Source organism: Parabacteroides sp., assembly GCF_977054455.1.
On record NZ_CDRTCT010000015.1, the window covers coordinates 57672 to 115342 of the forward strand.

General features: G+C 46.5%; 38 protein-coding genes, 3 pseudogenes and 2 riboswitches (2 of these 43 cut by a window edge). Of the genes and pseudogenes, 28 read left to right on the forward strand and 13 right to left on the reverse strand.

The window, feature by feature from the left end; genetic code table 11:
- Together ACW6QF_RS09190 and nrdG are read left to right on the forward strand one after the other, a co-directional pair.
- A protein-coding gene (locus ACW6QF_RS09190; RefSeq protein WP_456087586.1) for an anaerobic ribonucleoside triphosphate reductase crosses the window boundary here: on the forward strand, positions 1–852 show its end. The gene continues 1356 nt to the left of window position 1, outside the view; only the last 852 of its 2208 coding nucleotides appear in the window; the start codon falls outside the window, past its left edge; it ends in the stop codon at positions 850–852.
- A gap of 103 nt (positions 853–955) precedes the next feature.
- Complete coding sequence (gene nrdG, locus ACW6QF_RS09195; RefSeq protein ID WP_456087587.1) at positions 956–1456, forward strand: anaerobic ribonucleoside-triphosphate reductase activating protein; 501 nt, start codon at positions 956–958, stop codon at positions 1454–1456.
- 11 nt (positions 1457–1467) lie between these two features.
- Here the strand turns inward: nrdG and ACW6QF_RS09200 are convergent, their stop codons facing one another.
- Positions 1468–2817, reverse strand: coding sequence for a threonine/serine ThrE exporter family protein (locus ACW6QF_RS09200; protein WP_456087588.1), 1350 nt, complete (start codon positions 2815–2817; stop codon positions 1468–1470).
- Positions 2818–2933: 116 nt separating this feature from the next.
- Positions 2934–4022, reverse strand: coding sequence for an acyltransferase (locus tag ACW6QF_RS09205; RefSeq protein WP_456087589.1), 1089 nt, complete (start codon positions 4020–4022; stop codon positions 2934–2936).
- 320 nt (positions 4023–4342) lie between these two features.
- Positions 4343–4546: riboswitch (cobalamin riboswitch) on the forward strand.
- Between the two features lie 118 nt (positions 4547–4664).
- On the opposite strand from ACW6QF_RS09205, the gene ACW6QF_RS09210 reads away from it, so the two are divergent.
- From ACW6QF_RS09210 to ACW6QF_RS09245, 8 genes are all read left to right on the forward strand, one after another.
- On the forward strand, positions 4665–6851 hold the full coding sequence (locus ACW6QF_RS09210) for a TonB-dependent receptor (RefSeq protein ID WP_456087590.1): 2187 nt from the start codon (positions 4665–4667) through the stop codon (positions 6849–6851).
- A 39-nt stretch (positions 6852–6890) separates the two neighbouring features.
- Complete coding sequence (locus tag ACW6QF_RS09215) at positions 6891–7535, forward strand: HmuY family protein (protein WP_456087591.1); 645 nt, start codon at positions 6891–6893, stop codon at positions 7533–7535.
- Between the two features lie 107 nt (positions 7536–7642).
- Positions 7643–11896: a cobaltochelatase subunit CobN gene (locus ACW6QF_RS09220; protein ID WP_456087592.1), complete on the forward strand. Its 4254-nt coding sequence runs from the start codon at positions 7643–7645 to the stop codon at positions 11894–11896.
- A 2-nt stretch (positions 11897–11898) separates the two neighbouring features.
- Entirely contained in the window at positions 11899–12582 is a 684-nt protein-coding gene (locus ACW6QF_RS09225; RefSeq protein WP_456087593.1) for a hypothetical protein, read from the forward strand.
- Positions 12579–13175 carry a MotA/TolQ/ExbB proton channel family protein gene (locus ACW6QF_RS09230; RefSeq protein WP_456087594.1) on the forward strand — a complete coding sequence of 199 codons (597 nt, stop codon included), beginning with the start codon at positions 12579–12581 and terminating at the stop codon, positions 13173–13175. The genes ACW6QF_RS09225 and ACW6QF_RS09230 overlap by 4 nt, the downstream gene beginning before the upstream one ends.
- On the forward strand, positions 13162–13488 hold the full coding sequence (locus tag ACW6QF_RS09235; RefSeq protein WP_456087595.1) for a DUF2149 domain-containing protein: 327 nt from the start codon (positions 13162–13164) through the stop codon (positions 13486–13488). The genes ACW6QF_RS09230 and ACW6QF_RS09235 overlap by 14 nt, the downstream gene beginning before the upstream one ends.
- A 554-nt stretch (positions 13489–14042) precedes the next feature.
- A riboswitch (cobalamin riboswitch) is annotated at positions 14043–14248 on the forward strand.
- A gap of 129 nt (positions 14249–14377) precedes the next feature.
- On the forward strand, positions 14378–16738 hold the full coding sequence (locus ACW6QF_RS09240; protein WP_456087596.1) for a carboxypeptidase-like regulatory domain-containing protein: 2361 nt from the start codon (positions 14378–14380) through the stop codon (positions 16736–16738).
- 26 nt (positions 16739–16764) lie between these two features.
- A complete protein-coding gene (locus ACW6QF_RS09245) occupies positions 16765–18303 on the forward strand; it encodes an Ig-like domain-containing protein (protein WP_456087597.1) in 1539 nt (512 codons plus the stop codon).
- 94 nt (positions 18304–18397) lie between these two features.
- On the opposite strand, the gene ACW6QF_RS09250 is transcribed toward ACW6QF_RS09245, so the two are convergent.
- Positions 18398–20947 (reverse strand): hypothetical protein, encoded by a 2550-nt coding sequence (locus tag ACW6QF_RS09250; RefSeq protein ID WP_456087598.1) that lies wholly within the window; start codon positions 20945–20947, stop codon positions 18398–18400.
- Positions 20948–21230: 283 nt separating this feature from the next.
- Here ACW6QF_RS09250 and ACW6QF_RS09255 point away from each other — a divergent pair, with 283 nt between their 5' ends.
- Positions 21231–22406, forward strand: coding sequence for a hypothetical protein (locus ACW6QF_RS09255; RefSeq protein WP_456087599.1), 1176 nt, complete (start codon positions 21231–21233; stop codon positions 22404–22406).
- Positions 22407–22412: 6 nt separating this feature from the next.
- Here ACW6QF_RS09255 and ACW6QF_RS09260 read toward each other — a convergent pair whose 3' ends face one another.
- On the reverse strand, positions 22413–23201 hold the full coding sequence (locus tag ACW6QF_RS09260) for an inositol monophosphatase family protein (protein WP_298547786.1): 789 nt from the start codon (positions 23199–23201) through the stop codon (positions 22413–22415).
- Between the two features lie 174 nt (positions 23202–23375).
- On the opposite strand from ACW6QF_RS09260, the gene ACW6QF_RS09265 reads away from it, so the two are divergent.
- On the forward strand, positions 23376–28004 hold the full coding sequence (locus ACW6QF_RS09265; RefSeq protein WP_456087600.1) for a translocation/assembly module TamB domain-containing protein: 4629 nt from the start codon (positions 23376–23378) through the stop codon (positions 28002–28004).
- On the forward strand, positions 28001–30304 hold the full coding sequence (gene tamL, locus ACW6QF_RS09270) for a translocation and assembly module lipoprotein TamL (protein WP_456087601.1): 2304 nt from the start codon (positions 28001–28003) through the stop codon (positions 30302–30304). Before ACW6QF_RS09265 ends, tamL begins: the two co-directional genes overlap by 4 nt.
- 63 nt (positions 30305–30367) lie before the next feature.
- Here the strand turns inward: tamL and rocF are convergent, their stop codons facing one another.
- Both rocF and rocD read right to left on the reverse strand, forming a co-directional pair.
- Positions 30368–31264 (reverse strand): arginase, encoded by an 897-nt coding sequence (rocF, locus tag ACW6QF_RS09275; protein ID WP_298547792.1) that lies wholly within the window; start codon positions 31262–31264, stop codon positions 30368–30370.
- A gap of 6 nt (positions 31265–31270) precedes the next feature.
- Complete coding sequence (rocD, locus tag ACW6QF_RS09280; protein WP_298547795.1) at positions 31271–32479, reverse strand: ornithine--oxo-acid transaminase; 1209 nt, start codon at positions 32477–32479, stop codon at positions 31271–31273.
- 829 nt (positions 32480–33308) lie between these two features.
- Here rocD and ACW6QF_RS09285 point away from each other — a divergent pair.
- Positions 33309–36593 carry a DUF6383 domain-containing protein gene (locus tag ACW6QF_RS09285; RefSeq protein ID WP_456087602.1) on the forward strand — a complete coding sequence of 1095 codons (3285 nt, stop codon included), beginning with the start codon at positions 33309–33311 and terminating at the stop codon, positions 36591–36593.
- 363 nt (positions 36594–36956) lie between these two features.
- On the opposite strand, the gene ACW6QF_RS09290 is transcribed toward ACW6QF_RS09285, so the two are convergent.
- The 6 genes and pseudogenes from ACW6QF_RS09290 to ACW6QF_RS09315 form a co-directional block, all read right to left on the reverse strand.
- Positions 36957–38165 (reverse strand): hypothetical protein, encoded by a 1209-nt coding sequence (locus tag ACW6QF_RS09290; protein ID WP_456087603.1) that lies wholly within the window; start codon positions 38163–38165, stop codon positions 36957–36959.
- Between the two features lie 132 nt (positions 38166–38297).
- Positions 38298–40211, reverse strand: a complete 1914-nt coding sequence (locus ACW6QF_RS09295; RefSeq protein ID WP_456087604.1) for a DUF349 domain-containing protein — start codon at positions 40209–40211, stop codon at positions 38298–38300.
- 206 nt (positions 40212–40417) lie between these two features.
- Positions 40418–41653: a sodium ion-translocating decarboxylase subunit beta gene (locus ACW6QF_RS09300; protein ID WP_298547805.1), complete on the reverse strand. Its 1236-nt coding sequence runs from the start codon at positions 41651–41653 to the stop codon at positions 40418–40420.
- Positions 41650–42021 (reverse strand): annotated as a pseudogene (locus ACW6QF_RS09305) (acetyl-CoA carboxylase biotin carboxyl carrier protein); the annotation flags it as partial. The gene ACW6QF_RS09300 and the pseudogene ACW6QF_RS09305, both read right to left, overlap by 4 nt.
- A gap of 24 nt (positions 42022–42045) precedes the next feature.
- A pseudogene (locus ACW6QF_RS09310) lies at positions 42046–43575 on the reverse strand (oxaloacetate decarboxylase); the annotation flags it as partial.
- 22 nt (positions 43576–43597) lie between these two features.
- The gene (locus ACW6QF_RS09315) at positions 43598–43879 is read right to left on the reverse strand and encodes an OadG family protein (RefSeq protein WP_456087605.1); all 282 of its coding nucleotides are present in this window, start codon (positions 43877–43879) and stop codon (positions 43598–43600) included.
- A 182-nt stretch (positions 43880–44061) separates the two neighbouring features.
- Here ACW6QF_RS09315 and ACW6QF_RS09320 point away from each other — a divergent pair, with 182 nt between their 5' ends.
- Positions 44062–45027: a tetratricopeptide repeat protein gene (locus tag ACW6QF_RS09320; RefSeq protein ID WP_456087606.1), complete on the forward strand. Its 966-nt coding sequence runs from the start codon at positions 44062–44064 to the stop codon at positions 45025–45027.
- An 838-nt stretch (positions 45028–45865) separates the two neighbouring features.
- On the opposite strand, the gene ACW6QF_RS09325 is transcribed toward ACW6QF_RS09320, so the two are convergent.
- A complete protein-coding gene (locus ACW6QF_RS09325) occupies positions 45866–46897 on the reverse strand; it encodes a hypothetical protein (RefSeq protein ID WP_456087607.1) in 1032 nt (343 codons plus the stop codon).
- 208 nt (positions 46898–47105) lie between these two features.
- On the opposite strand from ACW6QF_RS09325, the gene ACW6QF_RS09330 reads away from it, so the two are divergent.
- The 13 genes and pseudogenes from ACW6QF_RS09330 to ACW6QF_RS09390 form a co-directional block, all read left to right on the forward strand.
- Positions 47106–47333 carry an NVEALA domain-containing protein gene (locus ACW6QF_RS09330; RefSeq protein WP_456087608.1) on the forward strand — a complete coding sequence of 76 codons (228 nt, stop codon included), beginning with the start codon at positions 47106–47108 and terminating at the stop codon, positions 47331–47333.
- A gap of 1 nt (position 47334) precedes the next feature.
- On the forward strand, positions 47335–48390 hold the full coding sequence (locus ACW6QF_RS09335) for a BF3164 family lipoprotein (protein WP_298547822.1): 1056 nt from the start codon (positions 47335–47337) through the stop codon (positions 48388–48390).
- Positions 48391–48397: 7 nt separating this feature from the next.
- Positions 48398–49261, forward strand: coding sequence for a DUF1573 domain-containing protein (locus ACW6QF_RS09340; protein ID WP_456087609.1), 864 nt, complete (start codon positions 48398–48400; stop codon positions 49259–49261).
- Positions 49262–49491: 230 nt separating this feature from the next.
- On the forward strand, positions 49492–49737 hold the full coding sequence (locus tag ACW6QF_RS09345) for an NVEALA domain-containing protein (protein ID WP_456087610.1): 246 nt from the start codon (positions 49492–49494) through the stop codon (positions 49735–49737).
- Positions 49738–49910: 173 nt separating this feature from the next.
- Positions 49911–50966: a BF3164 family lipoprotein gene (locus ACW6QF_RS09350; RefSeq protein WP_456087611.1), complete on the forward strand. Its 1056-nt coding sequence runs from the start codon at positions 49911–49913 to the stop codon at positions 50964–50966.
- Positions 50967–51163: 197 nt separating this feature from the next.
- Positions 51164–51400: an NVEALA domain-containing protein gene (locus tag ACW6QF_RS09355; RefSeq protein WP_456087612.1), complete on the forward strand. Its 237-nt coding sequence runs from the start codon at positions 51164–51166 to the stop codon at positions 51398–51400.
- Between the two features lie 105 nt (positions 51401–51505).
- On the forward strand, positions 51506–52663 hold the full coding sequence (locus ACW6QF_RS09360; RefSeq protein ID WP_149936092.1) for a 6-bladed beta-propeller: 1158 nt from the start codon (positions 51506–51508) through the stop codon (positions 52661–52663).
- Between the two features lie 43 nt (positions 52664–52706).
- A complete protein-coding gene (locus ACW6QF_RS09365; protein WP_456087613.1) occupies positions 52707–52952 on the forward strand; it encodes an NVEALA domain-containing protein in 246 nt (81 codons plus the stop codon).
- A 2-nt stretch (positions 52953–52954) separates the two neighbouring features.
- Positions 52955–54118 (forward strand): DUF4221 family protein, encoded by a 1164-nt coding sequence (locus tag ACW6QF_RS09370; RefSeq protein WP_005640612.1) that lies wholly within the window; start codon positions 52955–52957, stop codon positions 54116–54118.
- Between the two features lie 29 nt (positions 54119–54147).
- Positions 54148–56097, forward strand: coding sequence for a discoidin domain-containing protein (locus ACW6QF_RS09375; RefSeq protein ID WP_456087614.1), 1950 nt, complete (start codon positions 54148–54150; stop codon positions 56095–56097).
- Positions 56098–56149: 52 nt separating this feature from the next.
- A pseudogene (locus ACW6QF_RS09380) lies at positions 56150–56433 on the forward strand (S26 family signal peptidase); the annotation flags it as partial.
- A gap of 292 nt (positions 56434–56725) precedes the next feature.
- A complete protein-coding gene (locus ACW6QF_RS09385; RefSeq protein WP_456087615.1) occupies positions 56726–56965 on the forward strand; it encodes an NVEALA domain-containing protein in 240 nt (79 codons plus the stop codon).
- A 118-nt stretch (positions 56966–57083) separates the two neighbouring features.
- Positions 57084–57671 carry the 5' portion of a 6-bladed beta-propeller gene (locus ACW6QF_RS09390; RefSeq protein WP_456087616.1) on the forward strand. 429 nt of this gene lie beyond the right edge of the window, so only the first 588 of its 1017 coding nucleotides appear in the window; its start codon is at positions 57084–57086; its stop codon lies off the right edge, out of view.

Genomic DNA, 57671 nt, shown 5'->3' on the forward strand with positions numbered 1-57671 from the left:
ATCGAAAACAAGGAAGAACGAATCGCCCAATTCTTTGCCAAGCTCGACCATATGCTGGATATAACCGCCCGCCAACTGCACGAGCGCATGGAATTCCAGAAAACGGCATATGCCAAACAATTCCCGTTGCTGATGTCTTCTCTCTGGCTGGGCAGCGAGAAATTGAAACCTGACGACACGATCGCTCCCGTGATCAACCAGGGCACATTGGGTATCGGCTTTATCGGCTTGGCGGAATGCCTGGTCGCCCTTACCGGCAAGCACCATGGCGAAGATGCGGCCTCGCAGGAGTTAGGATTGAAGATTGTCAGCTACATCCGCAACCGGGCCAATCAGTTCTCGGAAGAATACCAGCATAATTACAGCGTACTGGCCACGCCGGCCGAGGGCTTGTCGGGCAAGTTCACCCGCCGTGACCGCAAGAAATTCGGTTCGTTGCCCGGCATCACGGACCGCGACTACTATACGAACTCCAACCATGTCCCGGTCTACTACAAATGTAGTGCCCGCCACAAGGCGGAAGTGGAAGCTCCCTACCATGAGATGACACGCGGAGGCCATATCTTCTATGTCGAGATGGATGGAGACGCGACCCATAACCCGGAAGTGATCATGCAGGTTGTCGATATGATGGACCGTTATAACATCGGTTACGGTTCCGTCAACCACAACCGTAACCGTTGCCTCGACTGCGGCTACGAAAATGCGGAAACCCATCTGGAAAAATGCCCGAAATGCGGCAGTACCCATCTCGACAAACTACAGCGCATCACCGGTTACCTGGTCGGCACGACAGACCGCTGGAACAAGGCAAAACTGGCGGAACTAAACGACAGGGTTGTTCATAATTGAAAACAGCGAGAGATATAAACAATATATTATAAACCAAGAATTGAAGATTGTAAGTCAAGTATTTTATGTTTCAATTTTCAATTCTTAAATTTTAATTTCCAAAGTGCTTTCCATCATTGATATTATAGAAGATACGACGGTCGATGGTCCGGGATTCCGGACCGCGATCTATGCGGCGGGTTGTCCGAACGCCTGTCCGGGCTGTCATAATCCCGAATCATGGGATATAAGAAAGGGTAAACAAGTCTCGACGGAAGAAATCTTGGAGAAAGTCTTAGCAGATGACTTTGCCAATGTGACCTTCAGCGGCGGCGACCCCATGTTCCAGCCGGAAGGCTTCACCGAACTGGCACAGGCGATCAAAGAAAGAAGCCGGAAAAACATCTGGTGTTATACCGGCTATACTTTCGAACGCCTTCTCGACAATCCGAAACAGGCGGAACTGCTCCGATACATCGATGTCCTGGTAGACGGTAAATTCAAACAAGCCCTACGCGATGAGAGCCTCCTTTTCCGCGGTAGCAGCAACCAGCGCCTGATCGACGTCAAAGCCTCCCTTAAAGCTGATAAGGTGGTTTGCCTGACACTGAATTATGATATTTAGGGATCATCCTGCTACCATTCGATGAACTTGCCACGCTGGCGGCGTTTTTCAAGTTCTTCTTCCAGATAACGCTGGCGGTCTTTGGCGATGTAGCGGCGGGCGAAGATGTTCGGAACAGCAACACCTAAGGAGATACACAGGATGATCAAAGCCGAATTGATTCCGTTGGCAAAAGCGTTGGTCACTTCGCCAATCACTCCATGCAGATTGATAAAGGCAAACAACGAACGGTACATCAATACTCCCGGAATCATCGGAATGACAGACGGGATCGTCAGCACGTGATTCGGCACATCGAACCAATGGACCGCCTTTACCGCAATCAGGCTCACGACAAAACTTCCCATAAACGAACCGATCACCGGACCATATCCTAACTCGAAGTTCACGAAATTGCGGGTACACACCGCAATGATTCCCCCTAAAGCCACCACCCACAGCAGACGCCGCTGGATATTGAAGATCATCGAAAAGCCCATAGCCGCGATAGCCGCCGCGATGGCATAAACGTAATAAGGATCATGCGGCACCATACTCAACTCGCTGAACTTATGATCGATCTCTATATCGTTCATCACCAACACCCGCATGGCAAAGGCAATCCCGAACGTCATTGCCCCGACCATCATCATCGTATTGGCCGCCCGCGTAATTCCGACAAGCAGATGATTATCGATCATGTCATCCACAAAGTTGATCAACGGCACGCCCGGCACAATAAACAGGGCACAAGCCAGCAACGGCTGATAAGGCGTGGATGACAGCCCCGAAAAAGAAGAAGCGTATGCCAGGCAGGTCGCCCCAAATGCCGCAATCGCAATACTCATATACACGTTAATCCCGAATTCGATACAACGTGCCCGGATCCGGAATCCGACAAATGCACAAATAGAAGCAAACAAAAATGCGATCCAGTCACAACCGAACAACTTACAGAAACCGCCACAGGCGAACCCGGCGCCGATCGCCACCAGATAAGGCATATAGTTACGAGGCTTGCGTGCAATCCGCTCAAGTTCTTCCTCATACTGGTCCAACGAATAGTCCTGTTCGATCGCCTTCCACGACAAATGGCTGACCTCCGTAATGGTCGTCATATTGATACCATGCTTCTCACACTTCTGGAATTTGGAAAAAGAATGTGTCTCGTCGCTCACATTCACCATAATCATCGTCCATCTGATATCCAGATGAAGCTTTTCTTCCGGAATCCCCATGAAAGCAGCCACACGCTTCATGTTCCGTTCGATGCGGTTCGTATCCGCCGCACTCTCCATCAGTAATTTTCCCGTACGGAGCAATAAGTCCAGTTTTCTCCGTAATAACAAAACCTCCCGGTCAGTCAAAATCTCTTTTTCCATTCTTTTTGTCTTTTCTCGATTAAATGCGGTACAAAAGTAAGAAGGCCTGCTTTCTCAAGCAAGCCCACATGGTAGTTATTTTAGAATAACTTATCTTATTGCAAAACCGCCGCAAATTATCCGACGATCCATTTTCCGCCCGGTATGAGCGAAATAATCTTGGTTGCCACAAAGCAGCAAACGAATGTGCATACTGCAATGGCGGGTATGGCGGCAACGGTAGGCAACGGCAGGACGGACTTGAACACCGTAACCCACAAACCGAGCCAAAAGATGTGCATCAGATACATACCGTAGCTGAGTTTCGAGAGTTCCAGCACGAAGCGCGGAGTTTCCGGAAGTTCAATGCAACTGAACATCAGGAACGTGCCTGCCGTGAGAAGTACACAGTTGATCGTGCAGAAAGCCCACCCTATTTCGAGTACGGGCGTGGGAAGGATTTCCCCGGGTATGGCCTGAACATAGAACGAATAGATGGTCAAAGCCGCACCGACGAGCATCGAAGCGGTTCCGGCAATGAGACGTTTGGAGCGGTTCCAGGTCAGATGGACATGTATGTAATGTGCGAGCACGAGATAGCCTAAGTAACCGGAGAAATACCACAGCATGTGATATTCGTTCCAGAAGCACTGTCCCCACACCTCCCCGAACCAACGGTTCAGGTATGGCATACAGGTCGACAGGAGGAACAGCCCGATAAAGAAACGTTCTTCTTTGGCCGTCGCCTTGCTCAACCAGGGTGATACGATAGGGATGAACAGGTAAATGCTGATCAAAGGGTACATGAACCACAGGTGTCCGGCCAGTGTCGGGAAGTTCAGGAGTATCCGCGACAGGTCTTTGATCGAGGTCGTTCCATCGATCTGTCCCCACAACATCGGGAGGGTACTGTAGAGTATCATGAATATGAAAAACGGCGGCAGGATGCGGATGCAACGCCGGCGGTAAAACTGCCACATGGTCTGCCCTTCCTTCATCGGCGCAAGAAGAAAAGCGGAAACTATTATAAACAACGGCACGGCCATACGCGAGAAACCGTCGTACATAGACACCCATAGCCGGTCTGCCTCATTTGCCAGAAAGGCTTGCGGCCCTACCATGTCTGTCGAACCGGGTGCGCCGTAAAAATTTTCACTGGCGTGGACGACCATGACAAGGAAGCATGCGAACACGCGTACATAATCCAAAAAAACTATACGTTTCATTTTTTTGCTTAATTACTATATTAATAAGAGATTTAATTCTTTAGGCGAAGCATGCATTCATGGCGGAAAAACTTCGTGATTTTCCAGATACTGCTTAATTGGCGGCAAAGATAGGAAAAAAGCCGTAACCTGCCATTAAGCCGCCAAATATGAAATCCAGTTTTATAAAAAAGCCCTATCCTCTCTTGTATTTACGGCCTATTATCCTCCAACTTTTTGTTGTGTATATATACATGGACGAATACAATCTTATGCCAGGTTTCAGCATCTTAAAATAATTAATTAACGTTGTTTATTTTTTCGTGATAAATAGTTTACATACTTTTGCAGCGGATTAAGGTGAACCGCCTGCTTTCTGCATGTGGTGAGAGGGAATCCGGTGTAAGTCCGGAACAATGCCCGTTGCTGTAATCCTGTTCCGGTACCATAACCGGAAATGCTTGCGACCTCATGCCACTGACACAGTCGGGAAGGCCACGCAAAGCCGGGAAAGTCAGAAAACCTGCCTCAATCAATTGATATTCGAGCCTTCGGGACAAAAGGCGAGAATTAACAGGAAAGGATTTCCACACGAAATTCATCCATTTATTTATAGCTTATATGAAACTGAATTGTATTGCAATGTCTTTACTTTCGGTGTGTATGCTTACTCCTGGAGTAGCCCTGGCAGAAGGAATATCTGTCAATCCACCCGAAACAAAAGAAATGAAAGCCGGTACTTGTGTGTTAACCGGCAGGATTACCGATGCGGAGACAGGAGAAGGTATACCGATGGCAACCATCACGGTTCCGGGAACAGTAATAGGCACCGCCTGTGATGCAGACGGCTTTTTCCAAATGGAATTAATTGAAGGGAAAAGCTACAATTTGCTGATCCGCTCCACCGGTTACATGGAGCAACGAATCAAAATCGATGCCAACGGACCGGAAAAAAAATTAAACATCACCATGAATGCCGGTATATTCGACCTAAACGAAGTGGTCGTTACCGGAACACGTACGGAAAAAACAATTCTAAATACGCCTGTACTCACCCGATTAATTCCCGCAGCACAGTTGCAACGAAATGATTTCGAAAACATCATGGACGCATTGGAATTCACAATTCCCGGATTACAGTTCAACAGTGATCCCAGAGGTGACAATATCCGGATACAGGGATTGGAAAACAAATATGTTTTAATACTCGTTGACGGAGAAAGATTGTCTAACACTCCCGGAGGTCCGATCGATTTCGAACGTCTTAGCACATCCAATATCAAACAGATCGAGGTTATTAAAGGAGCAGCATCCGCACTGTACGGATCAAGCGCGATCGGTATGATTGTCAACATTATTACAAAAACCCCCGAACGTCCGGCAGAAGGTTGGGCAAAAGTCCGTTATTCAAGATTCAATGACTTATTGGTAGACGGTAGTTTCGGAACGGCCTACAAAAACTTTACTTCTCAAACATTATTCAATCGCAATTCCACAGATGGCTATGATTTGACACCGGAAAGTCCGGAAGCATTTACCAAGCAACCTTCTGCTAATATGACTTTTGAGGAAAAGTTAGGCTGGACACATAAACAAACCAAAATAACAGGTTCCGGAACTTTTTACCTGAATGATGTAAAAAATCCGCCACTCAGTACAAAAAGTACGCATTATAAAAGTTTGAATAAGACATTCCGTGCCACATTGGAACAACAAATAGGCAAGTACAACCAACTGAAACTCGTTTATTACGGAGATTTCTATACACGTAAAACAGTCTACGAAAAGTTAGATTCCACTGCTAAAAATGCATCATCTAATGTACAAACACTGCGTCTAACTGATATATACACCCCTGTGGATAACTTACAAATGGTGTTCGGAGGGGAATTCAATTGGAATAAAGATTACAATGATATGCAATACGGTACGGAAATAAAAACACGTAAAGTAAACGATATCAACGGTTTTATCCAAGCAGATTGGCAAATTCTACCTTTACTGGATATCATCGGAGGCTTTCGTTATACGCATCATTCAGCTTTCGGAGATGCTTATACTCCCAAAGTGAACCTGATGTTCAATCCTGGTAACTGGAAATTCCGGGGAGGTTACAGTAAGGGTTTCAAAGCTCCGGATGCAACCGAATTATATTCGGATTTTATGATGGGAAGCGTATCACACAATATCGGCAATCCGAATTTAAAAGCCGAAAAATCAAACTACGTTTCTTTATCAGCCGAATACTTGCATCAGAATTTCAACATAAGTGCTGAAATCTATCAAAACAGTATCAAAAATAAGATACAATCAGCTTATGTAAATGTAACAGATGCCAATGGAATCACCTCTACGGAATTACGCTACAGCAACGTGGATGATGCCCGCATACGAGGTGCTGAAATCAGTGTTGATTATTATCCTATTCGCCAAATCTACCTGCATGGGAGCTATGCTTATACGGATGCGTTGGATAAAAATACCGATTTACAACTGAAAGGGAATACTCGCCATGCGATCAGTTGTAATGCATCATACCATTTCAATGTTTTCAAAAAAGAAGCATCTGTTTCGATTGCCGGACATTGGAGTTCCAAGAAAATAAATGACAAGGAAGAAATAACTGTTGATGAAACAACAGGGGAAACCATACAAAAGATCACAACAGATTCTCAACCGGCTTACAGTTTATGGAAACTGACGCTTCAGTATACTCCATGGAAATATCGTCATATGGCATTAATAACAACAGCCGGAGTACAAAATATTTTCAATTATACTGATCCGGTTCACTATACGACCTATGATCCGGGAGCAAGAGTATTCGGTTCCGTATTATTCAAATTTTGATTTTTTACAGAGAGTGTATAACCAATAAATTTTATTTGTATGACAACAAAAAACTTTTTCGTTTCAGGAACATGCCTGAAACAAGGAATGATGGCTATAGCCATCGTACTTTCATCAATCAGCTTTACTGCTTGTAGCGATGATGACGATAAGAACGCACCGGAAACGGAGGTTACGGCTAAAACGGTAACATTCGAGGCTCAAAGTTACACGGAATGGACTTATTTCTCATTCGCAAAAGGAGATTTTGTAACAGTCGATCAAGAAAATTATGCTTCTGACATGAACTGGGATATTGCTTTTTTACGTTTTAACATCCGTACAAACGGTGGAGAATCAGGTAAAGGACAAGGTGCCGTTCTTGATACGAAAGAAACAGATCTCAACAAAGTTACTTCTATCCCCTCTACAGGATTTATCACAGATAGTAAAATCAGCGTGATGGCCTCTGGCGGTATGCCTCCAAAATATGTAGAGACAGCAGGAAGCCCAGTTTTCAAAGTCGGAGAAAATCAGGGATGGGCTTTTTATAACTATATGGCAAGTACATGGAGCTATAACAATAACGTATTCATTGTTCGGACGGCCGACGGTCTATATGCAAAATTGATCATGAAGTCATTCCTGAATGATGAAGATAAATCCGGTCACATCACATTCGAATATGTTTATCCGTTTAAATAATAACTAAGCTTTCAATTTAGCAGGGAAGGAAGACACATTCGACACACATTTTCTCATTTTCCGGACTTCCTTCCTGCTAAACTTGATAAAAGATTTATTACAATTTTATGTCTGCAATTCAATTCCTCCGTCGACACAAATCCGCAGGATGGAAAGCCGGGCTGGCGCTTTTGCTGGTACTCGGCTTATATGCTTTTTATAGCCTCTTGCTTTCGCCTACCCGTATCGCACTGGTGAACTTCCCGTCATACCAGGTTTCCAATATCGCCATGTCGACCGACAGCCGTCTGGTACAGGTCGACGAAGTGACAGCCGAACAGGCGTCGTCTCTGAAAAACTATGACGCGATTCTTTTGTTCGGACCGGGATTGCGTTTGACAGACGAACAAATCAACAACATCGAAAAAGCCGGAAAGAAAGGGGCTGCCGTCTACACTTTCGTGTTCACTTCCGGGCTGATCGCCAATCAGCATGTGGACAGCCTGCAACAAAAACAGCTTGACACCTATTACGACAACCGCAGCAAGTCGAATTTCCGTAATATGCTACACTATATACGCAGCACATTCGATAAACGGAAACTGTTCAAACCGGAAGTAAAAGCTCCCCAGATCATTCCCTCCAATATTTTCTTCTATCTGGAAGACGGGGTATTTTACCAAACAGCAGACGAATTGACCGATTATCTGCATAAAAAGAACATATACAAAGAAGGTGCTCCGCGTATCGCTTTTGTCACCGGCATGACCTCGCCTTTGGAGGGAAACCGCGGATATATAGACAGCATGATCGTTCGCTTATCGGATGCCGGCTTCAACGTTTATCCTCTTTCCTCTGCAGCTAAACGGCAGGAACTGATGGAAAGCGTACACCCTGATGCCGTTGTCTACTTGCCGATGGGACGGCTGGGAGGCGATAAGACCGTCAAATGGCTGACTGAAAATAACATTCCGCTGTTCTGTCCGCTGTCCATCATGCTAAACAGGGAAGAATGGCAGGATGAAGACAGCAACAAAGGCGTAACGGGCGGTTACCTGGCTGCACGCATCGTGTTACCGGAGATAGACGGTTCCATCGATCCGTTGGTAATCTCTACACAAAACAAACATGAAAACGGTTATTTCGTGTTTGACGGGGAAACGGAACGGCTTGAAAACTTCACACTAAATGTGAAAAACTATATGCAATTACGGAAGATTCCGAATAAAGACAAACGCATCGCTATCTGCTATTTCAAAGGAGCCGGACAAAGCGCCCTCGTTGCCGCCGGCCTGGAAGTGGCTCCCTCTTTATACGGACTGTTGAAACGGTTGAAACAGGAAGGCTATTCCGTTACCGGTCTGCCAGACACGTTCGAGGCCTTCAACCGGCTACTGAAACAACAGGCTCCGGTGCTGGGCGCTTATGCCAAAGGCGCACAAGCCGACTTCATGCAAAACGGCAACCCGGTATGGATACCTAAATCCGATTACGAAAAATGGGCCGGAGAAGTAATCGCGCCAAGCAAATACCAGGAGGTGATCGATAAATACGGAGAGGCTCCTGGCAATTATCTGAGTGAGGAGCATGAGGGAGAGCCTTCGATCGCCATCGCCTGCCTCCGCTTCGGCAATGTCGCCTTATTCCCACAACCGCACGCAGCCGAGGGTGACAATGAGTTCCAGATTGTACATGGGGCGAGCGTAGCACCGCCTCACGCCTATATCGCCCCTTATCTATGGGCACAAAAAGGGTTTAAAGCGGATGCTCTGATCCATTTCGGCACACACGGCAGCCTGGAATTTACACCGGGTAAACAGGCCGGATTGTCAAAAAAGGATTGGCCGGACTGCCTGATCGGCAGCCTTCCGCACTTCTATTACTACAGTATCGGGAATGTCGGTGAAGGCATCATTGCCAAACGACGTACGCATGCAGCCCTGATCTCTTACCTGACACCTCCTTTCATGGAAAGCCGGACACGTGGCCAATTCTCCGACTTGTTTAAAGAAATAGACTGTTGGTACAACGCACCGGAAGAACGACAACCGGAATTTTCCAAAAAGATAAAAGCAATCGCTCTCAATATGGGATTACATCGGGATTTGCAATTAGACAGCATCCCGAACCGACCATTCATTGCTGAAGAAATCGAACGCATTGAGAACTATGCAGAAGAAATTGCCAATGAGAAAATGACCGGACGGCTTTATACCTCGGGTCAGTCTTTCAGCCGGGAAGAGATCGAGTCCACTATTATTGCCATGTGCGCCGATCCGATCGCCTACAGTCTGGCACGTCTTGACGAATTGAACAAAAAGATCACTCGGAAGCAGTTGGAGAGCAATGCTTTCATCTCCCACCGCTATCTGACGCCGGTCAAAGAGAAATTGCACCGGTTGCTCGCTTCGTCACAAGTAGATGAAAACCGCCTGCTGCAAGAAATCGCATCTCTCAGCCGTACCGACCTCATGAAAGCCCGCGCAACCGATATGGCGGTCAACCCACGGCAAATGTCCATGAGCGAAATGATGGCTCTCGCAGAAAGTAACGGGAATGCCGGAGACAAAAACAAAAACGACGGTGAAATGAAAATGCCTGCCGGAATGCCTAAAGTAGGTAAAATGCCGGACTGGGTGAAAAAACGGATCGAAGCTCGTAAAAAAGCCCGCCAAGAAGGGAAGAAAGATATTCTTCCCGAAGTACCGATGGAAGAAAAAGAGTTTTCTTTCGCCGTGCTGGAGATTGAACGCACTTTGAAAAACGTCCTAAAGTACCGGGACCTACTGACAGCTTCTCCCGAAAAGGAACAACAGGCGATCCTTCACGCCCTGAATGGCGGTTACCTCGCGCCAACGCCGGGTGGTGATGTCGTTCTGGCTCCTAATACGTTGCCGACCGGACGTAACATGTATTCCATCAATGCGGAAGCGACTCCGGGCACACGTGCCTGGGATAATGGGAAAGCCTTGGTGGAAACGACACTCCGGCAGTATTTTGCCAAACACAATGCCTATCCTCGCAAAGTCAGTTATACATTCTGGGCAGGTGAATTTATCGAAACGGAAGGAGCCACTTTCGCCCAAGCGCTCTACATGTTGGGAGTCGAACCGGTACGCGACGGCATGGGACGTGTCACCGATCTGCGCCTGATTCCTTCCAAAGAGCTCGGACGACCACGAATCGATATTATCGTTCAGACATCCGGACAGTTACGCGACTTTGCCGCCTCACGTCTTGCCATGCTGACGAATGCAATCAAACTGGCAGCCAAATCTGAAAATGACGAATTCGGTAACTATGTCGCCGAAGGAACGGTCGAATCGGAAAAACTGTTGGTTGAAAGGGGAATATCTCCTAAAGAAGCACGCGAACTGTCCACCATGCGCATCTTCGGTGGTGTAAACGGCAGCTACGGAACCGGTATCATGGGGTTGGTGGAAAAAGGGGATGCCTGGGATAGCGAAAAACAGATTGCCGACACCTATCTCAATAATATGGGAGCCATTTATGGCGATCCTGACAAGTGGGGAGAAGTGGTGAAAGATCTGTTCGAAATAGCTCTGCAACGAACGGATATAGTCATACAGCCCCGACAAAGCAATACGTGGGGAGCCTTGAGCCTCGATCATATATATGAGTTTATGGGAGGTTTGAATCTCTCTGTCCGCAACGTTACGGGCAAAGACCCGGAAGCCTATCTTTCAGATTACCGGAACCGGCATAAAGTACGGATGCAGAATCTGAAAGAGGCGATCGGCGTAGAAAGCCGTACGACTCTGTTAAACCCGGAATATATAAAGGAGAAGATGAAAGGCGGTGCCACTTCCGCCGGGACATTCGCCAAAACCCTCCGGAACACATACGGCTGGAACGTCATGAAGCCCGCTACAATCGACAAGGAGCTGTGGGACGAACTTTACAAAATCTATGTAAAAGACGAACTGCATCTGGGCATTCATTCTTTTTTCAAAAAGGAAAATCCAGCCGCCCTGCAGGAAATGACAGCCGTCATGCTTGAGACGGCTCGCAAAGGGTACTGGAAAGCCACGGACGAACAATTGAAGGATCTCTCGGCTTTACATATCGAACTGATCAAAGAATTCCATCCGGCTTGTTCCGGTTTTGTCTGCGACAATGACAAACTGGAAGACTTTATCGCCGGTCATGCCGATGCACAGGCAACTGAAACGTATCGCCGCCAGATCAACATAGTAAAAGAAGCTCCGGTAGAGACAGGCAAATCCGTCGTGCTGAAAAAAGACCGTCTGGACCAAATTCCGGAACAAGAGCAGAATGACCTTAACGGCTTTGTCGTTGCCATTGCCGTCGTTGTTATTTTCTGCGGCATCGTATTGATTATGAAACGGAGAAAACGATAAATATGGAATATGTAGTCGGCATATTGTTAGGATTCATCACACTGAGCTTTTTGCTGAAGATCGGATTTTATCCCTCATTCCGGCAAATCGCATTGGCAGCGGTGGCTTGCGCCGGATTCGTATTGCTGATCTGGAACCAGGCAGCAGAACAATCCCGTACACAGATTGCCGACTTTCTTGCCTCTCCGAAACGGATGCAGGATGCAGCCGTATGGATCACCCTCGAAGCGGCGGTCATGATCGCCTTTTGCTTCGACTGTTTTGTCGGTTACCGCCACCATGACAATTTGTTCAAACGAAGTATATCCTGTTTCCTGAGTGTTTATCCGGGATTATTGATCGGGGCAGTCCTGGGATATGCACTTACACAGACAATCTTTGCCTTTCCGGGAACCGATTTCAGAATCGTTGCGGGTTGGTTTGCAGCTTCGACCGGAACGGGAATCGCCTTGGCCGCATGGCTTTTCCGGAAATATCTGGGCGACAGCAGTCTCAGGCTGGAATTATTATTTGCAACAAACCTTTTTATCCTGCTTATGGGCATTATAGCAACGGAAAACGGACAAACCTGTTATCAAAGCGTTTCCAACGTCGATTGGAAAACAACGGTTACCACACTTGCCGTGTTTATTGCCGGTGCAGGTCTGGGATTTATATGGAAACTTATTCATAAAACAAAGTTATGACATCGATATCAAATGCTTTATTCTGGATTTCCAACGGATTGTTGGTTCCCGTAGTCGTTCTTTTACTCTTATTTTTCCTCCGTGCGATCTTGATGGTCGGAGGCTTCTTCGGCGAATTCTGGCAAAAGACCAAACTGCAACAACAGATGAACGATATGCTGGAAAAAATGACTCCGGAAAATGCCGAAGAACTTTACAGGCAATTATCCGGGAATAAAAATATTCCGGTCCTTCACTGCCTGCACAAACTCTATGACCACAAAGAAAACGACGCTTATTGTGAACGTTTGCTTGCCAATTACGAGGTCGATGCGGAAAAGGAAGTGGGCCGTTCCCGTTCTCTTATCAAATTAGGTCCGATGCTCGGGCTGATGGGAACACTGATCCCGATGGGACCGGCTCTTGTAGGCCTTTCAACCGGAGATATCGCTTCTATGGCCTACAATATGCAAGTCGCTTTTGCCACGACTGTCGTCGGCATGGTGATAGCTGCAATCGGGGTAATCACGTTGCAAGTGAAACAACGCTGGTACGCCCGCGATATGAACGACCTAGAGTATATCTATAAAAACCTGCGCCATGAAAAGGAATAAATTGCTTCACAGCGAGGCAGATGCCGATCCGATGGGTGTCGTTGCCAATCTTTTCGATGTGGCAATGGTTTTTGCTGTCGCATTGATGGTTGCCCTTGTTACCCGTTTCAACATGACTGAGCTCTTTTCCAAAGAGGACTTTTCCATTGTCAAAAATCCAGGTAAGGAAAATATGGAAATCATCACGAAAGAGGGCGAAAGCATCCATCGGTACATTCCTTCCGAACAACAGGAGAAATCCGGCAAAAAAGGGCGTAAAGTCGGAATTGCCTATGAATTGGAAAACGGCGAAATTATTTATGTACCGGAATAAATAAATCATCATTTGGATGTTTCAAATATTCTTAGATTATCCTCAAAATACCCCCTGGTTATTTTATTTAATTAGGGTTCACACTATTCGGGGGACTCTGTAGATCAGCAAGTTGCTGTGAACCCTGTGAATGCAGGATAAAAAAAGGCGGGATCGATCGATAGGATTGGCTGATCGTAAACAGGTTTCACAGCCTTCACAGCAAATTGCTGGCCATTAGCCTTTTACCGCCGTGAACCCTGTTTTTTAGTTTTGTCATATAAGGGATCTGATTGGTTCCTGTCCAATAAAATATAGGTTATAGGCTAAAAAATACAGCCTTTAGCCTGTCCGGGAAAAGCCTATAGGGTAGCAGCAAAAAGGTAGGCATCTATCCGCCAACCGATGCCTGTCTTTTCGGGAAGCGACAGGCATCTATTTTCAAAACACCGGTGATTCGATTTTAAAACATCTATGCTTTGCGATCAAAACATAGGTATTTTGAAGGGTAGGTACAACTTCGTGAAAATGAATTTGTTTTTTTATCCGCTTTTTGTACGGACAGAGATTTTTCTTATCTTTGCCGCAGTTTTGGTTTTGCGACTCCCAATCGCTACGGGAGCGCGATGAAAAGGGAATCAGGTGCGAATCCTGAACAGACCCGCTGCTGTAAGTTCCTCTCCAAATCTTTGAATACGCTGCAAGCCACTGTCCGTCACCGGATGGGAAGGCATTCAAAGACGGAACAAGTCAGAAGACCTGCCAAGAACGAACATAGTTTTAATGCTTTCGGGAAATAAAGCAGCAAAACATCGAGTCAGGTCATTCTTTATCCCTTTACATAAAGAAATCATTTCTCTTTGTGTGCATTCCCTTAAGCAAGTCATGAATCGCTATATCAAGGATTAAAATGAAAGTCTTTGTACATGTATTTCTTTTGCTTGTCTGCCTGTCGCAATCGAACCTGACGGCACAAAACAAGGTCATGCTCTCCGGGAAAGTCACCGACCGGCAAGGCACACCCCTGCCGCTGGTAACGATCGCCATCGAAAATACGGCTTCCGGCACTTATACGGATGACAAGGGGTACTATTCCCTGGAAGTATCCCCCGGCAAACACACGTTCGTCGTCTCCTCCTTAGGATACCAAACAATCAAAATCCCACTCGATCTCTCCCACAGCAAAACCCTCGATTTCAAACTGGAAGAAAGGTCCGTAAACCTGAACTCAGTGGAAGTGTACGGGAAAACGCAATCTCAACAGGCAAGAGAAAGTGCACTTTCAGTCAATGCACTTGATGTCAAGCCTATCATTAATTCGCTTAACAACCTGAATGAATTAGTGAATCGCACAAGCGGTGTCAAAGTGCGCGAAGAGGGAGGCGTAGGTTCCGACTTCGACCTCTCGATCAACGGGCTGTCAGGCAATTCCGTCCGTTATTTCATTGACGGTGTCCCCTTAGATAGCAAAGGGAGCAATGTGACGCTCGCCAATCTGCCCGTCAACCTGATCGACCGGGTAGAGATCTATAAAGGCGTAGTACCGGCCTCATTGGGTACGGATGCATTAGGCGGCGCCGTCAACATCATCACCCAGACGGAAAAGAAAAACTTTCTGGACGCTTCTTACAGTATTGGTTCCTTCCACACACATCGTGCCGACCTGAACGCACAGTTTGTGGGACGGCGCACCGGATTGATCGTGCGTCCTGCCATCGGCGTCAACTATTCGAAAAACGACTACCGGATGAAAGACGTACAGATGCGCAATGAGACAGGCGACCAATTTATCTACGCCAACCCCAAACGGTTCCATGACGGTTATTTTTCGCTATTGGCACAGATAGAAGCCGGAATCACAGGTAAATTCTGGGCTGACGAATTCTTTGTTTCCGCTTCCTACTCTAAAACGGACAAGGAGTTGCAGACCGGCTCCGTGCAGACCAAAGTATATGGTATGGCCGAACGAAATTCGGATGCCTGGAACATATCGGCGCGTTACAGCAAATATAATTTCATTACCGAAGGCATGACATTGAAAGCGACTTTGTCGCACACATGGGACCATTCCATTACGATCGATACGGCCTATCGGAAATATTATTGGGATGGAGGCTATATCGTGAGCCAGCGCAACGAAATCAGAGGCAATGAACCCTCCATACGCCATTATAAACGCCCTCTGACTATCGCGCGTGTCAATTTGGATTACCGGTTGGACGGGCATCACGGCCTCAACCTGAACTATCATTTGAGCCGCACCGGAAACGATCGCTACGATGACCTGGACCAAAGTTTCGAACCATCAAACGATGCCGTTACCAAACATATTATCGGACTGACCTACAGCCAGTCGTTTTTTGACGGGAAGATGCAGAATGTATTCTTTGCTAAAGATTATGTGAACCGTCCGAATATCCGGCAAACCGACCAGTCCACCGTGACGGGATCGGACAAAGTGTTGGGTTCCGCCACCAAAAATTATTTCGGATATGGTACCGGACTGCGTTACATGTTCTTCGACCCGTTGGCGGTAAAGGTTTCTTATGAACACAGCGTGCGCCTGCCTATCGCTCGCGAACTGTTAGGCAACGGGACCACTATCTATGCGAATGTAGCGCTGGAACCGGAAAAGAGCAACAACGTCAATCTTGCCTTGTTCGGCACATGGCATCCTGCCGGCAGACATACGATTTATTACGAGGCAAACGGATTCCTGCGTTATGTGGACAATTATATACAGACCTCCGTCATTGAAAAAGAGGGTATGATGCAGTTTGTCAACGATCCCGCCGTCCACATCAAAGGAATGGAAGGGGAAGTTCGTTATGATTGGGACGGCCGCTTGCAACTCATGGCCAACGTCAGCTACCAGGATGCCCGTGACCAGCAAAAATACAAAGAAGACGGCAAACCGTCCGCCACGTACGACAACCACGTGCCCAACCGTCCCTGGCTGTTCGGCAGTGCGGAGGCAAGCTACACGTTCCGCAACCTCCTGCAACAAGACAACAAGCTACGTTTAGGCTGTACGTTCCAATGGGTACATTGGTATTTCCTGACCTGGGAAGCCTATGGCAACCGCGATACCAAAGCCCGTATCCCTTCGCAACATATCTGCAATGCCAACGTCACCTATTCATGGAAGCAGGACCGTTATAACATTGCATTGGAATGTTCGAATTTCCTCGATGAAACGGCTTATGACAACTATAAGCTGCAAAAGCCCGGACGCGCTTTCTTTGCAAAGTTCAGAGTATTCATCAATTAACATTCATATTTAAAAACAAGAGAAAAATGAAGAAGTTCAAATTCACATTGCTTGCCTTCATGACCGCCCTGATCTCACTTGGTTTCACGGCTTGTTCTGATGACGATGATTTGAAAGACGTATCTGTGACCGGTGTCACGATCACCCCGACCGCATTAACACTGAAAACGGGAACTACAGGAACGCTGACAGCGACCGTAGTTCCTGAAAATGCAACCGTAACGGCTGTTACCTGGAACAGTTCGGACACGAATGTAGCTACAGTGGACAAAGGGGTAGTAACGGCTATTTCCGAAGGTTCGACCACGATCACGGTAAAGACGGATGACGGTGGGTTCACTGCCGCTTGTGAAGTAACCGTAGCAAGTGACGCACCCGCTTTCGACGAAAGCAAATACCACTTCGACCTGTTCCTGACCGTAGGAAAACATGGCGGCATGAGCAGCAAGAACACGACGGTTGTCAACAGTATCGATAAACTGACAGCCGATATAGGGACCATCACTGTAAAAGGTGAAGGGACCGAATTGGGAGACTACTCGATGGAGAGTATCTCGAAGGGAAAATATTACTACCAGATCCCTTCAAGCAACGACCGTTTCGTGAAGTATCAGATCAAAGACAATAAAATAGTAGAAATTACATCACGACCGTTCAAAGACAACACATATAAAGTACGCGCTTATTCTCACGCCTGGATCGACGACAACACACTCGTCATTATGGCGGCAAGTGGAAAAGCGGACCAAATTCTTTGGACCAAGTTGAACGTCAGCGATATGTCGATTTTGAAGGAAGGTGTATTGGATATTGCGTTACCAAAATCTGAAGTTGAAGGCGAAACGACAGAAAAATTCTCCTCGTCAGGTATCCTCACCTATAACGAAAAAGCAGGAAAGCTCTATTATTTCTATTTCGGGAAAAACGGCGTATCCGGAAGAGGAGGCAAAACCACTACTGCGTTTCACACGGCAGTCATCAATCCTTCCGATATGGCAGTAGAAATCACCAATCGAAACTCGCTTGCGGCTGAAATGGCAGGAAGCGCATACGGTCAATTGATGCAAGATTGCGTGATGTATGACGAAAACGGGGACCTCTATTTAGCCGCATTTACCGATGCCAATGGCATAGAAGAAGGACACCTGTTGCGCATCAAAAACGGGGAAACCGATTTCGACCCCGACTACGAAGGTTATCCGGATGCAGACGGTAAATTGCTTACCATCCAGTATTTGGGGAACGGCAAGGCGCTTGCCTATGCCCGCAATGATGCGGCAGGCACGGCGATCGACAGTTACAGCCATTATTATTCCATCATAGACCTTGCCACAGGTGACAGGACACGCTTGAGCTATGGCGGCAAAGAACTTGCTTACAGCGGCGGCCGTTTCTCACAGCGTTCTGTCGTCTTCAACGAGAAAGCCTATTTCGGCGTGAACACCGAAACGGATGCCAATGCCGTCATCTACATCTACGACACAAAGAACGGAACTGTAGAAAAAGGAGCGGAAGTGGCCGGTCAATTCTACTTCGACATGATCCGCGTGGTGGAAAACGATTGATCCGCCCTGCCAGAATCCATATTTCAAACGAAGGAGGTGTGCAAAACACCTCCTCTTGCGTGAAACGGCCCGGTTCCGGAATCTCGCTTCTGCACTAAGTCAGAATGCGACGGATTCTTGTCATTATTTTCTTTCGTTTCAGGATGCATACGATGGCTGCCGGTACGGCAATAATTCCCCCGATGATGGCAAACACCTTGATCCAGGCAATCAGGATATTATTCTCACGCAACAGATGAGCATGTTCGTCAGCCGAAGCAAAACTCAGGTTGGCGACCTTGGCAACCTGCCCCAACATCTTCATCGGAATCGAACCATCCGGAATGTCCCGGTGGCAAGCCATACAGGTCCCGCCGCGAGATAGGCATTCGAGCTGGTCGGCTGTCAGAGGCATGGAGGTCGGCCAATGCGTATCGATCGTCTGTACCTGGTGACCATCGGAAGCAAGCAGTTGCATGAAATCACCGTGCAAATCTTTGATGGCACTGATCTGTGCACGAGTATAATGGCTGACATTACCGGTACCGGCATCGACTACATCGGCATAGCGAGTAACGGCAGGTTCGGCATCATACAGGCCGCCATCCGTTCCGTAGCCCATCGCTTGCAGGTTTCCGTGGCAATCGGCACATTCGCGGGAGGCCTTTGAGGTTGTATGCGGATTCAAAGGAGCCAGTTCGATTGCATCATAGCCGGCTGCCGTCTTGGCCACCCGGTTCCAGACAAGTGTCTTGCCATCCGGTCCGATCACTGTTCCGACAGTCTGGATCACACCGACCAGAGGCGTGACACGTCCCTCGCCATTAATTCCTAATGGAGGATTCTCCCCTCGCATATGGCTGTAATCGCCGTATGTGGGAGCACCCTTTTGCATCACATATTTTTTATGGTAATCGGCAGTCGTACCGTCCTGTGCAACCTGTTCCGGAGAATCGAGCCAGTCGATAGATTCTTTTGTATAGTCGATTACATACTTATAACCATAGTATTGGGCTGCCCAAGTCGAATGGCATGCATAGCATTCTAACTTTTCCATATGCTTGGAGACGGCAACCATAGCTGTTCTTGCTTTTACGGGATCAGACCAGGTACCGGTTTTCTCCATTTGCTTCAGGAGAGGGACATTGAAATCCAGCCCGGTCTCGGAATGGACCATGACCTTATCACCGTCTTTCACGACATTACCGAAAGCATTGCCTCGCACCGTAAGCAAATAGCCGTCTTGTTTCGGATAGACCGTTGCAAAACGGGAAGTGACCTCCATCGGTGCGTCAGCCAGGCCACGCGCCTCGTCTCCATCCGGTTTCTTACCAAATTCGTCACCATAGCCGATCGGCAATTCCCAGGGATATCTGTCGGGGGTGCCATGACAGTCGGCACATTCTATCTCGACAGTAGCAAGCGTGGTAGTTCCTATATTGCCGTTGCCGTGCATGGAATTGGTCGTATGGCAATCCTGGCACAGCAAACCGGTTACGCTTTTGCCGTCCTTGTCGATCCGGTGATGGGCATCATCGCGCATATATTTGAAAACATAACCGCCATTGGTCTGCTGCGGCAAGCCTTTCTCATCGAAAGGCCCCCGATTGTCACTGTGGTCCAGAGCCATTAACCCTTGATAGGCATGTCCAATGCGACGGCCGGCGGAATGGCAGGAAGCACAGGTAGAAACCTGTATGCCGGACAAAAGCTTACCATTCACTATCTGAGGGGACTTACGCGTACCCTGCATCGCATGGACCAGCAGATGGCCGGTAGCTTTCTTGTCTATCGAAAGATCGCCTCCTTCATAATAACCTTCATTACTGTAAAGGCTGTGACAGGCGGCACACCCCATCCCGCGATAATGCCCTCTGTCCTGCATTCCTTTGTTACTTAAATGGCAGGCGTTACAATTCCTCAAATAGGTAAATGCGGCCTGTTCCGGCATCTCTTCCAGCTTGTCCAACGAGGCTTCGGGGACTTTTTCCAGTTTATCGGGGAATTGTCCGGGGAAGTTCCGGGCCATTTCTTTCATATAGGCTTTATAGGTATCCGAACCGAAACGGGGAGTATGGCCATCCGGATCGTCTATCCGGTGGTCGGCATAAACATGGTCATGGTTCTCCGTGCCGATCCCCCAGCTCCACATGATGGCTTTCATCTTACCGGCGTCGGTATTCATATTGGAACGGCGTACGTTGTATGTATGGTCGCCATGACACAACCCGCAAGTATTGTTATTCACCTGCAAGGCACCGGGCACGGGCGTAAAAGAGGCGAGCCGGCTTCCGGCAGGCGCTCCGCTATGGGCGAGCCGGCTATTAATCGTTTCTGCCGGATTTCCGCCATGACAGACCACGCAACCGTTCGGATCTCCCATCGAAGCGCCTTTTGCCAGGATTGCCTGCATCATGCCCGACTGCAAAGGACGTGCCGGCTCTATTCCTTCATGACAGACCAGGCAATACTGTTTCCCGGCCGGAAAAGACCCGCCGTCGACCTGCTGCACGACCTGCGGATCAGGCAAAGGCGACGAAGAGGCAGGAACAGCCTCTGCGGCGGAAACAAAGACGGTATCTCCGCCTTGCCATAAAGACCAGTAATAAGAGACTACGACAAAACAAGCAATAACCGCCCCGGCTAAGACAGTTATATCCAGCATTCTTTTTAGAAACGTTTTTTTACCCATGATATAAGATGATAATCGTTACAGAATCCCTATTTTAAATAATAACAGTGAAAACAGTAAAAGGTTGAAAGCATTCCTGTTTTATCTCTCGGATAAGAGGAAATAATTTAATTCATATCAGTTATCGGAAAACAGTCGATATATTCAGACCGGATTTTTGAACCTTTCCGGCTGATATAAAGTTATATAATCGAAAACTATATTTAAGAAGTAAGGGTTAAAATACACAAATAATAAATTATCACATCATTCGGATATGAAACACAGAATGTTCTTTCTGCTGGCAAGTGTATTGCTGGCACTCCCGGCAACCGGTATGGAATTGCCAAAAGACTCGACCGCCACTTGGCTTGAGACAATCACAAGAGGGAAAGAATTGCCACATCTTAAATTCAGTGGATTTCTCAGGTTCAACTATAACTATTCGGACTGGAAAGAAGGTTCGAAGAAACGGGGAGGCGACTTCGGGTATGATCTTTTTAAGTTGGGAGTGGCCGGATCATATAAAAAGATTTTATTGGATGTGGATTTCCGCTTCTATGCAAAGCCTTCGGGCGGCGCCATGCTGAAATCCGGCTGGATCGGGTACAAGTTCAATGACAGACATCAGTTGCAGGTCGGGCTGACACGCGTGCCGTTCGGTATACAGCCATACGGCGCACACAACTATTTCTTCCAAATCGCATACTATCTGGGATTGGAAGACGATTCGGATATGGGAATCAAATATTTGTACACCGCCGACCGGTGGGAATATGCCCTCGCTTTCTTCAAAAACTCGGAAGAGGAACTGTTCGGATCGGATTCGGAAACGGCAGGAGATCGTTACAGTTACGATGTTGCGGGCCGCAACAAAGAAGTCAACCAGTTCAACGGACAGGTCTTCTATAAATGGGGAGACGGAACCCGGCAGAAGATAGGCGCATCCGCCGAATTCGGCATGCTCTACAATCTGGATACTGAAAAGAACGGTACGCATTATGCGTTTGCCGTCCATCATGAACTGTACTGGAAGGGATTAAGCCTCAAGACGCAGGTATCCACCTATGCCATGTACCCGAAAAACAAGCCGGGAGAAACTCGCGACATTGTGACGATGACGGCATTCAACGCTCCTTACGAGATAGCGGCAAAGGCAAATATCTATTCTGTTAGCGCCGGATATACAATTCCTTTTTCAAAAGGGATCGTGAACAGTATCCAGTTCTACAACGACTTCGGCTGGATGCAGAAATGGGACAAATCATTTCATGACAGCTTCCAGAATGTCACCGGCTGTCTCATTACCGCCGGCCCGGTCCTCTGTTATGTGGATTATGCGCAAGGGTTGCACCAGCCGTGGTTCGGTCCCGACTGGAATGCTTTTGGTGCGGGGACGGGCAGTAACTCCTGGCATGCCCGATTCAATATCAGTTTGGGATATTACTTCTGACCGGTGCTACAGTAAGCGAAGGATCGTGTCGTGTATCACCCCGTTGCTCGCCACCACCTGCTCGGCAGAAGGCCAAGTGCCGCCACCGGCAAAGTCTGTCAGCCTGCCACCCGCCTGCATCAGGATCAGACCGCCTGCCGCCACATCCCACGGGCCGAGATAGCCTTCTATCCGGGCATCGAACCGGCCGCAGGCGACATAGCAAAGCTCGGCCGCGGCAGAGCCCAGCAGTCTCGTCCCTCCGGCATAGCCATACAAACGGTCTACCAGTTTTTGGGCGACCGGACGGTAACGGTCGGAATCGTAAGGGAAACCGAGCGCGACAAAAGCCTTGTCCAGAACAGCCACATCCGTCACCCGGATTTCTTTGCCGTCCAGATAAGCCTTACTTCCTTTCCAGGCATAAAAACATTCGTCACGACAGACCTCATATACAACACCTAACAATAATTCTTCCTTATTCCTCAGGGCGATACTGACACTGTAAGGGGCCATGTCGTGGATATAATTGGAAGTCCCGTCAAGCGGATCGATCACCCAGCAATAGTCCTCGTCCGTCAAGCTTCCCGACCCCTCTTCGGCAATAAACCCGGCACCGGGAAGCAATGCCGAAAGTTGTTCGACCAGACGCCGTTCGGATTCTTTATCCACATACGAGACATAATTGTGCGCACTCTTTTCCTCTACCTTCTCCCGGTCGAACTTTTGCCGTTCGTCACGCAGGAATGTACCGGCATTGCGGGCTATTTGCCGTACTTCCGCACAAAGATATTCCAGGTTCGATATTCCGATCATCGTTTCATCTTTTTATGTTCAGCCTTAATATAACGGCTCCGGGCGGTTATTATTACCGTTTTATCGATATTCCTTCTTTATTTTTAATTTATTCCCTATTTTTGTTAACGGAATGTCAAACAAAACAGACCCTTTAACCGTTATGAATATAACGAAAACACACAATAAGGACAAATGAGACGTTGGATGAAGCGAATAGGGATCATATGCCTGATACCGGTGGTATTGGTCATCCTGATTTCAATTCTTTTGTATATACCTCCCTTCCAGAATTTCGCTGTGCGGTTAGCCACCAAATATGCCAGTGAAGCTACCGGTATGAATATCGGGATCGGACAGATACGTCTATCCTTTCCGCTTAACTTGACGGTACGGGATGTGAAAGTTATGACTCCCCCCGACACGCTATTATTGCTCGAAAGTTTCCAGGTTAACATCCGTCCGCTGCCGCTGCTGAAAAAAGAAGTCCTGGTGGATGCGATCGACCTGCGTGGCGTAAAAGCCAATACAGGCAACCTGATCGAGGGAATGGTGATCAAAGGAACTTTAGGAAAGCTCTATGCCAAAGCCGACCGTATAGACCTCGGAAAAGAGATTGCCCGGTTGAACAAAATCGACCTTTCGGATACAGCCGTCACCCTTCTGATGAGCGATACGACAACAAACAAAGATACGACATCGACGGTTGTCAACTGGAAATTGGCGCTGGACCAAATCGACCTGAACCGGGTGGCGTTCGCCATGCAGATGCCGGACGATTCGCTGCGTCTTGCGACTTATATCGACAAGGCGGGACTGACCGACGGAAGGATCGACCTCGGATCGGCACGCTACGGTGCTTCCCGGTTTCTTCTGTCCGGTTCTTCCCTAAGTTACGACGGCAGCTACGATGACCCGGCTCCGGGTTTCGATCCGGCACATATTGCCTTGAATGATGTGAATATCCGGATCGATTCGCTTTTATACGGGGGAAAGGATATCGGTGCACGGATCAAAGAGTTTTCCGCCAACGACCGTTCCGGACTGACGATCAGTTCGCTGACCGGAGATATCAGCAGTGACAGCACCGCGATACAGGTGCCGGGGCTCCTGTTGAAAACACCTTACTCGGAGATCCGCCTGCTGGCCACCGTTCCCTGGAGTTCGTTCGACAATACGCCGAGCGGCACGCTCCGTAGCCTGCTGACCGCCTCGGTAGGAAAAGAAGATGTATTTGTCTTTGCCGGTCCTCTCCCCAAGGAGTTCAAGCAAGCCTATCCTCAGAAAGAAATCAGCCTGACAGCCGGAATAGAAGGGAACTTGGCTGCTCTACGGCTACGCCAGCTGAAAGGCGGACTGCCCGGCGTCTTCGATCTGAATGTCACAGGAGAGATGAAAGCCGTGGCAGACAGCATCCGCCGTTCGGGTAAGTTCCAGCTGGATGTGCAAACCGGGAATCTCGATTTTGTCCTCAGTATGTTGCCGGTATCCGAACGTTCACGCTATAACCTTCCGGCAATGCGACTGAAAGGGGAGGCGACTTTGCAGAACCAGGAGTTCCGCGCCGGCCTTTTGCTCACACAAGGCGAGGGCAGGGTCGGACTGACGGCACGTTATAACCCCGCACGGGAGTCTTACCAGGCCGACCTGAAGGTCGACAGTTTGAAACCGACCGATTTCCTTCCCAAAGATTCCCTTTACCGCCTGACCGCCTCGATCCGTGCCGAGGGGAAAGGGTATGATCCGTTTCGCGTTACCACCTGGGCCAAATTAGACGGGGAGATTACGAATATCGAGTATGGGACATACGCCGTATCCGACGTGAAGCTGGACGGCTCGTTGGAAAAGAACCTGCTGAAATTCGACCTGCTCAGCCATTATCCGCTTGCAAAGATGGATATGTCGCTGAATGCGACTCTCCATAAGAAGAAAGTGAATGCGATGCTGATCGCCGACGTGCAAAACCTGGACTTGTACGGCATGCACTTTATGAACGATTCGCTGGCGACCTCCTTCCAGCTTTTCGCAGAGGCGGAAACGGACATGGGGAAGAATAACCAGGTGGACGTTACCCTCGGTAACTGGGAACTGATGAACCCGACCGGCAAGTTCCACCCGAAAACATTGACTTTACGTGCTCATAGCGATAAAGACACGACCCGTGTCTCCTTCCACGCCGGAGACCTCGGAGTCGTCCTGACCGGTAATGCGGATATCGAGACGATGGCCGATAAGTTCACGAAAATAAACGAAGGCCTCACCCGACAGCTGGAACGCGATTCGATGATCGACATTCCGGCTTTCCGTCCGCTCCTGCCGGATATGGACCTGAAGATCACGGCCGGTAAGGATAATCCGATTTACAACATCCTGCAACAGTATTATATTACCTTCGACAACCTGGATATCGAAGCCAGCACCTCGCCGGAAAAGGGCTTCTTCCTCGATGCCGATCTCTTCAACCTGATGCAGGACACGACACGGATCGACACGATCTGCTTCATCGTCCGGCAGGATTCGCTCGGCCTGCTGTACGACACGAGAGTCATCAAGACAAAATACAGGAAGCAGCAACCTTTCACCGCCGGCTTGCGGGGAAAGGTCCGTAATACCTTTGCCGATGCCGAACTGGAATATACCGACGGCCAAGGCAAAACCGGCTTCCGGTTAGGAGCCCGTGTCGACAAGGAGAAAGAGGGATTGCGCCTGCATCTCTTCCCGGAAGATCCGATACTGGCTTTCCGCACGTTTAAGCTGAATGCCGACAATTATATCCTGTACCGCGACATAAAAAATATTGCCGCCGATGTCCGGCTGACCGGCGAGAACAACGCTTCGCTCTGGATCCATTCGCTTGCCGGAGGAGAAGGGATGGAAGAAATCCATGCCGAGCTGAGCCAGATAGACCTGGATGCGATCACAAAGGGATTCCCGGACCTCCCTTCCATGCGGGGGATGTTGAGTGCCGACTTGCAGTATGCCCCTTCGGACAGCAGCTTCATGGTGGTGGCGGACGCTCATATCGACAGCTTGTTCTATGAAGGGGGACGGGTAGGTGAACTGATGTTCAACACCGTTTACCTGCCGCTTAGCGACAAGGAACATCAGGTCGACATGCACCTTTTCCGCGATCGTAACGAGGTGGCGGCGATCAACGCCTATTACAAAATGGGTAAAACGGATTACCTGGACGGGAATATGAACATCACCGCCTTGCCGCTGGAAATGGTAAACCCGTTCATTCCGGACAATATGGCCAAACTGACGGGAGCCTTGCAAGGGGAGCTGGCGATAACCGGGACCACCTCGGCCCCTGCTGTCAACGGGTATGTGAGGATGGACAGTTCGGCGGTATATGTCACGGCAGTCGGTTCTTCCTTCCGTTTCGACAAGCAGGATATCAAGATCCGGGATAATCTGATCCGTTTCGACCAATACAACATCTATGCTTCGGGAACCAATCCGTTTGTAATCGACGGGACGATCGACATTCACAATCCTTCCCGGATGATGGCGAACCTGAAACTGACGGCTCACGACCTGCAACTGCTGAATGTGAAACGCAATAAGGAAAGCATGGTGTACGGAAAGCTGCTCGTCAACCTCAACTCGACGGTCAAAGGGCCGCTCGACGCCTTGATCATGCGAGGAGACTTACAACTGTTGGGCGGGACGAACGTCACTTACGTGATGCAGGAATCTCCGCTTACGGCCCAAGATCGCTTGGCTGACCTTGTGACCTTTACCGATTTCTCCGACACGCTGCTGACTCGCCGGCACCGGCCGGAAGCACCTCTGCCCATCGGCGGACTGGACATGTTGATGACGATCCGGATCGACCAGGCCGTCCGTCTGAACGCAGATATCACCCCCGACCAATCGAGCCGGGTGGAACTGGAGGGAGGCGGCGACTTGTCATTCCAATACACGACACAAGGTGAAATGATCCTGAACGGGCGTTATACGCTTTCGGGAGGCATGGTAAAATATGCCATGCCGATCATTCCGCTGAAAGAGTTCACGATACAGGACGGCAGCTACGTCCAGTGGAGCGGCGACCCGATGGACCCAATGCTGAACCTGACGGCTACCGAGCGGATGCGGGCATCCGTCACACAGGACGACGGCAGCTCACGGCTGGTCACGTTCAATGTCGGCGTGGCTATCAAGCAGACTTTGGAGAACCTGCAACTGCAATTTATCCTCTCCGCGCCGGAAGACCAGTCCATGCAACAAGAACTGGACAAGATGGGCGAAGGGCAACGGTCACAGATAGCCGTCACGATGCTTGTCACGGGAATGTACCTCAACATGAGCGATGTCGGCGGTGGCGGAAAGAAGCCGAGCCTCGACATGGGCGCCGCCCTGAACAGCTTCCTGCAAAGCGAGATCAACAATATCGCGGGTAGCGCCTTGAAGTCCGTGGATATCACTTTGGGCATGGAGCAGTACGACCAGAACGGCACAGGATCGGGCGGGGAGCGGACAGACTTCTCCTTCCGCTTCGCCAAACGGTTCTACAACGACCGGATCAGCATCATACTGGGCGGACGTGTTTCGACCGGACAGGATGCGGGCGCCGGGCAGTCTCAGCAGTTCATCGACAACGTATCGATCGAATACCGCCTCGACGGTAGCGGGACCCGTTACATCAAGCTCTTCCACGACAAGAACTACGAGAGCCTGTTAGAAGGCGAGATCACGGAAACGGGCGCCGGTATCGTCCTGCGCAAAAAGATGCTTCACCTCCGTGAACTCTTCATCTTTAAAAAGAACAAACCCAAGCCGGTAACGGACGACAAACAAACAGAAGAGAAAAAATGAAACACATCAAATATATTGTATCTATTTCGTTATTCCTCCTTGCTTCCTGCTCCACGACGAAGAATCTGCCGGAAGGGGAAGTTTTATATACGGGGATCAAGAAGATTGAAGTGACGGACGAGGACAAGAGCAAGGAAGGGGAAGAGGCGCTGACGGAAGTGGAGGCCGCCCTTGCCTATCCGCCCAATAACGCCCTGCTTGGGAGTTCGTCCATCCGCATTCCTTTCCCGTTCGGGCTGTGGGTGTACAATGCGTTCGTGAACAAAAGGGGGAAACTCAACAAATGGATCTTCAACAAACTGGCGGCCAAGCCCGTTTTCATCAACACGGTCAATCCGGAAGTCCGGACAAAGGTCGCCTATAACCTGCTTCGCGAATACGGCTACTTCAACGGGGCTACTTCCTATGAAGTGGAGCCGGACCCCAAGAACCCGAAAAAGGCAAAGATCAGCTACAAGGTGGAGATGAACAATGCCTACACATACGACAGCATCGCGTACGTCCGGCTACGGCATCGCATCGACACGCTCGTCCAGCGTAACATCGGAGACCGCCTTCTGCACGACGGCGATAATTTCAATGTCGTACAGCTCGAAGCCGAACGTCAGCGCATCTCTTCCCTGCTCCGTAACAACGGGTATTACTATTTCCGTCCCGAATTTATCAGCTACCAGGCCGATACGATCATGAATCCCGGAAAGGTAGCGCTCCGTATCTCTACAAAGCCGGGGCTGCCCCGCACCGTACTGCGTCCCTGGAAGATAGGCGACGTATCGGTCTTCCTGAACGGTTACAACAACGAGCCGCCGACAGATTCCATCCGGTATAAGGATATGACCGTCTTTTACGAAGGGAAGTTGCGCGTCCGTCCGAAGGTGCTGTACGACCGGCTGAAATTCCGCCCCGGCGACCTCTATTCGCAGCAACAGCAGGAAAAGACCCAGACCGGCTTCTCCCGTCTCGGCATTTTCCGCTATTCGGAAATGCAATATACTCCCAAAGACACCTCTCGCCGTTGCGATACGCTGAACCTGCAGATCAACACGGTTTACGACCTTCCGCTGGACGGCGAGCTGGAACTGAACGTGACCACCAAGAGTAATGACCAGACCGGTCCGGGCGCGATCTTCAGCGTTACCAAACGGAATGTATTCGGAGGAGGAGAGACCTTCGGCGTCAGCATGCGCGGCTCCTACGAATGGCAGACCGGCAAACGGGTTTCGGGCGGCAGCTCGGCGATCAACAGCTGGGAGTTCGGCATCAGCGGTACGCTTACTTTCCCGCAAGTGCTTTTCCCCAGCCTGATAAAGAACGATACGAAATACCCTTCCAGCACCTCCTTCCGCATCTATGCGGACCAGTTGAACCGTGCCAAATTCTTCAAGATGCTGGCATTCGGCGGAAGCGCTTCGTACGAGTTCCAGCCGTCGGCGACCAGCCACCATTCGGTGACGCCGTTCAAGCTGACCTACTCGCTGTTGCAGCATACGACGCATGAATTCGACTCCATCGTAGATGTCAACAAGGCGTTGGGGCGAAGCCTCGAGAACCAGTTCATCCCGTCGATGGGCTATACATACACGTATGACGATTCTCCCATCACTACCAAAAAGAACCATCTCTGGTGGCAGTCTTCCATCACACAGGCGGGCCTTATTCTCGACGGCGCCTATGCCATCGCCGGTAAGAGCTTTAACAAACGGGACAAGAAACTGTTAGGGAACCGCTTCGCCCAGTTTGCCAAACTAACGAGCGAAATACGGTACAACTATTATCTCGGAAAGAAGCAGCACCTGGTCGGACGCCTGATGGCCGGCGTCGCCTACAGCTACGGCAATTCGATCACGACACCCTACAGCGAACAGTTCTACATCGGTGGCGCCAACAGTATCCGGGCTTTCACGATCCGAAGCATCGGGCCGGGCAGTTACCGCCCGACCGATTCGAAATACGGCTATCTGGACCAGACCGGCGACATCAAGTTCGAAGCCAATCTGGAATACCGCTTCCCGATCTTGGGCGACCTGCACGGAGCGACCTTCCTCGATGCCGGCAACATTTGGCTGCTACGCTACGACAAAAGCCGTCCCGGCGGACAACTGAAATGGGGCCGTTTCCTGAAAGACCTGGCTTTGGGAACCGGCATCGGACTGCGTTACGACCTGACCTTCCTCGTCATCCGCCTGGATTGGGGAATCGGCCTGCATGTCCCGTACGATACGGGAAAGAAAGGCTATTACAACATCCCGGACTTCAAAGACGGAATGGGCGTCCACCTGGCAATCGGCTATCCGTTCTAAAGAAACGGTTTCGACTCTGCTTGCCGCTTCAGGAACGGCTCTTGAAGTTCCAATAGAGTCCGCTTACAAGCGGGCCGTTATATAATCGATAATGTCCAGGCACAGATGGGTGGTTCGGTCGTTCACATCCAGTTCGGGATTCAGTTCGACCAGGTCCATCGACTTGATCAGATTGGTGGAAAGTATATGTTCGACGAAATCCTTGAACTCGTCCGGCATCAGTCCTTCGCACACGCGTGTTCCCGTACCGGGAGCAAAGCGGGGATCGATGCTGTCCACGTCTATGCTGAAATGGACATTCCGTATCTTCCGTTCTTTCAGCTTCCGTTTGATATCTTCGGCAACAAAGCCGATGCCCTTCTGGTGGATCATGTCCATCGTATAAACACTCAACTGCTCACGCTCGATCAAAGCCTGTTCCCCTTCATCCAGGCTCCGGGTTCCGACCAGGAAGACATTCTGCGGATTCACCTTGTTGCCGGGCGCATAGATATTGACTAATTCCTCGCTCCCCATCCCCATCAGGGCGCTAAGCGGCATCCCATGAATATTGCCGCTGGGAGAAGTCTCGCTCGTATTGATGTCGCCATGCGCATCCAGCCAGATGATGCCGAAATCGTCAAAGCACTTTCCCACTCCTGACGCACTGCCCAGCCCTAACGAATGGTCTCCGCCGATCACCAGCGGGAAAGCCCCTCCGCGCAACGTGTCGTAGACCAACTCGGCCAGGTTATTATTGACCTCGACAATCGCATCTAAATATTTCAGACTCCGCCCGCGGGCAAACTTATCCGCCTCCGAAACCGGAGGAACATACAGATTGCCCAGGTCGAAGGCCCGATGTCCGTTTTTACGGATAATCTTCATCAGGCCCCGTTCACGCAGGTGGTTCGGGGCGCGTTCCACCCCTTCGCGGTCGCACCCTAAGTTGAGTGGGACTCCTATCACATTTATCTTCATAGGCAATCAAAATTGAGCGAATGTATCTTTAATAATGCCGACGGCCTCCATCATCTGATCCCGGTCGATAACCAACGGAGGAGTGAAACGGATGATATGGTCATGCGTCGGCTTGGCGATCAATCCGTTCTCTTTCAGCGCCAGACAGATGTCCCAGGCCACTTTCCCATCCCGCGGCACGGTGACAACAGCATTCAGAAGTCCTTTTCCCCGCACCTGGCGGATCATCGGATTGTCGATCTTCTCCATTTCGCTGCGGAAGAGGACACCCATCTCGAAAGCATTCTCCGAAAGATGCTCGTCGCGCACCACCTCAAGGGCGGCTATCGCCACGCGGGCAGCCAACGGGTTACCGCCATAGGTAGAACCATGTTCGCCCGGCGCGATCGTCAACATGATCTCATCATCCGCCAATACTGCCGAGACAGGCGTGACACCGCCGGACAAGGCCTTCCCCAAAATCAGAATGTCAGGATGGACATTCTCGTAATCGCAGGCAAGCAGTTTGCCGGTGCGCCCGATACCCGTCTGGATCTCGTCGGCGATAAAGAGGACATTGTGTTGCCGGCAAAGGTCATGGCACTTCCGCAGATACCCTTCGTCGGGGACGACCACGCCGGCTTCCCCCTGTATCGGTTCCAGCAGGAAACCGACAACGTCCGGATCGTTCAACGCCTCTTCCAATCCGCCTACATTATTATATTGCACTTTGATAAAACCGGGCGTATAAGGCCCGAAGTCCGCATACGAACCGGGATCCGTGCTCATGGAGATGATCGTGATCGTCCGTCCGTGGAAGTTCTCGCTGCAAACGACGATCTTCGCGTGCTCAGGAGCGATCCCCTTCACCCGGTATCCCCAACGCCGCGCCAGTTTGAGAGCCGTTTCGACCGCCTCGGCCCCGGTGTTCATCGGCAACAGTTTGTCATACCCGAAGAACTTGCAGGCAAACTCCATATACTCTCCCAAGATATCGGCATGGAAAGCACGCGACACCAGTGTCAACTGCTGTGCCTGGTCGGTAAGCGCCTTAATGATCTTCGGATGACAATGCCCCTGGCTCAGGGCGGAATAGCCGGACAGGAAATCAAAATACCGTTTTCCTTCCACGTCCCAAACATAAACTCCTTCTCCTTTCCGGAGAACGACAGGCAGGGGATGGTAGTTGTGCGCACCATACTTCCCCTCACGGGTGATGTAATCTTCCGGTCTCATCTTCTTTCAGATTTAAAATTAGCAGACTGTAAGCGTTTCTTACGTCCTTGTTCCAAAGGTACGGAATAAAGCTTACATTATGTCATGCAAAAGAGTATGTTAAGAAACATACGTTAGTGCCATTCCTTTCTGTCGTTTCCTGCATAGGTAACTCTCGTTTCCTACCGAGGAAATTATCGTTTCCTGCCGAGGGAATTTCAGTTCCCTGCTGGGGAAATTCCGGTTTCCTTTAGGAGGAAACTGGAATTGGCTGGTTATCAGTGCCAATCAATGCACAGCTTGAGATCCGTTTTTTTACTTCATCCAAAGTGTTTCACTTACTTCTATTTTATCCATAAACCAGGGGAATATGTTGTCCAAATGGTATTGTTTTGTCCTGTAACCCATATATTTTGGAAAAATTACAGGTATTTTTTCTTGTCGATTCGGAAAACCTATTTACCTTTGCAACGATTCCGTAGTGGGCAGCGGCTCACAGGGCGCGGGGTCAATTACATATTGTAAGCATTTTACGGAGATTATTCCTTACATGAAAATCTGCAAAATTTTTAGCACAATGGGATAATGGACAGTAAATGCTTGCGCTGGTTACGTATAAATTCATCTACCATTCTTATGGGAAAATTGTTTTATATCGTATAAGGCGCGGGCTATTGTTCTATTATTATTGTGCGGGCTTTTGCAGATGCCTCATGTTTGATAATAAACAATAGACCCGCGTTTTTTTTATGCCCGTTCATAATCATTCGCGGGGAGTTGTTTTCCCCTTCGTGAAATTAGTTGTTGGATTTTCAAACACTATTTTATTAACAATTAATTTTTAATGATTATGAACAAGAGATTTTCTACTCTTTTGGCTGCCGCACTGGTAGCAGGTGGGATGTCTGCAAATGCACAAACGGCAATTTCCGGTACAGTGATCTCTGACCAGATTTATTCTGTTCCGGCACGCAATTACATGTTGCAGACTTCTACTTTTAGCAGTGGTAACATTGCACAAGTAATTTCAGTGGATGATGCCGCTGAGAATGCAAAAGTTATAACTGCCGATGCTGCAAATGTAAATGCCCAACTTTGGACAATCAAAGTAACGACCGTATCCGGTTCAAACCGTTTTGTTTTGGTAAACAAAGCAAATGGAACAACACTTTCTTTCGATCCCAAGAGTGCTATCGCTGCTGATGCAAGCGGTAATGTAGCCTCTCCTGCAGCAGGAAGCAAGGCATTCTCTTTGGTTGAAGCAAGCAATGACACGGAATGGACTTGGTATTCTGCTCCCAACGCTACATCTGAATTAACAAGTGCCAAAGCTATTGTAAGCGCTTTCCGTGCAGACTCTTCTATGGCTGTGGCTGTTCAGAATGGTACAGGCTTGTTGTATGCTTATAAATATGCAAATAGCAAACCTGCAACTCTCGCCGGTGGTGATGTTGCTCTGGGTCTTCAGGCTGTTATCCCGGGTACGGTTAATATGACTGCAAATGATTTGAATGTATTAGGCGAAGCTCCTAATAAATACTTTACTTTGAGCACTAATAAGACCGGCTTAGTAGGTGGAGACCAATTGATTGGACGTAAATTCCAAGCAGTGGCAAGCTCTTCTACTAACGGTGCTGTATGGCTGAAAAATATCGAAAATGGAGCTGCTGTCGCTAAATATGCGTATGTAGATACGGCTTTCCATGTTGGTACAGGTACAAATACCGACACATGGTATAAATTTGCAAATACAAAAGAAGCAGGTAAATACAATCACCTTGCTGCAGAAGCTTTCGATTTTACAATCAGCCGTGACCTCTTTAAAGATAGTGTGACTATTGCTGTTCCACAAAATGCATTGAGAGAAAAAGGTACTGCCGATCCTACGACAGGATCTTTTTGGGCTACACTGCAATCAGACAATACAATTAAAACTTATACAACTGTTTCTGCTGTTAAGTTAACTGCAACAACAGAAGTATTGACTCTTTATTCAACTCCAGAAACAGAAAACTTGCTGTTTGCCGTATCTTCTCCTGAAGCAGATGAAACCCTGACTTCTGTTGAGGATGGCGTATATTTCATCAAGAATAAGAAAGGTCAGTATTTGGCTGTCCCGGTTTATAATGCATATGACGAATATAGCGGATATCCTACTTGGGTAACCGTAAACCCGGACGAACAAGATCCTGCTCACATGCCGGCCTACCAGTGGGTTGCCTTAAAAGACAAAACTTCTGATAAAGCAGCTAAAACATCTACAATCACGTTGACAAACCGTGAGTTTGCAAAGACAACTGATTGGGATGGATCAAAATATGTTGTTGTTGATAATGATTATGCAACTATCCAGTTGAGAAAAAAAGCTGGTGCAGAATTTATGTATGTTTCCGCTTATAGCAGACCGTTCACAACTTCAGATTCTTTGGCTTTCGATGCTGTTCCTGCAACAGCCTTGAGCGATACTTTGCTGGGGTATAAGAATATCGACGCCAATGACCTGTTGGTAAATCGCTACACATTCAATTACCTGCATGCTTATACAAAGGATAAGTTTATTGCTAAATCGGCAAAAGACTCTTTGGCTACAGTGTTGGATGGGAAAGCCGTATTTGCGCTTGAAGCAGATGGCGCTATCGCTGATTATGGTTACGATGTAACTAAAGCAGGAAGTCGTATCGCTGGTTTGAAACAGTTGAGAAGACAGGCTTACAAGGTATATGTCCCAGCTAAGAATGATGCTTATTTAGGTATAAACGACGAATCTAAATATGCAATTTCTGCAAATATGTATCCTTCTACATTCTTCTTCAAAGAAAATAATGACTTAACTGGTGACGATAATTGCTATCATGCAATGATCCGGTTGAGTGAGTATGTTGAGAATTCAGGAACAGTAGATGAATTTACATATCTGGGCTATTCTAAAGCCGGTGTAACCGACGATGATTTGTCTGCAACATTGAAGAACCAGGTATCATCTGAAACCAGAACTTCTGCATTCCTGATCGGCAAATACGATGCTCCTTTGTATCGTCGCTTCGATTCTGAAAAGCTGGAAGGCAATGTTGGTGATGCAGCCGATACATTGCGTTTCAAAGAAAAATATCGTAATGAATACCTGCAGGTTGAAAATAACGATAACTTCAAGGTTAAGGGCATTGATTTCTTAGGTATCTATACTCCGGACTTCACAAAAGATGGTAAATCATTCATTGTCGATACTGCATTCGTAAATCGTTGGAATGGAAACATCAAGCCGCAGTATTTGATCTCTATCGATCGCCAGGATCAGGCATTTGAAGCTGGTGACATGTGCCCGGTATGCCAGGAAATCGTAGCTAACGGCGGAACTCGTCCGGCTAACTGTCCTCATGACAAAGCAGGCAAGGCTCCGTTCCATATGGGTAAATATCTGGTGAATTTTGCAGACTCTGTGGATCACGCTGCTGCAAAACCTGCTAACTATGGTTGGAAGGGCTACACGCGTGCAGGTTTTGTGAAAGCTGTACATATGGGTGATAGCCTGTATATCCTGACCGGTCAGTTCGCTGATGTAACGTTGGCTACTTTCGATACAGCCGCTATTCACAAGGCTGTTAAGGATAATAAGTATGCTGCTGAATACATTAAGAATTTACAGGGTGACGATCATAAGTATGTAACTTGGTCAATGCGTTACCTGGATCCGAAAAATGCGGCTAACGAAGTAGAAGAAGACCGCGCATTCTTGATGGAATCTATGGCTGACGATGCTATCGCTCCTGTTGAAGGTTCTTGGTTGAAGATGCAGAATGGTTGTATCGTAATGTCTGGTACTGCTGGTGCTCCATCTACTTTCGATCAATTTACAAATGATGACGATGCTTTGATCTTCAACATTGAAAAGGGCTCTAAAGAAGACTTGGCAACTGACAACGAAACGATCGCTACATCTGAAATCGCCGTTATCGCCGGCGAAGGCCAGGTAACCATCGCTAACGCTGCCGGCAAGAAGGTGGTTATCAGCAACATCTTGGGCCAGGTAGTAGCTAATACGGTTCTTGCTTCCGACAACGCTGTAATCGCTGCTCCCCAGGGTGTGGTAGTGGTAGCCGTTGAAGGTGAAGAAGCTGTTAAGACAATTGTAAAATAATAGAAACAAAAAACAATCCCTTGCCGGGGGATTCATCCCCCCGGCAAAAGGAAGATATTTATAATCAAATAATTCTAAAATGTTTGGCCGCGTGCCGTGAAAACGGCAATTACCCTGTGACAGGCGAACAGGCGGCCGGATTTAATATTAATAATACTAAAGTATATTGAATTGAAAAGTTCAATGTAGCCGGTAACCCTGTGAAGGACGAAAGCATACAGAAAACAAGCCCCGAAGGTGATCGACATCTTCGGGGCTTCGTTGGTTCGCCCGGCATGGATGTCTTTTAAATAGAATCACCGGTGTTTGGCTAATCAGCCAAAAGCTGAATCTGCAGATTTATCGACTTTATAAATATCGGAATCAGAAAATCAGCATATAGGCTCTGTACTTGGTCTCTTTTGTGACCGGGCAGAGAGAAATATATCCTTCTCTTATTTTCCCGTCTTTCATTTCAATCGGATAGGCCTTTTTCATGAAACAATGTTGCTCGTAGGCTTCGCCGGGTTTGCTTGTGTAGGTGATGCGCATATCGCCCCGGGCGTTAGGCGCCAGGTACTTTTGGCTGATGCGCAAGGCTACCATCCCCATTGTGTAGCGCATGTTCACTTCTATGCAAGGGTGTATGGCGAATTCGCCGTCTGCTTTTCTGCGATAGACCAACATGTCCACCCCTAAGTAACCGGTATAGATGTTTCCATATATCTGCCGGATTGCCTCTCCCACAGCTTCTTTCAGTTGCTGGAATTTGTCTCCGAAGTTTTCAACAAAGAAACTTTCCAGATATGTCTGTTCGCCCAATGCATTTCCGGAATAAGCCCCTTTCTTTTCAGCTTCGAATACGGAAAGCCCTTCATAGCGTACGTTCCCGTTCCCGTCCGAATAAAACTCCATCGCGAAATCCTGGTATTTGTTCAGCGCACATTCAATGCTGACACACCCCTGTTTGTTCAGCGCCCCTTCGATCCAGACGCGGTCTTTGGCAGTCAATTTGCGTTCCGGCAACCAAAGCAGGCCCCTGCCGGAAGACGAATAGGGCGTCTTCAGCACGAAAGGCGCATTCTGGAGGATCAGGTATTTTTCCACTTCCCTCATTTTTTTGCAGAATTTAGGCGATACCGGCACATCCATATCAGGCAGGAGTTCCCGTATTTTGTCCAGACATTCGGCTGCTGCCTGACGATTTGTCAACCGGACATATTCTTCTTTCCATTCCGGGATCGTAAGGTTCAGGTTGCCGCTCTTCCGAAGCTTTTCAAAAAAGGAATGGCTATGCGGAGAAAGTCCCCAGGGAGCAGCTTGCATTTCGGGCAGTCCGTTCTGCTGCTTTTCGATCTCCTTGCGTGAGATCAGCTTGGCAAACGGCCTGAACTCCTTAGGCTGTAGGGAGAAGAAACGCGGTGAAGCGATCTCTTCCGTAAAGACAAGATCCTCCGGGTCCGCGTACCAGACCGGAAGATAGGATAACTCCCTGATCATCCTTTGCACGTTTGCGGGCGGAGTGTAATTTTCAGAGCCTTGTAGTATGGCGGTTTCGTGTCCCGGGTTAAAGAAATGTATTTTAGGTTTCATGCTATATGTATATAATAGGTATATAAATTAGGCACAAATTACACGGACCACACGGATTAATTATTTTCTTCCCGTGTAAATCCGTGTAATCCGTGCCTGATAATTTATATCGGTTTATGGAATATTGCCGTTTTATTCGAGGTTCTCGTCGATGGCGTCGATCTTTTTAATGATGAGTGCCATTTCGTCTTTTAGTTTGTCGATCTTGCGTTCCATCTCTTTGAGCAAACCGCCGCCGCCTTTGGAGGAGATGCTCAGGAACCCGATGTTGTTTTCGTAGGTTTGAAGTTCGTTCTTCATCCGTTCGTACATGCGCATCAGCTTTTCCCGTTCGCCGTAGAGTTTGCCTTTCCCCCGTTCGCCGTTGCCCATGTCGTTGAGGTTACTGCGGAAAGTCTGCATCTTGCGGTCGTTCTGGTCGACTTTGAGACGGTCGAACTGTTTGTCGACTGCTTCGTGATATTCCTTATAAATCTTATCTTTCTCTTTGAAAGGGACATGACCGATCGTGTTCCATTCTGCCATATATCCTTTCAGGGCAGCGAGTGCCTCGTCATGGTCGGCTTCGTCGATTGCGTTGATCTTTTCCACCAAAGCCTTTTTAGCCGCCAGGTTCGTTTGCTCCACGCTCCTTTGAGAAGATACATTCTTGTTCTTTTGTTCGAAGAAATAGTCGCAAGCCGAGATGAAACGTTTCCAGATCGCATCAGAATGTTTGCGGGCTACCGAGCCGATCGTCTTCCATTCTTTTTGCAAGGCGATCATCTTTTCGGTCGTGCTCTTCCAGTCCGTGCTGTCTTTTAGTGCTTCGGCTTTTTCACACAAGGCTTTTTTCAGTTCGAGATTCTTTTCCATCTCGTCCTTTATATTCTTGTAGAATTCGCTTTTGCGGTTGAAATAAACGTCGCAGGCAGCGCGGAAACGTTCGAATATCTTCACGTTCGATTTCTTCGGGGCGAAGCCGATTGTTTTCCATTTGTCCTGCAAGGCAATTACTTCCCTATTCTTTTCTTCCCAATCTTTGAATGATTTCAAAGCCGGGAAATCGATGTTTTCTATCTGTTCGCAGATGGCTGTCTTGGCCTCCAGGTTTTCCTGTTCCTTCGCTTTCAGCCCTTCGAAATGCTCCTGATGGCGTTTGTTGATGATCGTGGAAGCGGCTTTGAAGCGGGACCAGAGGTCTTCGCGCAGTTCTTTCGCTACCGGACCGATTTCGCGCCATTGCTGGTGCAGCTTCTGAAGCTGATGGAAAGCGGATACGACATCCGGTTCCGTTTGCAGTTTCTCGACGGTTTCGCAAAGAGCCGTTTTCATTTCCAGGTTCTTCTTGAAGTCGTAGTCGCGGAACTGGTTGTTTATCTTGATGATGTCGTAGAACTTCTCACTGTATATCTGATAGTTCTTCCACAGTTCGTTGACGTGCTCCTGCGGAACGGCTTTCACTTCTTTCCATCTCTGCTGGATGTCCTTGAAGTCGTTATATAGTTTATTGAAATCTTCCTGGCTTTCGGTCAATGCTTTCAGCTGGTCGATGAGTTGGAGTTTCAAGGCGTAATTGGCCGCTTTAACCCGTTCTTCCTCGGCAAGGATGGCAGCCCGTTTTTCTTTGTAGACGTTGAGCAGTTCTTTGATCCTGCTTTCGGCTTCGTCTTCGGGGGCGACAAAATCCTTTTCTTCACCACCGGCCGTAAGGAATGCTTTCTTCAATTCGTCCACTTCGCTCCGGTGGATTTTGTAATAAGCCTGTTTGAGTGCTTCCACCTCGTTGCGTGTCGCGTCTGCTGCCGCTTCCACCAGACCGTTCAGTTTCTCCAGAATTTCTTCTTTCGACAATTTTCCCGCAGCCGCAACAGTCTCTTCACCTGCCGCAGCTTCGTCCGTTTTGACTGCTGCTTCAGATGTTTCTTCTGCTGCAACTCCGGCGTCCGGTGTTTCGTTTGTTACAACTTCCTCCGCCGTGTTTTCCGGTGTTGTTTCCGGAGCCTTAGTTTCTTCCAATTTGCCGTTTTCTTCAGTCGGCAAATTAGTTTCGTGAGTGTCCTTCATATTCAATCGCATTTAGGAAAAGGATAAATGTATCCTATATCAAGTCACAAATTAAAGTAAATATTTTGGGATTACAGCATTTGGAAGCAAATAATTTGCAGGTAGATGTTAAATTAGGCACAGATTACACGGAAAACACGGAAAGAAAATAAATTTGTCCGTGTTTTCCGTGTAATCCGTGCCTCAAATATAATCCGTGTTTGAAATTATCCTAAGAACGAGATCAGTACGCCGGCGGCTACGGCTGAACCGATAACGCCGGAGATGTTGCTGGCCATGCAATATTGAAGTACATGGTTCTTGGGATCGTATTTCAATGCTATTTCATTCGCGACACGTGATGCCATCGGTACGGCGCTCAGTCCGGTCGCCCCGATCAGCGGGTTGATCTTCTTCTTCGTAAAAAGGTTGAACAGTTTGACGAAGAAGATACCTCCCGCAATGGAAAGGGCGAACGCGAGGAAGCCCCCGATTACGATACCGATTGTCGTGAAGTTCAGGAATGCTTCGGCTGTCATGGTTGCACCGACCGATAACCCTAAAAAGATGGTCGCTGCATTCATAATGCTGTTGGATGCGGCATCGAAGAGGCGGAATGTATTGGTCCCGATCTCCTTTACCAGGTTACCGAACATCAGCATACCGATCAAAGGAACTGCGCTCGGAACGAACAGGGCCACGACCGTCGTCACCACAATCGGGAAGATGATCTTCAGAACGCGCAGGTTCTTGATCTCTGTCGTCGACGGGTATTTCTTTTCCTGCTCTTTCATATTGATACAGAGTTCTTTCTTTGAACAGAAAAGCTTGACTACCAGTGGGATGATAACCGGAACCAACGCCATATAGGAATAAGCCGCAATGGCGATCGGGCCTAACAGGTGAGGAGCCAGTTTGATGGTCGTGAAGATGGCAGTCGGTCCGTCCGCTCCTCCGATAATGCCTAAGGCAGCGGCTTCTTTCGGGGTGAATCCCATCAGGATGGCTACCAGCAAGACGGTGAAAATACCTAACTGGGCAGCCGCTCCGAAGATAGACAGCCGCAGGTTACGCAGCATCGGCCCGAAATCCGTCAGTGCTCCCACACCCATAAAGATGATAGGAGGGAGGAACCCGGTCTTGATCAGCATGTAATAGATGAAGTTCATCAGTCCCAGCTCGTGTGCAATGTCGTGAAGCGGCATTTCCCAGATGTTCTTCATCACTCCGTGCACGTTGATCAAGCCGTTTTCGTCAGCCTGTATCACGCCCATGTCGCCTCCGGGAAAGTTCGCAAGCAGCACGCCGAACGCGATCGGAACGAGCAGCAATGGCTCATACTGCTTTTTTATACCTAAATAAAGCAGTATGAACGCTATGGCATACATGATCAGGAACTGCGGTTCAGCTATGATATTGCTGAACGCAGTCATCTCATACAGATTTTGAAATATCTCGTTCATTCCTGTATCGTCATTAATACGTCATCTTCAGAAACGGCGTCACCGGCAGCCGCACAGATAGCGGTAACGGTTCCGCCAAATTCGGCACGTACGGCGTTGTACGTTTTCATGGCTTCCACGTAGCAGAGCACATCTCCTTCCTTTACGACATCTCCCACTTTTACAGGCGTGTCCGAAGCGCCTTTCACCAGGAAGAATTTACCTTCCAGCGGCGAGAGCACTTCTTTGCCGGCACCGGCCGGAGCAGCTGCGGGTGCAGGTGTTGCGGCAGGAGCGGATGCTGTTTCCGCAGGGGCGGCCGCGTTTGCTGTGTCTCCGAAGGCAACGGTCACTTTGTAGGCCTGTCCGTTCACATCGACGGTCATGACCTGGGGTGTTGTCGGCAGGGCCATGGTCACGTTGGCAGGGGCGGATGCCGCGGATGCGGGCGTAGTGGCGGCAGGTTGGGCTGCAGTCTGTTTTTCCGCTCTTTTCTTGGCTACGTCGGCTTTGAATTCCACTTTGGCTTTTCCTGAACGGTAGGCTTCATACTGTGCCGGATGCATCGCATATTCGAACAGTTCTTCGTCGTCTTCGCCCGTTTCCCATTGTTTTTCGTTCATCAGCTTGCGATACTTGTCGAGCGCGTCCGGGTAGTTGTCCTGCGGATTCCCTTCGAAAAACTCACGGCCTTCGGCTTTCGCCTTCTCGATGATTTCCGGCGCCAACGGGCCCGGCAGGCGTCCGGCCTTGCCCAAGATCATGTCCCAGATGTCGTCGGCGATCATGCTCCAGCGGGCTTTCCCCTTTTCCATCTGCATCACGTTCATGAGCGCCAGGTTCTTGACATACTGGCTGAACGGGGTCACCAATGGGGGGTAGCCGACACGCGGCCATACATAAGCCACTTCGTCGAACAGCTTGATCAGCAGCTGGTCCTGGCTCATGAGCGGCTTGTTGTTCTTGATATTGTTCTTGTTGATCGTCTCCAGGTTCTTTTCGAGGTCTGACATCAGGCTTCCCATCATGCCGCCCGGCAGTCCCGGACCGATCAGCAACGAGTTCATCAGGCGGTTCTTCGGACTGATATACAAACCGAGGAAATCATCCATGAATTCCTGGATCAGGCTGCGGACTTTCATATAAGCCTCCATGTTGATTTCCGGCACTTTGTAGCCGGCATCCTTCAACATCGCCTGTACGGTCAGCAGGTCCGCATGGCCTGTGCCCCATGAAAGCGGTTCCATGCCTACATCGATGTAATCGCAACCGGCGTTGCATACTTCCAGGATCGAAGCCACGTTGAATCCGGGGCCGGCATGGCTGTGGTACTGGACCGGGATTTCCGGATGTTTTGCCTTGATGTTGGCCACGATCTGTCCTAATGAATGCGGACGGCCGATGCCGGCCATGTCCTTGATGCAGATTTCATCCGCTCCCAGTTCGATCAGTTCCATTGCCATCTTGGTGTAATATTCGACCGTATGGATGGGCGAGTGGGTGATGCACAACGAACATTGCGAGATCATCCCTGCCGCTTTCGCATACCGGATGGAAGGGGCGATGTTGCGTACGTCGTTCAATCCGCAGAACGTACGGGCGATATCTGTTCCCTGTGCTTTTTTTACCTGGTAGAACAACTGGCGAACGTCGTCAGGTACGGGACTCATGCGCAGGCCGTTCAGTGCGCGGTCCAGCATATGGGTTTGTATGCCGGCCTCATGGAACGGTTTCGTCCATTCGCGTACGGCTCTGTTTGGGTTTTCACCGAATAATAAGTTTACTTGTTCGAATCCTCCGCCATTGGTCTCTACGCGGGCGAAACATCCCATCTCGATAATGGCCGGTGCCACCCGTGTTAGTTGGTCTACGGTGGGGACATATTTTCCGGCAGATTGCCACATGTCACGGAAGACCAAACTAAATTTGATTTCTCTTTTCATGATAAATTATATATAATTACTCTTACAACTTCTCGATCTTGACGACTTTCCCTTTTCCCCCCGTCACGACACTGACCGCCGATACGATGGCGGCGGTTGTCTGGTTCGTAATGCCGGTAGCCGGTACGGATGCCGCCGCTTGCCTTTGTGGTGTCACTTGTTTTTTTACAATAATCTCTTCGGGCGCATATTTGTTTACCAGTACGATCAGGCCCTTCCCAAGATTGATAACGATCAGCAGGATAGCGAAGACAGTGGTCATTCCCACGATCATTAGCAAAAGTCCAGTTTCTATGTTTTCCATACTCATTAATTGACGGGAAAGCGTGCGTTTGGTGTGGCTGGCACAATCCTTCCCAAGTTAAAAATTCAGCTACAAAATTATGAAATTGTCTGAAATTCACTTATAGATTCTTCATAAAAAATATGAAAAAGGTTCGGACTTTTCGTATCTTTGCCTCCCTGAAAACAATTTGTAATTAAATCATGGGAAACTTCTTTAAATCATTATTTTCTTCTTCTAAGGCGACAACGCCCGAAGAAGAGAAAAGCAAGAACGATCAGAAAAATTTCGATATTCTGAAATACGACGGTGTCCGCGCCCAGAAGATAGGCCAGGTGGCGTATGCCATCAAGTGTTTTACCGGAGCGTTGAAGTTGCAGGAGGATTTCGAGACGATGACTTATCTGGTCGCTGCCTATACGACGGCGAATAAGGCGGATGAAGCGCTCGAAGTGCTGAACCGCATGGTGGAGCTTGAGCCGGACCATATCAATACGCTTCTGACGCGTGTGAACGTGCTTTTCATGCTGGACAAGGATGCGGACGTGATTGCCGATTGCCGGCATATTCTCGAACTGGAAGAGACGAACCATTTGGCCTGGTTCCTGATGGGGAAAGCGAAGCGGACGACTTCCGACCCCTTAGGGGCTATTGCCGACCTGACGAAAGCGATCGCCTTGAAAGAAGATTTCACGGATGCCTATCTGATGCGTGCCCGGATATTGTTGTCGATGCAGCAGGCAACCGAAGCGCTTCCCGATGTGGAAAAGGCCATCACGCTGGCTCCGGAAGAAGAAACATCCTACTTGCTGCGCGGCCGTATCCATGAAGCGATGGGCAATATCGACGCTGCTGCGGCCGATTACCAGAATGTGTTGGAGTTGAATCCGTTCAATGACGAGGCGACGTTGCTCGTCGGCCAGCTCCTGATCACGCAGGAACGTCTGGATGAAGCCATTACTTTCTTCGACGAAGCGATCGACCTGAAACCCGATTTCGGCAAAGCATACGCCGAACGGGGCCGTGCCAAGAACCTGAAAGGAGACAAGGATGGCGCCTTCGAAGATCTGAAAAAGTCCATCGAACTGAACCCCGAAGGCGACGAAGCCCGGAAGCTGGAAGGGCAGCATACGAATTTCAACGATATGTACAAGGGCGGGATCTTCTGAGAAGGATGATGCAGATTTTACAATAACCCCCTGTTTTTTCTATTTCAACCCGAAAACCGAACCTTTTCGGGTTGTCTTTTTGTAAGCGGGCCGGAACATTTTGTGACGTGCAGGCAGCACGTCTGCGCGGTTCGTCTCCGGTACATGTGTTTTTGTCAATCCGAATCTTGTTTTCCTTGACAATCCGGTAAACCTTAACTTCCGGAGAGTCGAATATCCGGATCCTGCTTGGGGATGGTGCAGGAATATGGAACGTATAAAGAGCCCGGTCGCAGGGAGGCCGGCAGCTCTTTCCCGTGACGACCGTCTTCATCGCGCTGGCGACCGTCTTCGTTGCCATGACGACCGTCTTCATGCAGGGTGAACTGCGCACTTCAGAGCCATGAAGACGGTCGTCATGGGAATTTTCTGCGCACCTCGCGGAAAATACCTCCGGAAATGTTTGTTGCCGCTGCTGGAGAAACCTTTTGGAAAGGTGGTTTTGACAGCTTTTTTCTTGTTTCTATGGGCGTTTTTTACAATATCCCCAGGCTTTCTCCGATATTTTTACCGGTTCAGCGTCAGGTCGGTTTCTCTTAAAAATAAAACTTATTGTCATTCCTGGCTTATTGTACGGTTTTTCAAAATACCCGTTAGTCTGAATCGAAACTGTAGCGCATGAAATTAGGATTTCTACCCCATATTTTTCAAATTACACGCAGGGGTAATATTTTTTAAGAAACTTGTATTTCTGCAAGATGTTGAATAACAGAAAAATACAAATATATGCCTTTTGAAGGGGGTTATTGTGCGTTTTAACGTCTTTCGAAGTCTGGTGTTCTGTGTTTCTTAGACCTCTTCAGGATTGCTTATTATAAGCTGATAGCCGGTTCCCCGACAAGATTTGATTTGGATAAATGGCATGGGGGCCAAGCTTTCCCGCAAGCGCACAATAGCAGCAGAGACCGCATCGCGTTCCGCATTTACCGATCTTTTCCTTTTTTAAGGCATTTCCGAGGATTTGTGAATAGATAATTTGAGGCGCTATCACTGATTGTTGAGAATTAATCAGATGAGTAAACAGCTTCAGGCCTTGCCCGCTTAAAGTCACATGTAGGTTTTTGTATTTCAAGATGCCGCTTTTCTTGTCGAACCGTAATCCGAAAGGTAAGGTCCCTTCTTTGGAAAAAGAACGGACAAAAGCGACAACCGGCTTCTCTACAATTTTTGTTTCTACAACTTTCTTTTCAAGCAATACCGCGTTTAGTTTTTTTATTCCCCATTTATAACTGCCGTATAAAATTCCGACAAATAAACCATAAAAGAGTAAAAAGAGAAGGATGGAATCTGCCCGTTTTAAAATAAAGGAAAGCGGAATTTGCACAAATGCTTGTAATTCTATATTGTCTTCTATATTTTTATTCTTCCGATATATAACAGGCTTCAAAGCGGTAGCTTTTTTCATAAAAAGGCTATCGGTGTAACTTATCGTTGTTTTCTCTTTACGCTTACAACGCACCGCTGTTTGTGATTCCATACCTAAATCTGCAAGTCTGGCGCGAAAAAGGCTATCCAGGAAAATACGGTTCGGATCATTCAGAGACAGATAGTCCTGGTCACACCATCTTTCTTTTTCTTCATAGGAAATAGAGTCCGATAATAATAATGTCCCTCTATTGGTTCTTATCGGTATGGAACCCAATCGGGTGTTCATTTCTTTACTGATAGCCTCTTGAAAAGTAGCAGAGGCTTCAGTGAAAATCTTTTTACGGCATGAAAGGAATCCATGCCAGACCATTATCAAACAAAACAAAGTCATACACATATATAATAATATGCATAGTCTTTTAAAAAAAAGGATTTTGTCTGTATGTCTATTCTCTTCTTGCATGTTGCAAAAATATAAAAAATGGACATCTATATAGGCTTTTCTCTTCAGATATATGTAATTCAAGTCCGAAGAAAACCTACAGAAAACCTACAAGAAGTCAGGAAATGGCATTCTATTCATCTGGGTAGTAGCGAATTGTAAAATATGTGGCACAAGCCTATTGACATCCGAATTATATATCCCTACATTTGCCTCAAAAACAAAAGTTATGAAAAAAAGAGTTTTAGCAGTAGTAATTGTTTTGGTTTGTTTGGGTGGAGTTGCTTGTATCAAGACATTGTCGACATCATCTGTCGGCTTGCCTCAATTGGCATTTGATAATATTGAGGCTTTGGCGTCCGGTGAGAGTGATACTTATAGATGTTACGGAACAGGCGACGTCGATTGTCATGGTTATAAAGTAGATAAGATGTATAGTGACTATAGTTTAAAATGACATGAGAATCTTCCTATACATATTATTAATAGGAATAAGTACATTAATCTCCTGCAGTGGTTCACCCGATTCCCTTTACCCTCGGTATACAACTTTTCCTGATGAGAAAATGGTAGCCACGCAGGAGATTTCTATTGATTCTGCCTTTTTCCGTTATCCCTACCGGGTAGCGGTAAAAGACAGTATCGCTGTCATCATGGATTTACATAATGACAGCCATTACTTTTACGCTTTTACTTATCCGGAGTGGAAGCCGATCGCACCGTTCGGAAAGCGTGGAGAGGCCCCCGGAGAAATGCTTTCGGCAGAGATGTTCCAGTTTTCTGCATTGGATTCAGTCTGGACATTGGATGCTAACCGGATGCTGATCACGCGCTGGTCTGTCTCTCCGACGGGCAAGACCGTTTTGCGCAAAGAGGAAATAAGATTAGATAAAACATTAGTTCGCTCTTTAGATTTCTATCGTACAGATTCAGCCTTTCTGATCACAGACTACTTAGGTGATTTTCGTTATCACAAAGTCAGTCATAGTGGTAAACCGATCAAAAACATAGGTAAAATTCCCACCGAAATCAGCTATGAGCAAGATATTCATCCCGCCTTAGCACAAGCTTGGCGTAGCTTTACCGATTACAACCCGAAAAACGGGATATACGCGATGGCGACCCAATTGGGAGAAGCCCTTGAAATATACAATCTGAAAACTCAAACTCATAACGTTATATACGGTCCTGCCGGAGAACCCCAATTCATTGCAAAAGGAGGCGAAGGATTCCCGACCGGCATCAAAGGGTTTGTGGACATACAAGTCACAGACGATTATATTTATACTGTTTTCGATGGGATGTCCTGGAAAGAGCGGGACAAATTTTACGAACGCGGCATGTCTGCTCCCAAAGGAGGCCATTTCCTTTACGTGTTCGATTTGGCAGGAAACCCGGTTCGAAAATATACGCTCGACAAAAATATTTTAGGCATCCATATCAACGAAAAAACAAACACCGGAATTGCGACCTGCGCGGAAAGCGATAATCCGATCGTGACATTCAAACTATAACAAGAAAATGAAACAACTGCTCTACATATTATTCCTATTATTTTTGTTAGCCGCTTGCCGGGAAGACAAGAAAGAACAATTCGCCCGTCTGGTTCAGGAATGGCAAGGGAAAGAGATCGTCTTTCCGCAGGATATGGCTTTCACCCGTTTCGTAACCGAACAGGTGGAATACCGGATACCCGATGCAGAATATAAAGTGCTGATTTATGTCGATTCAACAGGTTGCACCAGTTGCAAATTGCAACTGCCGAAATGGAAAGAATTGATCGCCCATGTCGATTCGGCAACAAACAGCAACATCCCGTTCATCTTCGTTTTCCAGTCGAAAGACGACAAAGAGTTGCGATATATCCTGAAACGCGACAACTTCGACCGTCCGGTCTGCATCGATCGGGACAGTCGGTTGGACAAGTTGAACAAATTTCCACAAGATATCACTTTCCAAACATTCCTGCTTGATCAGGACAACAAGGTGAAAGTGATCGGCAATCCGGTGCATAACTTGGCAGTTAGGGATTTGTATCTGAAACAGATGATCGGTATGCGAGACAAAGAAGTGTTGCTAACGACCACCCTCGAACCGGAAAAAGCAGAATATAATCTGGGAATGGTTAAAGAGGGAACAATCAAGAAGCAGACGGTTACAGTCCGGAATACCGGAACGAGCGTCTTCAAGTTGAAAGGTTTCACCACCTCTTGTGACTGCACCGAAGCGACTTGCGACTGGAAAGAACTACAACCGGGAGAGAGCGGAACGATCACGGTCAGCTACGAAGCGGAACAGCCGGGAGATTTTTACCGAACGGTAGATATTTATGGGAACCTCCCGAACAACTCACTGATGGTGAGTTTTATCGGGACAGTAGAATAAAGCAATTAACGGGAAAAAGAAAGGAGTTCCTGCCTACAGCCTCACAAACTTCAGCAGAAACTCCCGGATTTTTCCTCATTCAATAACAAATAAAGAAGGAGGTAACGGCAAAAGTAGTAAATTTGGAGTAAACAACAAAAGGGTTGGGAATCACCTGTTCCGGGAAATGATACTGGGCGAAAGAGCCACAGTTAATAATAAAATGATAAATCCCTAAAAATAATAATAAAATGGGAACAAAAATTTTGGGCGTTATCGCTTTTGCAGCGATCGCCGCAGTAGCCGGCTGGAACTACCAGCAAAACAAACAAAGTGTTGAACTGTCGGACTTGGCATTGGCTAACATAGAAGCTCTCGCCAGTGGAGAAGGCAGCACCTCTGATTGTGAAACTTATTGCAAACCAGATGACAGATATTATTGTATTGTAGACTATGGTACTGCAGCTGTAAGTTGTCCTCAACATAGAAAAAAATAGCAATAATCACATTATGTAATGCAAAAAGAAAGAAGCTGTTTTGATTCTTTCTCTTAATGATTTTGAGATAGATTTTTGAATCATATCCATTGTCCAGATGAGGAAAAAATCAAAACAGTCTCTAAGTTTAGTTTTTTACAAAAAATCAGATGTGTCTTTTTATAAAAAATAATATGAAACCGATTTTTTTTAACATTATAGCCTTGTTTTCGTTTGGGTTTATTGCTTGCCAAGATCACTCATCGACATTTAAGAATGCGAGAACTTTTGATTTAAACAGTTTTTCTGTCACAAAGGAGCTAAAAGGCGTGTCTCATACCTTTAATGACGAGATCATGAAGCCGATCCGATTACAAGTCTATGATTCGCTTTTAATTACAATTAATGTAGGAGAAAATAAATTATTAACTGTTTTCAACTTAAATACCTATACGAAAATAGGCAACCGTATTAATCTGGGAGACGGACCGCTTGAAATGTTTCAACCCAATTTTATTAAGGGAGATGGTAAGAATCTCTCTCTTTATGATATGGGGAAAAGCACGATATTCAGATATGATATATCTGATTTTGTCCGTAATGCGGATCCTATTCCTGTAAAACAAATAAAACTATCCCAGAACATATTCAATGATGTGGTGTTTGACGGAGATGACAATATCATTGCTCCTGTTTACCGAGATCAAAGCCTGTTTTCCATATTTAATCAAAAAGGAGAAAAAGTAGGCAATTTCGGAGCATATCCTGAGTCCGGCCTCCAACTGACAGACGCAGAGAAACGAGAGATGTTTCAATTTACTTATGCCTCCAATTCGAACGGAAAAATGGTATTGTGCTATAGTTGGAATGACTTAATCGACATTTATAACGAAGAAAAACAGTTGGCATGTAGAATACATGGACCGATTCAATTTACTTCCTCTTTTAAGGAGTTCCAAGACGGGGAAGTCTCTTCCGCCCATCCGGAACAAGGAAAACAAATAGATGCCTACTATAATCCTGTTGCCGTCGATGATGTCTTTTTTGTATTATTCAACGGCAATTTTGTTGACGATGAGAATTACACCAACCGGAGTAATCAGATATTTGTTTTCGATTGGGATGGAAAGCCATTAGAACGGCTGATTTTGGACAATGGTATCATATCTTTCACTGTTAACTCTCAAAAGAGGAAAATCTATGGGATCAGTGATATGCCCGAATATCACATTGTGGAATTTGAATATTAACTTCAGGTCTAAAAAAGCATCAGCAAAACTATTGGACTTTTTTCATTCGATAAACAAATACAGAAGAAGGTAACGGCAAAAGTAGTAAATTTGGAGAAAGTAAAAAAGGAGTGGCAATCGCCCATCCCGGGAAATGATACCGGGTAAAAGAACCAAAACAATTAATAGAATAATAAATTCCTAAAAATAATACGAAAATGGGAAAGAAATTTTTTGGCGTAATCGCTTTTGTTGTGATCGCCGCCGCCGCAGGTTGGAACTACCAGCAAAATAAACAAAGTGTTGAACTGTCGGACTTGGCATTGGAGAATGTCGAGGCATTGGCAAGAAATGAAAGTGGAAAGAACAATAAGGCATTGGCTCAAAAGGCGAATGGAGAATACTGTTGTACTCCTTTAAACGGTAATAACTGTACTCAATCACCAGCTTGTTAGAATGTTAATATTAGAGATATGTCAGAATTTAATTCGCAGATAATGTCTTATAAGATAAATTTTGGCATATCTTTTTGAATACTTCTAATCATCAAATTATTTCAAATGAGAAAGTCTATTTTTTTTCATGATCAACAGAGAGTCTGGCTCCTTGTTTGTTGGGTCTTTATCACATTTGGTTGCCTTCCTGAGGAACAGAGGCTTACATCCGTTCCTGCCATAGAAGTAGACATAGCTTCAGATACAGAGTTGAAATTGTCAGAATACTTTGAGAATTTTCGAATGCTCAAGCTTCCGACGGATACTCTTATGGGGGAAATAGAGAACATTAAGTGTGAAAATAATAAAATTTATATCTCTGATGGACTAACTCTTTTTGCTTTCTCCGAAGAAGGAGAATTAGCCCTTTGCTTAGAGAAAAGAGGTGAAGCTCCAGATGAATATTCTGGGATTTCAGATTTTGTGATAGACGGTGAAAATATTATAATATTGGACAGGAATCAACAAAAAACAATAACGTATGATCATTCAGGAAATAGTATTTCAACATTTCATCTTAAGTACTATGCACAAGCTATTTCGCCGATAGTGAATAATACATTTTTTTTATATAACGGATTTGATACAAGTCACAAATTGCATCGGATTAAAAATTGGAAAGAAGATTCCGCATTTTTAGAAGTAGATAAAAACCAAACAGGATACTTGTTCATATTCGCTCATCACAATTTTTATCAAGATCATGATTCTATTTATTTTTTTCAACCGATCAATGATACTATTTACAAGTCTGTTGAAGGCGGAAATATGGATCCGCTCCTCTATATCGATTTTAAAGGGAAAAATATACCTGCATCTTTTTTCAGTGATAAGAAATATGAAAACGTTAAAGATTTCTTCGACAATTTGCATAAAAGATCTTATGCCTATGGTATTTATAGTTTTATAAGGGATAAGCGATTCACGATGTTCGGTAGTTTCTATCAGAAAAATAAAAAATTGACATTATTCGACCATAAGAATAAATCATCGAATACTTTCGGTACAATTAAAGATGATGTTTATTTCAAGGGTTTGACGATCCCTATATCTCAATTTATTTATCATGCAAATAAGGATGGTTCTATCGTTGTTCCATTGGAAGCCTATTCTGTAGTTGAATGGCGGAATACATACACACCGTCTGAGCCATTTGGAAGTATAATAAATACAACAAAGGAAGATGATAATCCATTGCTTTTGATCTTCGATTTCAAACAGTAGAACCAATCACCATAAGTTTATAAACCCCTAAAATAAAACAAAAATGGGAAAGAAATTTTTTGGCATAATCGCTTTTGCAGCGATCGCCGCAGTAGCAGGCTGGAACTACCAGCAAAACAAAAATGAGGTTCAACTCTCTGACTTGGCATTGGAAAATGTCGAGGCTTTAGCTTGGGATGAGAATAAATCAAACTATCATTTGTTTCCATGTCCATCAAGTTCCGGAAATGAATGTCGTTTTAAAGACAGTGAACGTCCTGAATGTTATGGCCCAACGTATTGTAGATAACCATGTACAAATTACTATTTCATTATTTATGCATAATTTGCATTAGTATATCTTGCTCTCAGAGAAGAGAAAATATAAAGACCGTTGATAATGACTTAGTTGAAATACAGAAGGAGGAACTTTTTTTCCCTCCTTCTGACGTATTACAACTAAAGTCCTATTATTTGTCTTCTTCGGTACAAGTAGGTGCTAAACATATATTGATTGGATATAACCATAAGGAACATGCTTTGGATTGTATCGATCTTCTGGAGAAAAAAATCATTCAAATTCCGTTACAAACAAGTGGTCCTAACGCCATAACTCGTTTAACTGGAATTTTTGCATATCAAAAAGACTCCATTTGGGTTGCTGATGAATCGGAATCCGTATTCCTGATTGATCCGAAAGGGAATGTGTTGAAACGTATTCAAATCCGTAATTCTTTGCAAGAAGACGAGGAATTGATCATAAATACGAATCATGCTATGTCTACAATTCGTTTGTATTACAATGCCCTGCACCAGTCACTGCTATGCACGGTAAAAGATAGGTCTGTTTCGCCACCCCGATTCAAAGTAAAAGAAATTTTCCTCGAAGAAAACCAAAAGGTAAAAACTTTCAATTTATCTCCATCTATTGCGGAACCAGACATAAGCAAAGGGTATGCGAACATGAGTGAACCGAATGTCAACTTTCGGGATGATTACATTTTATATAATTATCCGATAGAATCACATCTCTACAAGATCGATTTGAACACAGGATCTGGAAAAATGTACAAAGCTGATAGCGATTACACTTCCAATAAAGCTCAAAAGTGTAAATCCAAAACAGATTATACAGAATGGCAAAGACACGGATTTGAAAATCCTCATTTTTTTGATATCATGTATCTTCCGACATGTGATATGTATGCCCGTTTGCATGTGGATGCCATTGATTTCGGTAAAAACGAAAACCTGGAATTATTATCCAGAGAACGAGATTTTTATTTATGTCTGTTTGATAATGAGCTTAATAAAATAAAAGAAATCAAACTGCCCATAAACACATTCAATCCTTATACAGGCTGGTGTCAGCTTCATGATGGAATCCTTTTTTTTGTAGATAAAATTACAGATCAAGAGATTTCCGAAGATTTAGAAGTGCATATCTTTCATCCTGTCATGATAAAGAATGATTGAAATATAGTTTCTCCCCTAAAACAATGAATATGAGATTGCAATATAAAACAACTACAAAATATCTGTTTTTTTCGTTGCCTTTCTACTTGATGCTTTTTGCTTGCGGCTTACAAATAACCGATGTGGAATACGCTCTGCGGGAAGCCGGAGAAAACAGAGGGGAGCTTGAAGCGGTTTTGTCGCACTACGCAAAACTGGATGATCGGCAGAAACTGGAAGCAGCCCAATACCTGATTCGATACATGCCTTACCATGCTTCTTATGATAAAGGCATTGAGGACTATTATCACGCCATTGATTCTGTCGTTGCTTTATCAGAAGACAAACTTGAACAAGAAAAACATATCGAATCGCTTCGTCTTAGATTTGAAAGTAAATATAAACAAAAACGGGATATAGAGATTATCACTTCGGAGTTTCTTATTCAGTCAATCGATGAAGCTTTCAAACAATGGAGAGAATGCGAATGGGCCGAACATCTGGATTTCGAACAATTTTGTGAATATCTATTACCTTATAAATGTTTTGAAGGGCAGCCGCTTACCGAATGGAGGAATGCCTATTACGATATTTGTAAAGGAGATATTGATCTGGCATATTTGTGTGACGAGTATAAACGAAATCCAATTTTTGCAGCAACAGAAGTGAATAACCAAATGAAAAACACACCTCAAAGTTTTGGATTATTAAAGACACTTCCGATTTATGATCCTGATATCATACTGAAACTTCCTTTTTCTAATTGTGCCACGTATTGTTTAGGGGCTGTCTTAATCATGCGTAGTAAAGGAATTCCTGTCGCTTATGATTTTACGCCCAATTGGTCTACAGGTAATAATGGACATTCTTGGAATACAGTTTATACGACGCGTTTTGGAAACTTGGAGTTTGCTCCTCATACGACAGATCCGGGCACAGTTCATTATCCATATTTGAAAGTCCCTAAGATTTTCCGCAATGTGTACAAACCCAATGAAGAGTATCTGAAAATCGCAACTGAGAAATATATCCCACCCAAACTCAGGAATATGTTTATACGAGATGTTACCGCTGAATATATGCCTACGATTGACATACGTATTCCGTTGCAGGAATCATTGAAGAGTGGACAATCTCCATTTATTGCCATCTATGACGGAAATAATTGGACTCCTGTCTATTGGGGAAAAATAGCTGGTAGTCATGTGGTTTTCGAAAGAATGGGACTGAATACCTGTTATATCGCCTTGGCGTATGACTCTAATGGCAATGCTATTCCGATCAGCAAACCGTTTTTGGCTTCTGCTTCGAAGCATATCCAATTTATAGAACCAGACACTTCAGCTTTTCGTACGATCAGATTGAATCGAAAATATCCTTTGGGAGACAATGTATTTTCTATTAGAAAAAAAATAACAGGAGGTATTATCGAAACTTCTGAAAACAGGGAATTTGATCATACAAAGAAAATAGCGGAATTACCTCAAGGGAATTTAACAAATGGCACAGTGTTTCTTGATAAAAATGCCGAATATCGATATTGGCGTTTTACATCTTCTGATACAAGTCAGTGTGACATGGCTGAAATTTATTTCTATGATGAACATGATTCGATCATTCAAGGCAACATTATCAAATGTACAAATTCGATTTTTGATAAAAGCAACAACGCAGCTAATATAGCAGATGGTGATCAATTGACAAATTTCAGTGCCAAAGGAGAAGATTGGGTCGGTTTTGATTTTTGCCGGCCAGTAAATATATCCAAAATTTCGTATATTCGTCGTTGTGATGGAAATTCTATTCAGCCAGGATTGGAGTATTCTTTATATTATTGGGATAATAATAATTGGCAACTTATCAATACCAAAATAGCGAATGATGTTTTTATCGAATTTGAAAATGTGCCTCAAAAAGCCCTTTTGGCCATTAAATGCTCGCAGGGAAAGCAACAAAGAATATTCGTTTGTGATGAAGATAATAAAATTGACTGGTATTGATTGTAGCAACCTGAATATAAAATGATATATTTTTTGATCTAAAAGATAGATTGTGAAACGATGGATTAACATATTATTGAATCTATTTCTCGCTTTGGTGGTTCTGATCGCCTTTTGGCTCTTCTCTCAAGTCTTCCTCCTCGCCTCCTTCCGTATCCCCAGCGATTCGATGGAGCCGGAGCTGGTCGAAGGGGATTTCGTGGCGGTCTGGAAACCGACGCTCGGTGCACGGCTGTTCGACCTCAACGCGACGCTGCGGTTGGAGCAGACCGAGAGGGATTTCGGAATGCAAAGCGGGGTGATGTGCTGGTCTTCAACTTCCCGCATCCGAACGGTAGACATTTATGGAAACCTCCCGAACAACTCGCTGATGTTGAGTTTTATCGGGACAGTCGAATAAAGCAATTAACGGGAAAAAGAAAGGAGTCTCTGCCTACCGTCTCACAAACATTAGCAGAAACTCCCGGACTTTCCCTCATTCAATAACAAATAAAGAAGGAGGTAACGACAAAAGTAGTAAATTTGGAGTAAATAACAAAAGGGTTGGGAATCACCTGTTCCGGGAAATGATACCGGGCGAAAGGTTCAAAACTAATAATAAAATCATAAATCCCTAATAATTACGAAAATGGGAAAGAAACTTTTGGGCGTAATCGCTTTTGCAGCGATCGCCGCCGCCGCAGGCTGGAACTACCAGCAAAATAAACAGAGTGTTGAACTGTCGGACTTGGCATTGGCTAATGTGGAAGCATTAGCAAGATATGAAGACGGCGAATGTCCTAACGGATGCCTTACCGAATATGATTCAAAAGGATGTTGGTGCTATAGATTTTATCCAAATGTGAAAGAAAAAGACTGGACACGTTAATAAAAACACTTTCAAAGTTGCGTTAGTGCTTTATTCCCTCTCTAAAGTATTTGTAGGGAGAGAATTTGCACTAACCTCTTTTTTAAATGGAATATGTAGAAACTAAAATATTAGTGACATGCAAAAAAATATATACATATTATTATTGTTGTTGTTCATTTTTTTTTCGAGTTGTACAAAAAAAGTAGCAACAGAAGTTTATCAAAACAAACGTGACAATGTCGTTAATCTTCACAGTAAAGTTAAAGAAATAGGAACAGAAGATGTATTAATCAATCGATACTCACAACCCTTTCTACTTGACCGGTATTTAATTATAGGGGATTATGTCTCAAAAGACAGCCTTGTGCATATATTTGATAAATATGATTTCAAGTATATTTGCAGCACTGCTTTCTTGGGGCCTGGTCCTACGGAAATCACAAGTTTTGGTTCTGTCTGTATTAATGAAAATGACCGTGAATTTTATATCTCGGATTATGGTAAACAAAAAATATTCACTTACAAGCTTGACAGCGTGCTTTCAAATTCCCTCAATTATATACCTACAGTTAAAGTGAATTTGAATCAAGAACAAATACCCAATAGGTATTATTACATAAATGATTCACTATGTTATGCTTCTATAATAACACCAACCGGTCGTTCTGGTTTTAATCAATCCGGGGCAATTTGGAATATGATGACCGGGAAAGTTACACAGCTC

Excerpts from the sequence above, each read along its gene's own strand:
- rocF (WP_298547792.1), bottom strand. The coding sequence starts at position 31,264 with ATGAAGATAAATGTGATAGGAGTCCCACTCAACTTAGGGTGCGACCGC.
- ACW6QF_RS09330 (WP_456087608.1), top strand. The coding sequence starts at position 47,106 with ATGAAAAAAAGAGTTTTAGCAGTAGTAATTGTTTTGGTTTGTTTGGGT.
- ACW6QF_RS09225 (WP_456087593.1), top strand. The coding sequence starts at position 11,899 with ATGGAATATGTAGTCGGCATATTGTTAGGATTCATCACACTGAGCTTT.
- ACW6QF_RS09250 (WP_456087598.1), bottom strand. The coding sequence starts at position 20,947 with ATGCTGGATATAACTGTCTTAGCCGGGGCGGTTATTGCTTGTTTTGTC.
- ACW6QF_RS09230 (WP_456087594.1), top strand. The coding sequence starts at position 12,579 with ATGACATCGATATCAAATGCTTTATTCTGGATTTCCAACGGATTGTTG.
- ACW6QF_RS09255 (WP_456087599.1), top strand. The coding sequence starts at position 21,231 with ATGAAACACAGAATGTTCTTTCTGCTGGCAAGTGTATTGCTGGCACTC.
- ACW6QF_RS09295 (WP_456087604.1), bottom strand. The coding sequence starts at position 40,211 with ATGAAGGACACTCACGAAACTAATTTGCCGACTGAAGAAAACGGCAAA.
- ACW6QF_RS09265 (WP_456087600.1), top strand. The coding sequence starts at position 23,376 with ATGAGACGTTGGATGAAGCGAATAGGGATCATATGCCTGATACCGGTG.
- ACW6QF_RS09360 (WP_149936092.1), top strand. The coding sequence starts at position 51,506 with ATGAGAAAGTCTATTTTTTTTCATGATCAACAGAGAGTCTGGCTCCTT.
- ACW6QF_RS09355 (WP_456087612.1), top strand. The coding sequence starts at position 51,164 with ATGGGAAAGAAATTTTTTGGCGTAATCGCTTTTGTTGTGATCGCCGCC.
- rocD (WP_298547795.1), bottom strand. The coding sequence starts at position 32,479 with ATGAGACCGGAAGATTACATCACCCGTGAGGGGAAGTATGGTGCGCAC.
- ACW6QF_RS09200 (WP_456087588.1), bottom strand. The coding sequence starts at position 2,817 with ATGGAAAAAGAGATTTTGACTGACCGGGAGGTTTTGTTATTACGGAGA.
- ACW6QF_RS09285 (WP_456087602.1), top strand. The coding sequence starts at position 33,309 with ATGAACAAGAGATTTTCTACTCTTTTGGCTGCCGCACTGGTAGCAGGT.
- ACW6QF_RS09370 (WP_005640612.1), top strand. The coding sequence starts at position 52,955 with ATGTACAAATTACTATTTCATTATTTATGCATAATTTGCATTAGTATA.
- ACW6QF_RS09220 (WP_456087592.1), top strand. The coding sequence starts at position 7,643 with ATGTCTGCAATTCAATTCCTCCGTCGACACAAATCCGCAGGATGGAAA.
- ACW6QF_RS09300 (WP_298547805.1), bottom strand. The coding sequence starts at position 41,653 with ATGAACGAGATATTTCAAAATCTGTATGAGATGACTGCGTTCAGCAAT.
- ACW6QF_RS09350 (WP_456087611.1), top strand. The coding sequence starts at position 49,911 with ATGAAACCGATTTTTTTTAACATTATAGCCTTGTTTTCGTTTGGGTTT.
- ACW6QF_RS09345 (WP_456087610.1), top strand. The coding sequence starts at position 49,492 with ATGGGAACAAAAATTTTGGGCGTTATCGCTTTTGCAGCGATCGCCGCA.
- ACW6QF_RS09375 (WP_456087614.1), top strand. The coding sequence starts at position 54,148 with ATGAGATTGCAATATAAAACAACTACAAAATATCTGTTTTTTTCGTTG.
- ACW6QF_RS09245 (WP_456087597.1), top strand. The coding sequence starts at position 16,765 with ATGAAGAAGTTCAAATTCACATTGCTTGCCTTCATGACCGCCCTGATC.
- ACW6QF_RS09365 (WP_456087613.1), top strand. The coding sequence starts at position 52,707 with ATGGGAAAGAAATTTTTTGGCATAATCGCTTTTGCAGCGATCGCCGCA.
- ACW6QF_RS09260 (WP_298547786.1), bottom strand. The coding sequence starts at position 23,201 with ATGATCGGAATATCGAACCTGGAATATCTTTGTGCGGAAGTACGGCAA.
- ACW6QF_RS09235 (WP_456087595.1), top strand. The coding sequence starts at position 13,162 with ATGAAAAGGAATAAATTGCTTCACAGCGAGGCAGATGCCGATCCGATG.
- ACW6QF_RS09290 (WP_456087603.1), bottom strand. The coding sequence starts at position 38,165 with ATGAAACCTAAAATACATTTCTTTAACCCGGGACACGAAACCGCCATA.
- ACW6QF_RS09240 (WP_456087596.1), top strand. The coding sequence starts at position 14,378 with ATGAAAGTCTTTGTACATGTATTTCTTTTGCTTGTCTGCCTGTCGCAA.
- ACW6QF_RS09205 (WP_456087589.1), bottom strand. The coding sequence starts at position 4,022 with ATGAAACGTATAGTTTTTTTGGATTATGTACGCGTGTTCGCATGCTTC.
- ACW6QF_RS09210 (WP_456087590.1), top strand. The coding sequence starts at position 4,665 with ATGCTTACTCCTGGAGTAGCCCTGGCAGAAGGAATATCTGTCAATCCA.
- tamL (WP_456087601.1), top strand. The coding sequence starts at position 28,001 with ATGAAACACATCAAATATATTGTATCTATTTCGTTATTCCTCCTTGCT.
- ACW6QF_RS09320 (WP_456087606.1), top strand. The coding sequence starts at position 44,062 with ATGGGAAACTTCTTTAAATCATTATTTTCTTCTTCTAAGGCGACAACG.
- ACW6QF_RS09315 (WP_456087605.1), bottom strand. The coding sequence starts at position 43,879 with ATGGAAAACATAGAAACTGGACTTTTGCTAATGATCGTGGGAATGACC.
- ACW6QF_RS09335 (WP_298547822.1), top strand. The coding sequence starts at position 47,335 with ATGAGAATCTTCCTATACATATTATTAATAGGAATAAGTACATTAATC.
- ACW6QF_RS09340 (WP_456087609.1), top strand. The coding sequence starts at position 48,398 with ATGAAACAACTGCTCTACATATTATTCCTATTATTTTTGTTAGCCGCT.
- ACW6QF_RS09385 (WP_456087615.1), top strand. The coding sequence starts at position 56,726 with ATGGGAAAGAAACTTTTGGGCGTAATCGCTTTTGCAGCGATCGCCGCC.
- ACW6QF_RS09215 (WP_456087591.1), top strand. The coding sequence starts at position 6,891 with ATGACAACAAAAAACTTTTTCGTTTCAGGAACATGCCTGAAACAAGGA.
- ACW6QF_RS09325 (WP_456087607.1), bottom strand. The coding sequence starts at position 46,897 with ATGCAAGAAGAGAATAGACATACAGACAAAATCCTTTTTTTTAAAAGA.